47 protein-coding genes, 2 tRNA genes and 5 pseudogenes (2 of these 54 cut by a window edge) are annotated in these 57671 nt (G+C 70.7%); 34 read left to right on the top strand and 20 right to left on the bottom strand.

Translation table 11 applies throughout. From position 1 onward, the window contains the following. From dnaA to ACFY2A_RS02435, 5 genes are all read left to right on the top strand, one after another. Positions 1-1243, top strand: partial view of a chromosomal replication initiator protein DnaA gene (dnaA, locus tag ACFY2A_RS02455; RefSeq protein WP_387167379.1) — the 3' portion only. It extends 563 nt beyond the left edge of the window; the window shows 1243 of its 1806 coding nt (coding positions 564-1806); its start codon lies beyond the left edge, outside the window; the stop codon is at positions 1241-1243. Between the two features lie 777 nt (positions 1244-2020). Then, positions 2021-3154 (top strand): DNA polymerase III subunit beta, encoded by a 1134-nt coding sequence (gene dnaN, locus ACFY2A_RS02450; RefSeq protein WP_387167376.1) that lies wholly within the window; start codon positions 2021-2023, stop codon positions 3152-3154. A 38-nt stretch (positions 3155-3192) separates the two neighbouring features. Further along, entirely contained in the window at positions 3193-4065 is an 873-nt protein-coding gene (gene gnd, locus ACFY2A_RS02445; protein ID WP_363921064.1) for a phosphogluconate dehydrogenase (NAD(+)-dependent, decarboxylating), read from the top strand. A 16-nt stretch (positions 4066-4081) separates the two neighbouring features. Continuing rightward, positions 4082-5215 carry a DNA replication/repair protein RecF gene (recF, locus tag ACFY2A_RS02440; RefSeq protein ID WP_363921066.1) on the top strand — a complete coding sequence of 378 codons (1134 nt, stop codon included), beginning with the start codon at positions 4082-4084 and terminating at the stop codon, positions 5213-5215. A gap of 163 nt (positions 5216-5378) precedes the next feature. Beyond that, complete coding sequence (locus tag ACFY2A_RS02435; RefSeq protein WP_387167535.1) at positions 5379-5918, top strand: DciA family protein; 540 nt, start codon at positions 5379-5381, stop codon at positions 5916-5918. A 55-nt stretch (positions 5919-5973) separates the two neighbouring features. Here ACFY2A_RS02435 and ACFY2A_RS02430 read toward each other — a convergent pair whose 3' ends face one another. Continuing rightward, positions 5974-6555 (bottom strand): hypothetical protein, encoded by a 582-nt coding sequence (locus tag ACFY2A_RS02430; protein WP_363921071.1) that lies wholly within the window; start codon positions 6553-6555, stop codon positions 5974-5976. 537 nt (positions 6556-7092) lie between these two features. Here ACFY2A_RS02430 and gyrB point away from each other — a divergent pair. The 7 genes and pseudogenes from gyrB to ACFY2A_RS02395 all read left to right on the top strand — a co-directional run bounded on the left by gyrB (position 7093) and on the right by ACFY2A_RS02395 (position 13347). Then, entirely contained in the window at positions 7093-9039 is a 1947-nt protein-coding gene (gyrB, locus tag ACFY2A_RS02425; RefSeq protein ID WP_363921073.1) for a DNA topoisomerase (ATP-hydrolyzing) subunit B, read from the top strand. A 132-nt stretch (positions 9040-9171) separates the two neighbouring features. Then, the gene (gyrA, locus tag ACFY2A_RS02420) at positions 9172-11691 is read left to right on the top strand and encodes a DNA gyrase subunit A (protein ID WP_363921075.1); all 2520 of its coding nucleotides are present in this window, start codon (positions 9172-9174) and stop codon (positions 11689-11691) included. A 4-nt stretch (positions 11692-11695) separates the two neighbouring features. After that, positions 11696-11912: pseudogene (locus tag ACFY2A_RS02415) on the top strand (DUF3566 domain-containing protein); the annotation flags it as partial. A 140-nt stretch (positions 11913-12052) separates the two neighbouring features. Further along, positions 12053-12607, top strand: a pseudogene (locus ACFY2A_RS02410) (DUF3566 domain-containing protein); the annotation flags it as partial. A gap of 383 nt (positions 12608-12990) precedes the next feature. Next, positions 12991-13064, top strand: a tRNA-Ile gene (locus ACFY2A_RS02405). Positions 13065-13108: 44 nt separating this feature from the next. Beyond that, a complete protein-coding gene (locus tag ACFY2A_RS02400; protein ID WP_013730703.1) occupies positions 13109-13237 on the top strand; it encodes a DLW-39 family protein in 129 nt (42 codons plus the stop codon). A 37-nt stretch (positions 13238-13274) separates the two neighbouring features. After that, positions 13275-13347: transfer RNA gene (locus ACFY2A_RS02395), tRNA-Ala, on the top strand. 108 nt (positions 13348-13455) lie between these two features. On the opposite strand, the gene ACFY2A_RS02390 is transcribed toward ACFY2A_RS02395, so the two are convergent. From ACFY2A_RS02390 to ACFY2A_RS02380, 3 genes are read right to left on the bottom strand one after another with little or no spacing between them, the layout of a single operon-like run. Continuing rightward, complete coding sequence (locus ACFY2A_RS02390) at positions 13456-14136, bottom strand: hypothetical protein (protein ID WP_387167369.1); 681 nt, start codon at positions 14134-14136, stop codon at positions 13456-13458. Positions 14137-14152: 16 nt separating this feature from the next. Next, positions 14153-14467, bottom strand: a complete 315-nt coding sequence (locus tag ACFY2A_RS02385; RefSeq protein ID WP_387167366.1) for a hypothetical protein — start codon at positions 14465-14467, stop codon at positions 14153-14155. Positions 14468-14495: 28 nt separating this feature from the next. Continuing rightward, positions 14496-16754, bottom strand: coding sequence for a glycoside hydrolase domain-containing protein (locus ACFY2A_RS02380; RefSeq protein WP_387167362.1), 2259 nt, complete (start codon positions 16752-16754; stop codon positions 14496-14498). A 226-nt stretch (positions 16755-16980) separates the two neighbouring features. On the opposite strand from ACFY2A_RS02380, the gene ACFY2A_RS02375 reads away from it, so the two are divergent. Beyond that, positions 16981-17943: an L-threonylcarbamoyladenylate synthase gene (locus ACFY2A_RS02375; RefSeq protein WP_387167532.1), complete on the top strand. Its 963-nt coding sequence runs from the start codon at positions 16981-16983 to the stop codon at positions 17941-17943. 64 nt (positions 17944-18007) lie between these two features. Here the strand turns inward: ACFY2A_RS02375 and ACFY2A_RS02370 are convergent, their stop codons facing one another. Then, positions 18008-22531, bottom strand: coding sequence for an HAD-IC family P-type ATPase (locus tag ACFY2A_RS02370; RefSeq protein ID WP_387167358.1), 4524 nt, complete (start codon positions 22529-22531; stop codon positions 18008-18010). Positions 22532-22682: 151 nt separating this feature from the next. Here ACFY2A_RS02370 and ACFY2A_RS02365 point away from each other — a divergent pair, with 151 nt between their 5' ends. From ACFY2A_RS02365 to ACFY2A_RS02340, 6 genes are all read left to right on the top strand, one after another. Then, positions 22683-22943 (top strand): hypothetical protein, encoded by a 261-nt coding sequence (locus ACFY2A_RS02365; protein WP_099852556.1) that lies wholly within the window; start codon positions 22683-22685, stop codon positions 22941-22943. Between the two features lie 55 nt (positions 22944-22998). Continuing rightward, positions 22999-24378 carry an MFS transporter gene (locus tag ACFY2A_RS02360; RefSeq protein ID WP_387167355.1) on the top strand — a complete coding sequence of 460 codons (1380 nt, stop codon included), beginning with the start codon at positions 22999-23001 and terminating at the stop codon, positions 24376-24378. A 129-nt stretch (positions 24379-24507) separates the two neighbouring features. Continuing rightward, positions 24508-25140 carry a GAP family protein gene (locus ACFY2A_RS02355; RefSeq protein ID WP_387167352.1) on the top strand — a complete coding sequence of 211 codons (633 nt, stop codon included), beginning with the start codon at positions 24508-24510 and terminating at the stop codon, positions 25138-25140. 70 nt (positions 25141-25210) lie between these two features. Then, complete coding sequence (locus tag ACFY2A_RS02350) at positions 25211-25990, top strand: SDR family oxidoreductase (RefSeq protein ID WP_387167349.1); 780 nt, start codon at positions 25211-25213, stop codon at positions 25988-25990. Positions 25991-26027: 37 nt separating this feature from the next. Then, on the top strand, positions 26028-26225 hold the full coding sequence (locus tag ACFY2A_RS02345) for a hypothetical protein (protein WP_363921093.1): 198 nt from the start codon (positions 26028-26030) through the stop codon (positions 26223-26225). A gap of 96 nt (positions 26226-26321) precedes the next feature. Continuing rightward, positions 26322-26870, top strand: coding sequence for a YbaK/EbsC family protein (locus ACFY2A_RS02340; protein WP_387167529.1), 549 nt, complete (start codon positions 26322-26324; stop codon positions 26868-26870). A gap of 55 nt (positions 26871-26925) precedes the next feature. Here ACFY2A_RS02340 and ACFY2A_RS02335 read toward each other — a convergent pair whose 3' ends face one another. From ACFY2A_RS02335 to ACFY2A_RS02310, 6 genes and pseudogenes are all read right to left on the bottom strand, one after another. Continuing rightward, positions 26926-27561, bottom strand: a complete 636-nt coding sequence (locus ACFY2A_RS02335; protein WP_387167346.1) for a DsbA family protein — start codon at positions 27559-27561, stop codon at positions 26926-26928. 51 nt (positions 27562-27612) lie between these two features. After that, positions 27613-28041, bottom strand: a complete 429-nt coding sequence (locus ACFY2A_RS02330) for a SufE family protein (RefSeq protein WP_387167343.1) — start codon at positions 28039-28041, stop codon at positions 27613-27615. 87 nt (positions 28042-28128) lie between these two features. Beyond that, positions 28129-28554 (bottom strand): CBS domain-containing protein, encoded by a 426-nt coding sequence (locus ACFY2A_RS02325; protein ID WP_387167340.1) that lies wholly within the window; start codon positions 28552-28554, stop codon positions 28129-28131. 75 nt (positions 28555-28629) lie between these two features. Continuing rightward, positions 28630-30373 (bottom strand): annotated as a pseudogene (locus ACFY2A_RS02320) (proline--tRNA ligase). Between the two features lie 184 nt (positions 30374-30557). Further along, positions 30558-31217 carry a response regulator gene (locus ACFY2A_RS02315; protein WP_387167337.1) on the bottom strand — a complete coding sequence of 220 codons (660 nt, stop codon included), beginning with the start codon at positions 31215-31217 and terminating at the stop codon, positions 30558-30560. Continuing rightward, complete coding sequence (locus ACFY2A_RS02310) at positions 31214-32467, bottom strand: sensor histidine kinase (protein WP_387167334.1); 1254 nt, start codon at positions 32465-32467, stop codon at positions 31214-31216. Before ACFY2A_RS02310 ends, ACFY2A_RS02315 begins: the two co-directional genes overlap by 4 nt. Positions 32468-32598: 131 nt before the next feature. Between ACFY2A_RS02310 and ACFY2A_RS02305 the strand changes: the two genes are divergently transcribed. Further along, positions 32599-33036 carry a hypothetical protein gene (locus ACFY2A_RS02305; RefSeq protein WP_387167331.1) on the top strand — a complete coding sequence of 146 codons (438 nt, stop codon included), beginning with the start codon at positions 32599-32601 and terminating at the stop codon, positions 33034-33036. 135 nt (positions 33037-33171) lie between these two features. Then, positions 33172-34068, top strand: coding sequence for an alpha/beta fold hydrolase (locus tag ACFY2A_RS02300; protein WP_387167328.1), 897 nt, complete (start codon positions 33172-33174; stop codon positions 34066-34068). Between the two features lie 99 nt (positions 34069-34167). Here the strand turns inward: ACFY2A_RS02300 and ACFY2A_RS02295 are convergent, their stop codons facing one another. Next, the gene (locus ACFY2A_RS02295; protein ID WP_387167325.1) at positions 34168-34356 is read right to left on the bottom strand and encodes a DUF397 domain-containing protein; all 189 of its coding nucleotides are present in this window, start codon (positions 34354-34356) and stop codon (positions 34168-34170) included. Then, positions 34341-35149: pseudogene (locus tag ACFY2A_RS02290) on the bottom strand (helix-turn-helix domain-containing protein). Before ACFY2A_RS02290 ends, ACFY2A_RS02295 begins: the two are co-directional and overlap by 16 nt. A gap of 483 nt (positions 35150-35632) precedes the next feature. Between ACFY2A_RS02290 and ACFY2A_RS02285 the strand changes: the two are divergent. Then, positions 35633-35983 carry a hypothetical protein gene (locus ACFY2A_RS02285; RefSeq protein WP_387167322.1) on the top strand — a complete coding sequence of 117 codons (351 nt, stop codon included), beginning with the start codon at positions 35633-35635 and terminating at the stop codon, positions 35981-35983. Between the two features lie 79 nt (positions 35984-36062). Here ACFY2A_RS02285 and ACFY2A_RS02280 read toward each other — a convergent pair whose 3' ends face one another. After that, positions 36063-36701 carry a formylglycine-generating enzyme family protein gene (locus tag ACFY2A_RS02280; protein ID WP_387167319.1) on the bottom strand — a complete coding sequence of 213 codons (639 nt, stop codon included), beginning with the start codon at positions 36699-36701 and terminating at the stop codon, positions 36063-36065. A gap of 127 nt (positions 36702-36828) precedes the next feature. On the opposite strand from ACFY2A_RS02280, the gene ACFY2A_RS02275 reads away from it, so the two are divergent. Next, complete coding sequence (locus tag ACFY2A_RS02275; RefSeq protein ID WP_387167317.1) at positions 36829-37596, top strand: SGNH/GDSL hydrolase family protein; 768 nt, start codon at positions 36829-36831, stop codon at positions 37594-37596. Positions 37597-38986: 1390 nt separating this feature from the next. Here ACFY2A_RS02275 and ACFY2A_RS02270 read toward each other — a convergent pair. Both ACFY2A_RS02270 and ACFY2A_RS02265 read right to left on the bottom strand, forming a co-directional pair. Then, positions 38987-39121 carry an RNA polymerase sigma factor gene (locus ACFY2A_RS02270; protein ID WP_387167526.1) on the bottom strand — a complete coding sequence of 45 codons (135 nt, stop codon included), beginning with the start codon at positions 39119-39121 and terminating at the stop codon, positions 38987-38989. Positions 39122-39312: 191 nt separating this feature from the next. Then, positions 39313-39501: pseudogene (locus ACFY2A_RS02265) on the bottom strand (sigma factor); the annotation flags it as partial. A 106-nt stretch (positions 39502-39607) separates the two neighbouring features. On the opposite strand from ACFY2A_RS02265, the gene ACFY2A_RS02260 reads away from it, so the two are divergent. Beyond that, positions 39608-40498 carry a sulfurtransferase gene (locus ACFY2A_RS02260; RefSeq protein WP_387167314.1) on the top strand — a complete coding sequence of 297 codons (891 nt, stop codon included), beginning with the start codon at positions 39608-39610 and terminating at the stop codon, positions 40496-40498. A gap of 50 nt (positions 40499-40548) precedes the next feature. Here the strand turns inward: ACFY2A_RS02260 and ACFY2A_RS02255 are convergent, their stop codons facing one another. Beyond that, positions 40549-41679: a cation diffusion facilitator family transporter gene (locus ACFY2A_RS02255; RefSeq protein WP_387167311.1), complete on the bottom strand. Its 1131-nt coding sequence runs from the start codon at positions 41677-41679 to the stop codon at positions 40549-40551. Positions 41680-41712: 33 nt separating this feature from the next. Between ACFY2A_RS02255 and ACFY2A_RS02250 the strand changes: the two genes are divergently transcribed. Further along, entirely contained in the window at positions 41713-42072 is a 360-nt protein-coding gene (locus ACFY2A_RS02250) for an ArsR/SmtB family transcription factor (protein WP_387167308.1), read from the top strand. A gap of 81 nt (positions 42073-42153) precedes the next feature. Here the strand turns inward: ACFY2A_RS02250 and ACFY2A_RS02245 are convergent, their stop codons facing one another. Then, positions 42154-42870, bottom strand: coding sequence for a TetR family transcriptional regulator (locus tag ACFY2A_RS02245; protein ID WP_387167305.1), 717 nt, complete (start codon positions 42868-42870; stop codon positions 42154-42156). Positions 42871-42976: 106 nt separating this feature from the next. Here ACFY2A_RS02245 and ACFY2A_RS02240 point away from each other — a divergent pair, with 106 nt between their 5' ends. The 7 genes from ACFY2A_RS02240 (at position 42977) to ACFY2A_RS02210 (ending at position 53122) form a co-directional block, all read left to right on the top strand. Further along, entirely contained in the window at positions 42977-44128 is a 1152-nt protein-coding gene (locus ACFY2A_RS02240) for an FAD-dependent oxidoreductase (RefSeq protein ID WP_387167302.1), read from the top strand. Between the two features lie 75 nt (positions 44129-44203). After that, entirely contained in the window at positions 44204-44830 is a 627-nt protein-coding gene (locus tag ACFY2A_RS02235) for a TetR/AcrR family transcriptional regulator (RefSeq protein ID WP_363921129.1), read from the top strand. Positions 44831-45023: 193 nt separating this feature from the next. Continuing rightward, positions 45024-46361, top strand: coding sequence for an acetyl/propionyl/methylcrotonyl-CoA carboxylase subunit alpha (locus ACFY2A_RS02230; RefSeq protein ID WP_387167298.1), 1338 nt, complete (start codon positions 45024-45026; stop codon positions 46359-46361). Positions 46362-46542: 181 nt separating this feature from the next. Beyond that, complete coding sequence (locus ACFY2A_RS02225) at positions 46543-47457, top strand: hydroxymethylglutaryl-CoA lyase (RefSeq protein ID WP_363921133.1); 915 nt, start codon at positions 46543-46545, stop codon at positions 47455-47457. A 226-nt stretch (positions 47458-47683) separates the two neighbouring features. Next, positions 47684-49216 carry an acyl-CoA carboxylase subunit beta gene (locus ACFY2A_RS02220; protein WP_363921135.1) on the top strand — a complete coding sequence of 511 codons (1533 nt, stop codon included), beginning with the start codon at positions 47684-47686 and terminating at the stop codon, positions 49214-49216. A gap of 77 nt (positions 49217-49293) precedes the next feature. Then, positions 49294-50448, top strand: a complete 1155-nt coding sequence (locus ACFY2A_RS02215; protein WP_387167294.1) for an acyl-CoA dehydrogenase family protein — start codon at positions 49294-49296, stop codon at positions 50446-50448. 190 nt (positions 50449-50638) lie between these two features. Beyond that, positions 50639-53122, top strand: a complete 2484-nt coding sequence (locus tag ACFY2A_RS02210; RefSeq protein WP_387167291.1) for an ATP-binding protein — start codon at positions 50639-50641, stop codon at positions 53120-53122. Positions 53123-53451: 329 nt separating this feature from the next. Here ACFY2A_RS02210 and ACFY2A_RS02205 read toward each other — a convergent pair whose 3' ends face one another. After that, complete coding sequence (locus ACFY2A_RS02205; RefSeq protein WP_363921141.1) at positions 53452-54003, bottom strand: MarR family transcriptional regulator; 552 nt, start codon at positions 54001-54003, stop codon at positions 53452-53454. A 103-nt stretch (positions 54004-54106) separates the two neighbouring features. Between ACFY2A_RS02205 and ACFY2A_RS02200 the strand changes: the two genes are divergently transcribed. Together ACFY2A_RS02200 and ACFY2A_RS02195 are read left to right on the top strand one after the other, a co-directional pair. Next, complete coding sequence (locus tag ACFY2A_RS02200) at positions 54107-54688, top strand: YceI family protein (RefSeq protein ID WP_387167287.1); 582 nt, start codon at positions 54107-54109, stop codon at positions 54686-54688. 326 nt (positions 54689-55014) lie between these two features. Next, complete coding sequence (locus tag ACFY2A_RS02195; protein WP_363921145.1) at positions 55015-56493, top strand: glutamate--cysteine ligase; 1479 nt, start codon at positions 55015-55017, stop codon at positions 56491-56493. Between the two features lie 72 nt (positions 56494-56565). On the opposite strand, the gene ACFY2A_RS02190 is transcribed toward ACFY2A_RS02195, so the two are convergent. Further along, a protein-coding gene (locus ACFY2A_RS02190; protein ID WP_387167284.1) for a hypothetical protein crosses the window boundary here: on the bottom strand, positions 56566-57671 show its 3' portion. It continues 346 nt past the right edge of the window; 1106 of the gene's 1452 nt are visible here — the last part of the coding sequence; its start codon lies beyond the right edge, outside the window; it ends in the stop codon at positions 56566-56568.

Raw genomic sequence — 57671 nt, 5'->3', positions numbered from 1 at the left:
CGAACAGGGCGGGCAGCTGGACCGAGCGGCCGGCGGCCCACGCGGCTTCGCGCCCCGCTACGGCGACGAGCCGGGCGTCTCGCCCCGCGACCAGCACGTGATCCGGGCGATACCGGCCGACGGAGGTACCGACAGCGGGCCCGGCCGCAGCGGGCCGGATCAGCGACCGGTCGGCCGGGACGATCGGCGGCTGCCCACCGGCGCTGACAGCGGCGGCAACCGGCTCAACCCGAAGTACATGTTCGAGACGTTCGTCATCGGCTCGTCCAACCGCTTCGCGCACGCGGCGTCAGTGGCGGTGGCCGAGTCGCCGGCAAAGGCGTACAACCCGCTGTTCATCTACGGCAGCTCCGGGCTGGGCAAGACCCACCTGCTGCACGCCATCGGCCACTACGCCACCACGCTGGGCAACGCCCGCTCGGTCCGGTACGTCTCGACCGAAGAGTTCACCAACGACTTCATCAACTCGCTGCGGGACGACAAGACAAGCGCCTTCCAACGCCGCTACCGCGACGTCGACATCCTCCTCATCGACGACATCCAGTTCCTGGAGAACCGCGAGCGGACCCAGGAGGAGTTCTTCCACACCTTCAACACGCTGCACAACGCCAACAAGCAGATCGTGATCACCTCCGACCGCTCGCCCAAACAGCTGGCGACCCTGGAGGACCGGCTGCGGACCCGATTCGAGTGGGGCCTACTCGCCGACATCCAGCCACCGGACCTGGAGACCCGGATCGCGATTCTGCAGAAGAAGGCCGCGCAGGAGCGCCTGTACGCCCCGCCGGACGTGCTGGAGTTCATCGCCTCCCGGGTGTCCAACTCGATCCGGGAGCTGGAAGGGGCGCTGATCCGAGTCACCGCGTTCGCCAGCCTGACCCGGTCGAACGTGGAGCTGTCGCTGGCCGAGGAGGTGCTGCGCGACTTCATCCCGGACGGCGCCGGTCCGGAGATCACCGCCGACCAGATCATGGTTTCCACCGCTGACTACTTCGGGGTCAGCCTGGAGGACCTGCGCGGGCACTCCCGCTCGCGGGTGCTGGTGAACGCCCGCCAGGTCGCCATGTACCTGTGTCGCGAGCTGACCGACCTGTCACTGCCCCGGATCGGCCAGGCCTTCGGCGGGCGGGACCACACCACCGTCATGCACGCCGACCGCAAGATCCGCCAGCAGATGGCCGAGCGGCGATCGCTCTACAACCAGATCGCCGAGCTGACCAACCGGATCAAGCAGAACACCTGAGGGGTACGCCCGCCGAACGTGCACGGCGAGGGTCCGGCCGGTCACGGTCGGGCCCTTTTTCGCGCTCACCTGGTTGACCCTCAACGAGGTTCAGGCCACACCATCGGAGGCGTGTCCACACGGCTTGCCACTCGTTGTCCACAGCTTGTTATCCACCGACGGTGGATGAACACGCGCCGTCAACATCCAGTTACCCACAGCCTGTGGAGAAACCCTGGGGACAACGTTGTGGACTCCTGTGGACGCCTGGGGACAACCACCGGCGCTGTCCACCGACGGGCGGTCGCCTGTGGGGAAGCTGTTGAAGGTTCTGGGGATGACGGCGGACGAGACGCCCGCGACGATCCACAGGTCTGGGGAGAAAGTCGGTGGATTACCGGTGGACAACCGGTGGACGACGGTGGACAACCGTGTGCACGGAGACCGCCTGTGGACCGCCGGCCGGGTTTTACCCCCGCCCATCCACAGCGAAACCACCTGTGGATAACCTGTCTGACCTGCCCATACTCGGGTTCTCCACAGTTTGCACAGGTGCGATGAAGACGATGAGTTATCTCTTCTGAAAGAACAAAAACCAATCATCACCGTTGGACTTCCTGTGGATCGGTCGACAGCTGCCGGGACAGACCCGTCAGCAGCGACACGATCCACGGGGTCGGGCACACAGCCGATACGCTCGCGCCCTAAGGTGCGAGGGGTACCCGCACGCCAGGCGGGTCGGTGGGCAGCGTCCGGCATGAGAGAGTTGACGACGTCGACGTCGACGCGGAGGCATTGATGAAATTCCGAGTGGAGCGCGACGCGCTCGCCGAGGCCGTGGCCTGGACCGCGAAGAGCCTGCCCAACCGGCCGTCCGTACCGGTGCTGGCCGGGGTGCTGCTGCGCGTCACCGACGGCAGCCTGCAGGTCTCCGGCTTCGACTACGAGGTCAGCAGCCAGGTCACCGTGGAGGTGCAGGGCGACGCCGACGGCGCCGCGCTGGTCTCCGGGCGGCTGCTCGCCGAGATCACCAAGGCGTTGCCCGCCAAGCCGGTCGACATCGCCGCTGTCGGGGCGCACCTCGAACTGGTCTGTGGCAGCGCCCGGTTCACCCTGCCCACCATGCCGGTGGAGGACTACCCCACCCTGCCCGAGATGCCGGCCAGCGCCGGCACCATCGACGCCGCCGCGTTCGCCGCAGCGGTGGCACAGGTGGCGGTCGCCGCCAGCCGGGACGAGACGCTGCCGATGATGACGGGCGTACGCATCGAGCTCTCCGGCGGCAACCTGGCCATGCTCGCCACCGACCGGTACCGGCTGGCCCTGCGCGAGATGGAGTGGAACCCGGACGACCCGGAGATCAGCCTCAACGCGCTGGTCCCCGCCCGGACGCTCAACGACACCGCCAAGACCCTCGGCCCCCTCGGTGGCCAGGTGGTGCTGGCCCTGTCCCAGGGTGCCGCCGGCGAAGGCATGATCGGTTTCTCCGGTGGCACCCGACGCACCACCAGCCGGCTGCTCGACGGCGCCAACTACCCGCCGGTCCGATCGCTCTTCCCGGCCAGCCACAACGCCGAGGCCCGGGTGCCGGTCAGCACCCTCATCGAGGTGGTCAAGCGGGTCGCCCTCGTCGCCGAGCGCGCCACCCCCGTGCTGCTCAGCTTCAGCGCCGACGGCCTGGTGGTGGAGGCCGGCGGCACCGAGGAGGCCCGGGCCAGCGAGGCCATGGAGGCCAGCTTCACCGGCGAGCCGCTGACCATCGGCTTCAACCCGCAGTACCTCATCGACGGGTTGTCCAACCTCGGCACCCAGTTCGCCGTGCTGCACTTCGTCGACGCCTTCAAGCCCGCGGTTATTTCCCCCGCCGGCGAGGATGGCGAGCTCATCGGTGGGTACCGGTACCTCATCATGCCGATCCGCGTGTCCCGCTGACCGGCGGATCCAACCGTACCCACGAAAGGTCACCACAGATGCAGCTCGGCCTGGTAGGACTCGGCCGGATGGGCGGCAACATGCGCGAACGGTTGCGCACCGCCGGTCACGAGGTGGTCGGTCTCGACCACAACCTGGAGCGCAGCGATGTCGCCAGCATGGCTGAACTGGCCGAGAAGCTGGACGCGCCGCGCGCGGTGTGGGTGATGGTGCCTGCCGCCGTCACCGACGCCACCATCGACGAGGTGGCCGACGTGCTCGGCGAGGGTGACCTCATCATCGACGGCGGCAACTCGCGGTTCAGCGAGGACGCACCCCGGGCGGAGCGGCTGCACGAACGCGGCATCGGCTACGTCGACGTGGGCGTCTCCGGCGGGGTGTGGGGCCGGCAGAACGGCTACGGCCTGATGGTCGGCGGCGCGCAGGAACACGTCGACCGGCTCATGCCGATCTTCGACGCGCTCAAGCCCGAAGGCGAGTACGGCTTCGTACACGCCGGGCCGGTCGGTGCCGGCCACTACGCCAAGATGGTGCACAACGGCATCGAGTACGGCCTGATGCACGCCTACGCCGAAGGCTACGAGCTGATGTCCGCCTCCGAACTGGTGACGAACGTGCCCGGCGTGATCAAGTCCTGGCGCGAGGGCACCGTGGTCCGCTCCTGGCTGCTGGACCTGCTCGACCGGGCCCTCGACGAGGACCCCGAGCTGAACCGGCTCAGCGACTACACCGAGGACACCGGCGAGGGCCGCTGGACGGTGGACGAGGCGGTGCGTCTCGCCGTACCGCTCAACGTCATCACCGCCTCGCTGTTCGCCCGGTTCTCCTCCCGGCAGGACGACTCGCCGGCGCTGAAGGCCGTCTCCGCACTGCGGCAGCAGTTCGGCGGGCACACCGTACGCAAGCCCTGACCGGCACCGCGACCCCGTGTACGTCCGCCGGCTCGAACTGGTCGACTTCCGCTCGTACGAGCGGATCGGCGTCGACCTCGAACCCGGCCCGAACGTCCTGATCGGCGCCAACGGCGTCGGCAAGACGAACCTGGTCGAGGCGCTGGGCTACGTCGCGACCCTCGACTCCCACCGGGTCGCCACCGACGCCCCGCTGGTGCGGATGGGCGCCAACGCCGCCGTGATCCGCTGCGCGGTGGTGCACGACGGCCGCGAACTCCTGGTGGAGCTGGAGATCGTCCCGGGCAAGGCCAACCGGGCCCGCCTCGGCCGCTCCCCGGCCCGCCGGGCCCGCGACGTGCTGGGCGCGCTGCGGCTGGTGCTCTTCGCCCCGGAAGACCTCGAACTGGTCCGGGGCGACCCGGCCGAACGCCGCCGCTACCTCGACGACCTGCTGGTGCTGCGCCAACCCCGCTACGCCGGGGTACGCGCCGACTACGAGCGGGTGGTCAAACAACGCAACGCGCTGCTGCGCACCGCGTACCTCGCCCGCAAGACCGGCGGATCGCGGGGCGGCGACCTGTCCACCCTCGCCGTCTGGGACACCCACCTGGCCCGGCACGGCGCCGAACTGCTCGCCGGGCGGCTGGAACTCGTTGCCGCCCTGGCCCCGCACGTCACCAAGGCTTACGACGCGGTGGCCGCCGGCCGCGGCGCGGCGGGAATCAGTTACCGGCCCTCGGTGGACCTCGCCGAACCCACCACCGACCGGGAGGCCCTCGCGGCGGTGCTCACCACCGCACTGGAGGAGTCCCGCTCCGCTGAGATCGAACGCGGCACCACCCTGGTCGGTCCGCACCGCGACGACCTCACCCTCACCCTCGGCCCCCTGCCGGCCAAGGGCTACGCCAGTCACGGCGAATCGTGGTCGTACGCGCTCGCGCTGCGGCTGGCCGGCTACGACCTGCTGCGCAACGACGGCATCGAACCGGTGCTGGTGCTCGACGACGTCTTCGCCGAGCTGGACGCCGGCCGGCGGGACCGGCTCGCCGAACTGGTCGGCGGGGCCAGTCAACTGCTTGTGACCTGCGCGGTCGCCGACGACGTGCCAGCCGCCCTGCGTGGCGCCCGGTACGAGGTGACGGAGGGGACGGTGCGCCGTGCCGACTGAGCCACCACAGCCGGGCCCGGACAGCGCACCCCCGGGGCAGCCGGGTGGTGTTACCCGGGGACGCGGTGCGCGTACCGCCGGGAAGGGTGGCACCGGCGACGGCGGCCGAACCGACCGACCCACCGGTCGACCGGCGGAGCCGGCCGCCGGGCCGACCTCGGCGGTGCCGGGCGACACCGCGCCGGTGACGGGCGACGGCGAGGGTGTCTCCGGCCCGCAGCTGGCCCGCGCGGTGCTGGACGCGGCCAAGGCGCGGCGCGAGGCCGCCGGCCGTCCCCGCCGCCGCACCGCGACCGGCGGCGACGGCGAGCGCCGGCTGCGCGGCTACTCCGGCCCCGGCCCGGACCCGCGCGACCCGCAACCCCTCGGTGCGGTGCTCAACCGGCTGGTGAAGGCCCGTGGTTGGCAGCAGCCGGCCGCCGAGGCCACCGTCTTCGGCGCCTGGGAACGGGTGGTCGGCGCGGAGGTCGCCCAGCACAGCCGTCCGGTGAAGCTGGAGAACGGTGAACTGACCGTCGAGGCCCGCTCCACGGCCTGGGCGACGCAGCTACGGCTGCTCGCCGGTTCGCTGTTGCAGCAGATCGCCCGCGAGGTCGGCCACAACGTGGTCCGCAAACTGCACATCCACGGCCCGGCCGCACCGTCCTGGTCACGCGGCCCACGACGGGTACGCGGCCGGGGCCCCCGCGACACCTACGGCTGACAGTCGGGCGATTCTTTCGGATCCAGCGGGACCGGACCGCCCGACAGCCGGCCGGTTACGTCTGGGCCGCCCGGCGAGGTGCCGCCGACTCGGCGTAGACGGCGAAGCCGTTGTCGGCGCAGCGCCGGTAGAAGGCGGCGAGCACGCTCAGCTCCGCGCAGGTGAAGGTCCACTGCGGCGCGGCACCGCTGTCGTCACGCAGCGCGTCCAACCGGCTGTCCAGCCAACGTAGCTGCTGCTCGGCCAGGCGGCCGTCGGCCAGCAGCGAACGCAGCACCGTGCCCACCGACTCGAAGGTGACCGCCTCACCGTGCGGCCGGTGCGCGGCGACGAAGCGTTCGATGCCGCCCGCGATCCAACCGCACCCGTCCGGGTCGATGACCGGATCCTCGTCCTCGGCGGCGGCGTCTGTGGCGTAGAGCACACCATCAAGTCCGAGGATCAGATCCACCACTTCCGTGTACGCGGTGGCCCGGACCGTACCTGTCTTCGCGATCAGCTCAGCGAGCGCGGCGGTCGGTGCCGAGATCCCCTGGACCTCGACGATGTCGCCAAAATCGACGAACTCGGCCGGTGCGACCGGGTCGTAGAAGCGGCCGGTCCGCGGCCACTGAACCGCGACGTTGTCCAGCCCCATCTGGTGTCACCTCTCAAGGCACGGGCGAGTGGATCGGGTCGATCGTCCGGTTCCAACGTTGAAAGATCAAGGCCGGTACGGCAACCCGAGGGTCACGGATCGCCCTTCCCGGGTCGTACCGGACGGTACCGCCCACCTCTCGCCGTCTGAGCCGGCAGCGTCGTCATGCGGCAGATCCGTTGATCATGCCCTGGCGTGTAGGGGGAGTCGCGGACAGCGCAATTCGGCCCGCTACGGAGATCTGAGCCGCTGCGAAGGGGTGCCGAGTGGTGGTTCTATCGCCCGCGCACAGTAAGATTGGCGTGAGACGAAGACCCGGTGCGGAGTGACGGGTCACGGGTCCGGTGCGGGCCCGCGATCATCCGTCCGACTCGGGTCGAGCCGATCGCGATCCGCGGGCAACCGCGGCGACCGGCGCGTTCGACCCGTACCCCGGAGTTGTCCCCGGTGCCGGTCCGCGTGCCGACGTCGCGTCTGTCCGCCGAACCCGCGTTCGACGTGCCCTACGGCGCGCCGGGCGCGAGAAAGTGGCCGAGGGTGGCAGCGCAGGAAAATCAGCAGTACGGCGCCGAGTCGATCACCGTCCTCGAAGGGCTGGAGGCGGTCCGCAAGCGGCCCGGCATGTACATCGGGTCCACCGGCGAACGCGGCCTGCACCACCTCGTGTGGGAGGTCGTCGACAACGCGGTGGACGAGGCGATGGCCGGCTACTGCGACACCATCGACGTGGTGCTGCTCGCTGACGGCGGCGTCCGGGTCACCGACAACGGCCGGGGCTTCCCGGTCGACCTGCATCCCAAGCTCAAGAAGCCGGGCGTCGAGGTGGCGCTGACCGTTCTGCACGCGGGCGGCAAGTTCGACGGCAAGGCGTACGCGGTCTCCGGCGGCCTGCACGGCGTCGGCGTCAGCGTGGTGAACGCCCTCTCCACGAAGATGGCGGTGGAGATTCACAAGACCGGCTTCGTCTGGCGGCAGGAGTACCACCACTCCAAGCCGACCGAGCTACTCAAGGGCGAGACCACCGACCGCACCGGTTCGGCGGTCTCCTTCTGGCCGGACCCGGACGTCTTCGAGACCGTCGACTTCGACCTCCAAACGATCTACCGCCGGCTCCAGGAGATGGCCTTCCTGACCCGGGGCCTCACCATCCACCTGCTGGACGAGCGGGTCGCGGAGGGTGAAGAAGGCAAGCTGCGCGAGGTCACCTTCAAGTACGACGGCGGTATCGCCGACTTCGTCCGCCACCTCAACGCCTCGAAGACCCCGATCCACAAGACGGTGATCGAGTTCGGTTCCGAGGAGGAGGGCATGGCGCTCGAGATCGCCATGCAGTGGAACGAGTCGTACGGCGAGTCGGTCTACACCTTCGCCAACAACATCAACACGCACGAGGGCGGCACCCACGAGGAGGGCTTCCGGGCCGCGCTGACCAGCGTCGTCAACCGCTACGGCACGGACAAGAAGCTGCTCAAGGGCGACGAGAAGCTCTCCGGCGAGGACATCCGCGAGGGCCTGGCCGCAATCATCTCGGTGAAGCTGACCAACCCGCAGTTCGAGGGTCAGACCAAGACCAAGCTCGGCAACACGCCGGTGAAGAGCTTCGTGCAGCGGGTCTGCAACGACCGGCTGGTCGACTGGCTGGACCGCAACCCCGCCGAGGCAAAGATCATCATTACCAAGGCATCCCAGGCGGCCCGCGCCCGGATCGCCGCCCAGCAGGCCCGCAAGTTGGCCCGGCGCAAGTCGCTGCTGGAATCCGGCTCGATGCCGGGCAAGCTGGCCGACTGCCAGTCCACCGACCCGCGCGAGTCCGAGGTGTTCATCGTCGAGGGCGACTCGGCCGGCGGCTCGGCCAAGCAGGGCCGCGACCCGCGTACCCAGGCGATCCTGCCGATCCGCGGCAAGATCCTCAACGTGGAGAAGGCCCGGATCGACCGGGTGCTGAAGAACAACGAGGTGCAGGCGCTGATCACCGCGCTGGGCACCGGCATCCACGACGACTTCGACATCGAGAAGCTGCGGTACCACAAGATCGTGCTGATGGCCGACGCCGACGTCGACGGCCAGCACATCCAGACGCTGCTGCTCACCCTGCTGTTCCGCTTCATGCGCCCACTGGTGGAACTGGGCCACGTCTACCTGGCCGCCCCGCCGCTCTACAAGATCAAGTGGAACCGGAAGGGCGACGACGCGCAGTACGCGTACTCCGACCGGGAGCGCGACGGGCTGATCGCGCTGCGCCAGCAGAAGAAGCCGAACGCCAAGCCGGACGACATCCAGCGGTTCAAGGGTCTCGGCGAGATGAACTACCCGGAGCTGTGGGAGACCACGATGAACCCGGCCACCCGTACGCTGCGCCAGGTGACCCTGGACGACGCGGCAACCGCCGACGAGCTGTTCAGCGTGTTGATGGGTGAGGACGTGGAGGCGCGCCGCTCGTTCATCCAGCGCAACGCCAAGGACGTTCGCTTCCTGGACATCTGACGGGCATGGCAGCCGGACCGGATCGCCACCACCGGCCCGGCTGCCAGTCCACAGAGTTATCCACAGCTTGGCCGGTATCCACAGCCGTTATCCACAGCGCAAAAGCGACACTCAGTCTGATAAGGGTTAACAGTGACCGATTCCCCCGAGTCCACACCGAACGAGCCCGAGGTCCCCGAGGCGCTGGCCGCCGTCGTCTCGCACGACCGGATCGAGCCCGTCGGGCTCGAGGTGGAGATGCAGCGCTCCTACCTCGACTACGCGATGAGCGTCATCGTCGGGCGGGCGCTGCCGGACGTCCGGGACGGGCTCAAGCCGGTCCACCGCAAGATCCTGTACGCCATGTTCGACTCCGGCTACCGGCCGGACCGCGGCTACGTGAAGTGCTCCCGGGTCGTCGGCGACGTGATGGGCCAGTTCCACCCGCACGGCGACTCGGCCATCTACGACGCCCTGGTCCGGATGGCCCAGCCCTGGTCGCTGCGCTACCCCCTGGTCGACGGCAACGGCAACTTCGGCTCGCCCGGAAATGATCCGGCTGCGGCGATGCGCTACACCGAGTGCAAGCTCGACCCCCTCGCCATGGAGATGCTGCGGGACATCGACGAGGACACCGTCGACCTGCAGGACAACTACGACGGTCGGGCCAAGGAACCGACGATCCTGCCGTCGCGGATCCCGAACCTGCTGATCAACGGCTCCGAGGGCATCGCGGTCGGCATGGCCACCAAGATCCCGCCGCACAACCTGCGCGAGATCGGCGCGGCCGTGCAGTGGTGCCTGGAGCACCCGGAGGCCGACGAGGCCGACACCCTCGAAGCACTGTTGGAGATCGTCAAGGGCCCGGACTTCCCCACCCACGGTCTGATCGTCGGCCACTCGGGCATCCAGGACGCGTACCGCACGGGTCGTGGCTCGATCCGGATGCGTGCCGTGGTCGAGGTGGAGGAGGACAAGCGGGGTCGGCCGGCGCTTGTCGTCAGCGAGCTGCCCTACCAGGTGAACCCGGACAACCTGGCCGAGCGGATCGCCGAGCTGATCAAGGAGGGCAAGCTCGGCGGGATCGCCGACATCCGCGACGAGTCCTCCGGGCGTACCGGCATGCGGATCGTGCTGGTGCTCAAGCGCGACGCGGTCGCGAAGGTGGTGCTGAACAACCTCTACAAGCACACCCAGCTTCAGGAGACCTTCGGCGCGAACATGCTGGCGCTTGTCGACGGGGTGCCGCGCACGCTGAACCTGGCGCAGTTCATCCGCTACTACGTCGAGCACCAGATCGAGGTGATCCGACGGCGGACGGCGTTCCGGCTGCGTAAGGCGGAGGAGCGGGCGCACATCCTGCGCGGTCTGTCCAAGGCGCTGGACGCGCTCGACGAGGTCATCGCCCTGATCCGGCGCTCGCCCACGGTGGAGGACGCTCGGCAGGGTCTGATCCGGCTGCTGGAGATCGACGAGATCCAGGCCACCGCGATCCTGGACATGCAGCTGCGCCGGCTCGCCGCGCTGGAGCGGCAGCGGATCCTCGACGACCTGGCCAAGCTGGAAGTGGAGATCGCCGACCTCAAGGACATCCTCGCCAAGCCGGAACGGCAGCGTCGGATCGTCTCGGAGGAGTTGGGGGAGATCGTCGCCAAGTGGGGCGACGAACGACGCACCAAGATTGTCCCGTTCGACGGTGAGGTCTCGATGGAGGACCTCATCGCGCGGGAGGACGTGGTCGTCACGATCACCCGGACCGGGTACGCAAAGCGGACCAAGGTCGATCTCTATCGTTCGCAGCGGCGGGGCGGTAAGGGCGTCAGTGGCGCCACGCTGCGGCAGGACGACATCGTCAGCCACTTCTTCGTCTGCTCGACGCACGACTGGATGCTGTTCTTCACGAACAAGGGGCGGGTGTACCGGGCCAAGGCGTACGAGCTTCCGGAGGCCAGTAGGGTGGCCAAGGGCCAGCACGTGGCCAACCTGCTCGCCTTCCAACCGGACGAGCAGATCGCACAGATCATCGAGATTCCGAATTACCAGGTAGCTCCCTACCTGGTCCTGGCGACGAAGAACGGCCTGGTGAAGAAGACGCGGCTTGAGGAGTTCGACTCCAACCGGTCCGGCGGCATCATCGCGATCAACCTGCGCGATGAGGACGAGCTGGTCGGTGCTGCGCTCGTCGGCCCCGCCGACGACCTGCTGCTGGTCTCGAAGAACGCCCAGGCGATCCGGTTCAACGCCACGGACGAGGCGCTGCGCCCGATGGGTCGGGCGACCTCCGGCGTGATCGGCATGCGCTTCAGCGAGGAAGATGTGCTGTTGGCCATGGAGGTCGTCCGGGAGGGTTTGGACGTTCTGGTGGCCACGAACGGCGGATACGCGAAACGTACCCCGATCGAGGAATACCCGGTGCAGGGCCGGGGAGGTAAGGGTGTGCTGACTGCGAAGATCACCGAGCGACGCGGTGGTCTGGTCGGCGCTGTCGTGATCGACCCGGACGATGAGCTGTTCGCTATCACCAGCAACGGTGGCGTCATCCGGACTCCGGTGAAGCCTGTACGCCGTACGCGTGACCGGAACACAATGGGGGTCAAGCTGATGGACCTTCCGGACGGCGTGACTATCGTGGCGATTGCTCGCAATGCCGACGAGCCTGACGAACAGGACTAGTTGAATGACGGAGACACAGGCGAAGTCGGGGAACGCGGGGACCTCGGCCAACCCGGTCGACGAGGAGGCCGCGAAGAGCGGCACGCCAACGACCGGCCGCGCGGCCGTGGGCCGGGCCACCGTCCCTGCCGATGCGCCTGCCCCGAAATTCACCCGGGCTCCCGGTATGGCCCCACCACCCGACAAGCCGACAGATGCACCGGAGGGCGACGCCGCCGAGGAGAAGGTGACCGAGGGTGGCAGCACCACGGAGGCCACCACGACCTCGGTCAGCAAGCCGTCCCCCACCCAGTCGACGGCCGCCTCTGTGGGCAAGCCCTCTGCGGGTGCCACCGGGATCCTGCCGACGGCCAGCACCAGCACGACCGGTACCCAGCCCCGGGTGACCGGGGTCGGTCCGAAGCCGGACCCGACCCGGTCGTTCGGGCTCGGCCGACCGGCGAACGGTGGTGGGTTGCCCCCGGGGGTCAGCACGGCGGTGGGTGCCGCGCGGGTCGGTGAGGCGGTACGCGCGGCGCGTACGTCGGTGAGCTCGGCTGCGTCGCGCGGGCCGCGCCGGGCCCGGCTGAACCTCAAGCGGATCGACCCGTGGTCGGTGATGAAGTTCGCTTTCGCGGTGTCGGTGGTGCTGTTCATCGTCATCGTCGTGGCGACCTCGGTGCTGTACCTGGCGCTGGACGCGATGGGCGTGTTCACCAGCGTGAACGACAGCCTCGGTGACCTGGTCAACGCGGGTGGTGGGCAGAGTACGGACGGCTTCCAGATCACCGCACGCGGTGTGATCTTCAGTTCGGCGTTGATCGGCCTGGTCAACGTCGTGCTGTTCACCGCGCTGGCCACCCTCGGGGCGTTCGTCTACAACGTCTGCGCCGATCTGGTGGGCGGCATCGAGTTGACCCTCGCCGAGCGGGACTGACTCCGATCTCCGACGCCGGTCCGCACCACCGCGAAAGGTGATCCGGACCGGCGTCGTCGTATGCCCGGGGTAGGCAGCTGCGCCGGCCCGGGATGCCGCACGGGGGCGTCTCCCGGCGGCCGGGTCCCGCAGGATGCGGCATGCGGGCCTCTCCGGCCGCCAGGCTGGCGCGGGATGCGGCATACCGGCGTTTTCAGCGGCCGGGTAGGCGCGGGATGCCGCATCCGGTGGGATGCTTCGTCGGGGCGGTGGCAGGGGCAGTAACCTGGTGTACCCGCAACCGCTACTCGGGTAGGTTCAGGGGGCGACGCGGGGTGGCTGGCGGGCCTGGCCCCGATTTGGGGGCCGCTGGGCGGATGGGTTAACCTTGCTCGTCGCTACGCGGGGCTATAGCTCAGTCGGTTAGAGCGCAGAGCTGATAACTCTGAGGTCGCTGGTTCGATTCCAGCTAGCCCCACCGCACATGGTCCGACGGCACGTCGAGCGTGAGGGGCAGCCCCGATGTTCAAGAAGCTGTTGATCCTGGTCGGTGTCGTCGGCGTGGCCGCGGTGGTGGCCAAGAAGATGAAGGAAGCCAACGACGAGCGCGCTCTCTGGCACGAGGCGACCACCTCGCCGGATCTGCGCTGACGGCGTCCGTTCCGACCTGCGGCGACAGCGCAGCCACGGGGCCCTAGCTCAACTGGCAGAGCACTGCCTTTGCAAGGCAGGGGTTAGGGGTTCGAGTCCCCTGGGCTCCACAATTCGCACCGTTGTGCCAAACGTGGATGGGCCGGCTGGGTTCTCAGCCGGCCCATCGTTGTCATTGGGGATCGACCGCCATCCCACCCGCCGCTACGACGAGCGAGCTAGCGGCGTTGCCGGTGAGCCAGTTTGGCCGCGCGGGCACGCCGGGAGCGGGACAGCACGTCCACACCGATGCCCGCGCCTTCGCCGGGCGACGCCTCCCATCCGCGGAGCTTGTCACCGATGGCTTTGACCCGCTCGTCGAGGGGGCCGGCCGCGATGTAGAACAGCGACTCGTCCACCTCACGGTCGTCGCCGCCCCAGCGCACCAGGCCTTCGCAGTCGGCGAGGATGTCCCGCAGCACCAACTCCTGCAAGGGGAAGAAGCCGCCCCTGGCGCGGGCGCCGGGTCGGATCCGTACCGCGGTGCCGGAGGCCAGGTTGGACTCGGGGCTGTGCTTGCGGACCTTTTCGGCCGGGGTCCAGCCGACCAGGTCGTTCGGCCGGATCTCCTCGATCTCGTAGTGGAATCGGCGAATCGTGTGAAGCAGGATCGCTTCGACGTCCCCGATCCACACCGGCACGCGCAGCCCGGTGCCGGCCACCGTCCGGGTCCACACCTGCGAATCGAGATCCGCGTTGACCTGGATGGTCCACCCGTTCTGCGAGGTCGCCGGCCGCTTCTGCTTGCGGACCTCACGGGCCGACGCGGGGGCGGCGGGCAGAACGGAACTGGCGGCGGCGGCCGCGCCTGTGACGGCGGCGGTTCGGAGAACGGTTCGCCGAGTCAACCGGTAGTTCATGATGTTGCCTTCCGGGTCATCGAAGCAGAATGAGGCAGAACGGCACCAGGGACGCGGCCACGCAGGCGGGCCAGTAGCGGGATCCCGAGACGGCCACCCGGCTGCGAATCCACAGGTTGACCAGGCCCCAGATCGAGGCGAACCCGCCGAACGTCACGGCGGCCAGGAGCCACCAGATCAGCATCCCATCGTTCTCGGTCGGTTCCGGCCGCGTCCATCCGAGGGTGGCCAGCGGCCCGTTGGACAGCGCGTACCAGATCAGGAACAACGGCACGACGGCCAAGACCCCCAGGAGAAGGTTCACACTGACCGCTACAAGGAGTCTTCGCATGTGCCCGATTCTTCGTCATCGATTCTCGCTAGGCGCCACGGGAGAGCCTGTTGTAATTCTCGAGGACGTTGTACAGGCCGGTCAGCTCGCGTCCGTACTGCTCGATCTTGTCTTTGTTGCTCACGGTCTTGTCACCGTTGTAGCGCTCCAGGATGAGCTGGATGTCGGTCATGCTCGTGGTTAGCGACGGGCGGGCGAGCCCGACCTGATGCGCGTTGTAGATCGTCACGTAGGCCGCCGTCGGGATGTTGTAGTGCGGGTCCTGGAGGCGATCCCACACCGCGCGCCGGTCGTTGCTCAGGTTCAGCGGCGTGCCGTTGATGATGCCCTGTTCGATGCAGTAGTTGCGGGCCTCGATGGCCACCCAGGCGAAGATCTGCCCGTAGCCGGTGGAGGAGTCGTCCCGCAGCCCGCTGCGCACGAGGTCGTCGATGATCGGATCGGTCGGATTCAGCTTGCGCAGCTCCCACAGGACCGGCGCCTGGATGAGTGCCTTGCGCAGCTTCAGGGCCCGGGCCAGGTTCGTGAACAGCCAGTCGCCCTCCATGATCCGCTCGAACGCATTGGTCGTGGAGATCACGTTCCAGGTGACCCAGTCCCCGTCGAGCGTCCAGCCCTCGCCGCCGGTCTCCGGGACGCCGATCGACGTCAGGTAGGTCTGGACGTCCCTGAGCAGTGCCTCCTGGTACCGCCCCTTGTCGAGGTCCACATCGAGATCGTCGGTGTTGGGCCTTGGCGGGTCGAAATCGCCCTGACCGATGTCGCGACCCGAGGCGATGTTGTTGTCGATCTCGATTCGGCCGCTGCCGGAGCCGATCGTCGTGGTGACGATCTGGTCGTACGCCCAGTTGGTCGGCAGCGGATACCCGAGATTGCCCGAGAACCCGGACGACATGTCGGACACGAACGAGGTGACCGCGTAACCCGCGTCGGAGACTCGCTGGCAGACGTTGCGGGGACCGTAGATGCCCACCCGATAGCCGGAGAGTTCACTGACGGTGCCGTGCACGCCCCGGAAGTACGGCAGGATGTAACTGGTGACCTCGGCATCCATTGCGTCGTAGTCGACCGCGAAGTAGATGGTCGATGCCGCCTTGAAGCCGTGGATCCGGGCCCATTCGATGGCGTTGCTCGCGTCGACGCAGCCGCTGGCGTAACTGAAGTTGGTCGCGTCCCGGCCCCAGGTCTGATAGATCGGGAAACACCGCAGCCCGTACTGCTTGATCGTGGCGAGCTCGCCGGGCTGGATCGCCTTCTCTGGCAGGTCCGTCGAGGACGGGTTGTAGAGGTACCGGCCGATGTACTTGTATCCCGCCGCTTTCAGCGCTACCGCGCGATCCGGCGTGATCTTCGTCACGCCGTCGCAGGCCTCGCCCTTGCGACTCTGGTCGCCGTGGGACACCAGCAGCGACGCCCACGTCTGGAAGTCCCCGGTCCCGGTCACGGGCAGTTTCACGAACGACTGGAATTCGCGCACGGCGGCCTGCACCTCGGAGGTGAAGGCGCCGAACGATACGGGCCGCTTGTTGAGCAGCATCGCCGCGGTGAAGATCTCGGCCCAGGTGCCGGCGGCGCCGAGCGACACCGGATGGGATCTCAGACCGGCCTGCGTGCCGGGCCCGAACACTCCGTTCGCGGTGCCGTCGGCCATGCCCAACTCGTACTGGATCGCCAGCAACATCGACTTCGCGACGTCACGGGAGTGGTGACCGTCGCACGGTATGACGAAGTAGTCTCGGCGGTTGACGTACCGGCCGTTGAGCCACTGCTGGACGGAACGGATCTGGCTCGAGCCGTTGTTGACGGTGACATAGGCGTCCATGTTGAGCAGCGCCTTGACCACCTTGGGTTCGAGGGATCCACCCGGGTAGGCATAGGCGAGTCCCATGTCCTGCTTCAGCCGGATGACCGATTCCTGGACCCGGGCGTTGTAGATGCCGTCGATGCCGCCGCCGTCATAGCCCTTGCAGTACAGGGCCGACTGGAGGATGCAACCGAAGATCCACGACGGAACGGTGGTCGCGTTCAGGCTCGGATACTGGCTCTGCAGCGTCGCCAATGTCGTGGGACCGAAGTTGTCCGACAAGGCGATGAGGCCCATCTCGTACTGCAGCGCCCGGGTCAGGGCGTACATCGTGGGCCATCCGGTGCGGCCGTTTTCCTCCAGCTTCGATATGCCGAGCGTCGCACCGTTGCTGTAGGTGCTGTTGATGAAGCGCTGTGCCCGAAGGACCATCTCGTCAACGTCTGCCATCTGCATCCTTCTTCGAGGGGTGTGCGACAGCATCTGGCCACAATGGAGCCAGGAATCGATCGAGTGATTTCACTGCCGTAAGCGGGACTCTACAATGGAAGAAGGTTTCGCGTTGTCCCGTCAGTCGGGCGTGATTTGCTCCCACGCGCACCTGGAGCATCAGCGGTCACAACGGTGCGACGTGCGTGTCCGGGGAGCGTGGTCCGGCCGACGAGCGACAGGCTAGCGTCGGAGCGTGAGCATCGGAACTCCCCGCGTCCTGCCTGCCGACGGTGACCTCGGCGAGGCGGCTGCCGTCCTGCGTACGGGTGGGTTAGTGGCCTTTCCGACGGAGACCGTCTACGGGCTGGGCGCGAACGCGTTGGACGCGCGGGCGGCGGCCCGGATCTTCGAGGCCAAGCAGCGGCCGAGTTTCGACCCCCTGATCACCCATCTCGCCGATGCGGTGGACCTGGAACCGCTGGTGGGTACGGTGTCGCCGGCCGTGGCGGCGTTGGCTGCCCGGTTCTGGCCGGGACCGTTGACCCTGATCGTGGATCGACCGGCTGAAGTTCCGCCGATTGTCACCTCGGGGCTGGACAGTATGGCCGTACGGGTGCCGGACCACGAGCACGCCCGCCGGTTGATCGCCGCTGCCGGGGTCCCGGTGGCCGCGCCGAGCGCGAACCGGTTCGGTCAGCTCAGTCCCACCCGTGCGGAACACGTGGTACGCGGGCTGGGTGCGGCTGTGGACGTGGTGCTCGACGGCGGGCCGACCCGCTGTGGGATCGAGTCGACGATCGTGGACGCCCGGGGGGACCATCCCGTGGTGTTGCGGCTCGGTGCGTTGCCGGTCGAGGAGTTGGAGAAGGTTACTGGCCCGGTGACGGTGCGGCCGGGTAGCTCGGGGCAGCCGGTCGCGCCGGGCACGTTGGCCGCGCACTACGCGCCGCGTACGCCGTTACGGCTGGTCTCCAGCGCGGAGTCGGCGGGTGCCGGCGGGGCGGGGCGGGGATACCTGGCGTTCCGGGACCGGCCGGCGGGCGGCTGGGCGGCGGTGGAGGTGCTCTCCGCCTCCGGTGACCTGACCGAGGCGGCGGCCCGCCTCTTCGAGGCGCTGCATCGACTGGACGCCGTCGGGGTTACCGAGATCGTCGCGGAGCCGGTACCCGACGCGGGCGTGGGGCGGGCCGTCAACGACCGCCTGCGCCGCGCCGCCGCCACCTGGCATCCCGCCCCCTGACGCCGCATCTGCACCCCTCGGCGCCGCCGGTGGCTGGCGACGACGGTGACGGACCTGGCGATGGTTACGCACCGAAGGCAGAGACGCGTCCGGCCCGACCACGTCCGGTCCGGCCATCATCGGCCGGACCAGGTCCAGCCTGCCCGGCTTCCCGGCCGCCGTCGGCCCGCTCGGTCGCCTGCTCGCCTTCGGAGCGCTGGTCGTCGGCCCGCTCGCCGTCACCCGGGAATCGCGCGACGAGCCGGGTGAGAGCGCCGTTGGCGAGGGTGGCGCCGAGCGCGGATCCGGTGGCGATGGTCCAGCCGACCGGCCCCAGCGGGGTGCAGCCGAAGAACTGACTGAGCCCGGGGGTCTGCACGACCGCGGCCAGCACGCCGAAGGACGCGGCGGTGGAGGCGAGCACGGTCGGGCTGGTGCCGCCGGCCAGCACGGTCTGGCCGAGTTGGGTACCGACCAGGGAGACCAGGGCGACGGTGCCGGCGCGTCGCTGGGTGCCGGTGTAGCGGGCCAGCGTCCAGCCGGTGGTCGCACCGAGGGTGGTGGCGGCGGCGCGCAGGCCGATCTCCCGGGCCATGGTCTGGCCGAGTGAGCTGTCCGGGCCCTCGCGGAGCAGCCCGTCTGCGTGGTCGCCGCCGGGTGGCCGTACGGCGATGGCCAGCGCGGGTGCCATGTCGGTGAGCAGGTTGACAAGCAGCAGTTGGCGACCGTTGAGCGCGGCCCGGCCGGTGGCGGCGGCGGTCAGCACGCTGAACGCGATCTCGCCGAGGTTGCCACCGACGAGGATGCTGAGCGCGTGGCGGACCGAGGACCACATCGCTCGGCCTTCGACCAGGGTGGCGATGATGGTCTCCAGCCGGTCGTCGGTGACCACCAGGTCGGCTGCGGCGCGCGCCGCCGGGGTGCCCCGTTGACCGAGGGCGATGCCCACGTCGGCCAGCCGGATGGCGGGTGCGTCGTTGGCGCCGTCACCGGTCATCGCGACGGTGCGCCCGCACTCTTGCAGCGCCTGGATGATGCGGACCTTGTGCGCCGGGGTGCAGCGGGCCACCACGTCGGTGCCGGCCAGCCGCTCGGCGAGGGCGGTGTCGTCGAGTTGGTCGAGTTCGGTGGCGGTGACCACCCGCTGGGCGTCTCCGTCGCTGATGGTGGCGGCGATCGCTTCGGCGGTTGCCGGATGGTCGCCGGTGATCATGATCGTGTGCACCCCCGCCTGACGGATCCGGCGGACGGCCGGCGCGGCACTGGCACGTACCCCGTCGGCGATGGCCAGGAAGCCGGTGAACACCAGCCCGCGTACGCCCTCGTCGGTGATGTCGGGGTCGGCGACGGTGCACTCGGCGACGGCGAGGATCCGGTGTCCCGCGCCGGCCCGTTCGCCGAGCAGCCGGTGCAGTTCGGCCCGGCCCGCGTCGTCGAGCGGCTCGTCGCGTCCGGCGACGCGGTTCGCGGCGCAGCGGGGTAGCACCGCCTCCGGTGCGCCCTTCACGCTGAGCAGCAACCCACCGTCGATTTCGCCGACGCTTGCGTGGTACCCGCGCGACGGTTCGAACGGTAGACCGCCAGCGGCCCGCCAGCCGGGTGCCCCGTCCTGTTCGGTGACACCGGCGGCGCGGGCACCCCGCAACACCGCCCGGTCGGTCTGCATGGAGAGTTCCTCTGGGTCGTCGGCGGCCGGGGTGGCGCGCAGCGCCGCCGCCAGGGTGCGTCGCAGCCGGTCGTCGAGTTGCTCAAGCGGGGCGTACGAGTCGGCGTCACCCATTCCGGCCAGCATCAGGTGTCCCTCGGTGAGGGTGCCGGTCTTGTCGAAGCAGAGCACGTCGACCCGGCCCAGTGCCTCAATGGTGCGTGGGTTACGGACCAGCGCACCGTGCTCGGCGAGCCGTCGGGCGGCGGCCAGTTGGGCGGCGCTCACCAGGAACGGCAGCCCCTCGGGCACCGAGGCGACGGCCAGGTTCGCGGCGGTCGCGGCCGTCTGGGCCAGCGGTACGCCCCGCAGCAGCCCGGCACCGGCCACCGCGACCGCCGATCCGGCGGCCATCGGGATCGCGGCGCGGGTCAGCTTGCCCAGGCGGGCCTCCACCCCGCTGACCGGTGGTGCCTGCCCGGCCAGCGCGAGACTGCGCCCGGCCTCGGTGGCGGCGCCGGTGGCCACGACCACGGCATCGCCACGCCCGGCGGCGATGCTGGTCCCCTCGTAGACCATGGAGGAGCGCTCGGCCACGGCGGCGGCGACCACCGGTTGGTCGGTCTTGGTGACCGGCAGCGACTCGCCGGTCAGAGAGGACTCGTCGGCTTCCAGCCCGACGGATGTCAACACCCGGCAGTCGGCCGGTACCGCGTCGCCGGATTCGAGCACGATCACGTCGCCGGGGACGAGGTCGTCGGCGGGTACCACCCGTTCGACACCGTCGCGGCGGACCCGGGCGGTCACCGCCGAGCGGGACAGCAGCTGGGCCAGCGACTTCTCGGTGTTGCGCTGATGTACCGCGCCGACCAGCGCGGACGCTCCGACGACGCCGCCGACGAGGGCGGCGTCGACAAGCGAACCGAAGCTTGCCGAGAGCACCGCCCCGGCCGCGAGCACCGGGGTGAGCGGGTTGGCGAGTTCGTCGACGAAGGCGCGGAGCAGCCCGCCCGGGCCAGCGGCCTCACCTGGACGGTTGGCGTGTCGTCGCTGCGCCTCGGTCTCGGTCAGCCCGTTGTGGTCCGTGCCGAGCTGGTCGATGACGGTGGGCACCGGCATCAGATGCCAGGCGGTGATCGCGGGCGCGGGGGCGGCGGTCGTTTCGGTCAGCCGGCCGGCCCGCCAGACACCGTGGGCGAAGGCCAGCGCCGCCGCGCCGTTCACCGAGGCGAGGGTACGGCCGGGCAGCAGGGCCGGGTCGGCGGTGAAGGCGCCGAGTGCGCCGAGGCCGGTGCCGGCCAGTCCGATGCGCAGGTTCTGCGCGGTCATCCGCCGGGCCACCCCGGCCGCTTCGATGATCAGGGCGACGACCCGCAGGTCGGTGCCGACCAGCAGGTGCGCCCCCCACGGCGGCGGATCGTCCTGGTCGGTGAGGCCCAGTCCGCAGTCCGCGGCGGCGAGCGCGGAACGGTCGCCGGAGACGAGCATCACCACCGCGCCCTCCCGTTGCAGGGTGCGTACCGACTCGGTGAGCTGGTCGTCGCCGGCCATCAGCGTGTCCGCCGACGCGTGTCGCTGCGGGTGGCCGCCGGCCACGACGAGCCGCAGGCCGGCCTGCCGGGCGACGGCCGGCAGGGCTTCGACGCCGGGTGCCGGCTCGGGTTCGACTCGCAGTACGGCCGCGAGGGCGTCGGCCCGGGCCAGGCCGAGCAGGGTTCCGCCGCGTTCGCGTAGCCGTCGGCTGTCGTCGGTGTCGCCGGGGTCTCGCACGTCGAGCCGGTCCAGCGGGCCGAGCCGCCAACCGTCGAGCTGGTGTACCTCATTCGGTGCGGTCGGTTCGAAGAGGGTGAACGCCCGGGCGGCGACCTGGGACGTGTCGACACCCGGCAGCGGGGCCAGGTCGGCCAGGACACCCCGATCGGAGCCGAGGATCCGGGCGTCCAGCACCAGCGTGTCGATGCGGTCGAGTTCGCGGAGCACGCTGCGGTCCATCGCGATGACGCCGCGTCGGGCGAGGATCCGGCCGAGTTGGGCCGCGTACCCCTCGCGTCCGCTGCCCGGCGCCTTGGGCAGCGCGGAAAGGCCCAGAGCGGCGGCCCGTTTCGGGCCGACCACGGGCGTCGCCGCGGCGAAGGCCGCCGCGCCACTGGCGAGCATCCGGTTGATGTACCGCTCGACGGAGCCGTCGGGTTTCGGGCAGGGCCGCTCGAAGGCGGGGGTACGGGCGACGGCGCGATCCGGCTCGCCGGTGAGCCGCGGTTCGGCCTTCTCCCAGGCGCGAAGCTGGGCCAGCCCTTCACCCCACTGGACTATCCGCTGTGCGCCGTCGAGCACTATCCCCGTCCAGCCGCCGGTGAGGCCCTGCACCACCGCCTCGGCGAGTGGAAAGAGAACCTCGGCGCGGGGGTCGCGGCGTAGTCCCAGACCGGCGAGGGCGTGCAGCTTCGGGTGCAGGTCGATGGCGCTGAGCAGTCCGGAGACCTCACCGGGAACCGGGGTGACGGGCAGGATCCGGGTGGCTGCCGAGATGGTCAGGCCGAGCGCGTCGGAGGCGAGGGCGCCGAGGGTACGCGGGGTGCGTGGTCCCTCCTCGGGTGGGTGCGGCGGCGGGATCTCCGGATCCGGTTCGTGTGGGCAGGTGCGTTCGACCCGGGCGATGGTGGCGACCAGTTCGCGTACCTTGGGTCCCGGTGTGTCGACCGCGACGACCACCCGTCCGGAGGGCGCGTTGACCCGCGCCCAGTTGACCCCCGGCATTCGTTCCAGCGCCGTCTCGACCTGGCGGGCGAGAGTGTCGCCGCCGTCCTGGCAGACGCCGTGGACCTCGATGTGGTGCCGGCCTGGGCGGGACCACACCCGCCGGCTGGTCAGCCCGGCCGCCCGGGCGAGCCGGGTCGCGGTGGCACCGGCGCGGCGGGAGGCGGCTTCCACCACCGGAGGTACTCCGACGGCGCCAAACCGCATTTTGCCTCCCACCGTTCGTGCCCGGCGGCCTGGCTTCCCGGCCGGACGTCCCTTATGCCCAGCCGAGCTGGGAAAAGTTTCCTGCTCGACCGGGCATGGACGGCTGCGGCGGAGGAATCCGAGGTGGGCGTCATCGGTACGGGGAGGCGAGATGAGTGCGCTGACACGACAGCTCAGTGGAACCCGGGAGTCGTTGCAGATGTTCACCCGCCGGGTGAATGTGCCGTGGCTGGGGGAGGTGGCGGTGCCGCCGCCGGACAAGCTGACCTACTACGCCGGCATCGGGGTGCTGACCGTGCTCCAGGTGATCGAGTGGCCCTTGGCGCTGGTGATCACGGCCGGGCACCTGCTGGCCGACCAGCATCTGTCCGGGCTGGCCAAAGGGCTGGGCGAGGCGCTGGAGTCCGCCTGAGGGTAAGCCGCGTCACCCTTGACCTGAAGACTGGTTGAGGTCCGAGGCTTGCCTCATGCTGATCGCCCCGTCGCCGGTACGCGCCGAGTCGCTCTTCGCCCCTCGACTGCGGGCCATGACGGTGGGCAGCGTGGCGCTGGTCTCGTTGCTGGCGTTCGAGGCGCTGGCGGTCGGTACCGCCATGCCCACGGTCGCCCGTGCCCTGGACGGTCTGGCGCTGTACGGGATCGCCTTCGGTGGCCCGTTCGCGGCCGGCGTGGTGGCGATGGTGCTTTCCGGTATCTGGTGTGACGCCCGCGGTCCACGTGCGCCGATGTGGTCCGGTCTCGCCGGGTTCGTCGCCGGGTTGCTGCTCGCCGGTGCCGCCACCGACATGGCGACGCTTGTGGTGGGTCGGATCGTGCAGGGCTTCGGCTCGGGTCTGCTGTCGGTCGCGCTGTACGTGATCGTCGCGCAGGCGTACCCGGAGCAGCTGCACCGCCGAATCTTCGCCGCGTTCGCCGCGGCCTGGGTGGTCCCGTCGCTTGTCGGTCCGGTGGTGGCGGGGTTGGTCGTGGAGCACGTCGGCTGGCGGTGGGTGTTCCTGGCGGTGCCGGCGGTGGCGGTGCCGGCGGTGCTGTTGATCCATCCGGGGCTGCGGTCGATCGGCGTGGCCGGCCCGGTCCGCCGCTCCGCCGGGGCGCTGACGCGGATCGGTTGGGCCTGCGGGGCGGGGGTGAGCGCCGCACTGTTGCACATCGGGGGTCAGCAGCGTGGCGCCGCCGCCGTGTCGCTTGTCGGGATCGCCCTGGTCGGTCTGCTGAGCTGTGTTCCGCGACTGCTGCCGACCGGGTTCCTGCGGGCCGGTCGCGGCCTGCCCACCGTGGTGGGACTGCGGGGGTTGGCCTCAGCCGCGTTCGTCGGCGCCGAGGTGGTGATCCCGTTGATGCTGTCGCGGGAGCGGGGGTTCACGCCGACGGCGGCGGGGCTGGTGCTGACCACCGGGGCGCTCTCCTGGTCGCTCGGTTCGTGGTTGCAGGCGCGGATCCGGTCACCCCGGTCCCGGGGCACTCTGCCGAGGGCCGGTCTCACCTGCATCACGGCCGGTACCGCGGTGGTGGGCGGCTGCGTGATCCCGGCGGTGCCGGTGTGGGTGGGCATCCTCGGCTGGGCGGTCGCCGGGCTCGGCATGGGTCTGCTCTATCCGTCGCTGTCGGCGCTCACCCTGGAGCTGTCGGCCCCCGGCGAGCAGGGACGTAACAGCTCGTCCCTGCAACTGGGCGACTCGCTCGCGTCGGCGACGGTGCTGGCGCTTACCGGTGCGGTGCTCGCCGCCGGCGCGGCACCTGGACGGCTCGACTACGGGGTCACCCTCGCCGTGGCGGCCGGACTGGCGCTGCTCGGTGCCCTGCTCGCCGGCCGGGTCGTGGCTGCGCCGCGATCGGCGTCGGTCTGACCCGGCGCGGGTGCCTGCTGATCGGCGTCGGCCTGACCGGGCCGGCTGCCTTCTGACCAAAGTCGGGTGGCGGGTGGATTGGCCGAAGCGGCGGTGTGTGGCCGCGGCAGCCGGCAGGATGAGCTGGCGATGACCTTCCTGACGCTGCTGCCGTTGGCCGTGGTGATGGTCGCCGGCACCCAACTGGTGGCGGCGGTCTTCTTCGCCTCGTCCGACCGGCCACGGGCCGCCTCGCTTGGCTATCTGGCAGGCGCGGGGCTCGTCGTCCTCGGTGGTACGACGCTGGCCTGGCTGGCGGTCCGCCTGTTCAAGATCAATTTTACCGGTGCGGGGCAGGGCGCCGTTGAACGATGGCTCGACTGGCTCGTCCTGGCGCTGCTCGCGGTGCTGGCGGTGGTCGTGTTCCTGCGCCGGCACTCGGGGCCGCCGCGGTGGATGGGCCAACTCCAGCACGCCGGTCCCGGGTACGCGTCGAAGGTGGGCCTGCTGCTGTTCCTGGGCATGCCGTCCGACGACCTGACCATGGCCACCGTCGGGGCCAGCGCCGCACGGCACGACCTGCCGTGGTGGCATCTGCTGCCCTTCGTGCTGCTCACCCTCACCCTGCTCGCCCTTCCGCTGCTGGCCCTGGTGCTGCTCGGCCGCCGGGCGGCGGTGCTGCTGCCGCGTATCCGGGACTGGGCGAACAGCCACTCCTGGCTGGTCAGTGAGGCCGTCATCGTGCTCTTCGCGGTGCTCACCGCATTCGACCTGGTGAAGTGAGTCGGCTCACAGGTGGTCACGTCGTGGGCGGTTCGATCCGTCGAGCGGGCAGGCGACGAGGGAGGTTGACATGCGCGTACTGGTCACCGGGGCGGGCGGCACGCTGGGCCGAGAGGTGTCGCCCCGGCTGGTCGACGCGGGGTTCGAGGTGCGGGCCACCAGCCGCCGGCCGCGTACCGGATCAGGGGTTCGGTGGGTGACGGCGGACCTGGCCACCGGCGAAGGGATCGCCTCGGCGGTGACCGACGTGGACGCGGTGCTGCACCTGGCGTCCTCGCCGACCCGGCAGACCCAACGGATCGACGTGCTCGGCACCCGCCGCCTGGTCACCACCGCTGCCGATGCCGGGGTGCAGCACCTGGTGTACGTCTCGATCGTGGGCGTGGACCGGGTGCCCTATTCGTACTACCGGCACAAGCTGGCTGCCGAGCAGATCATCGCCGCCGGGAAGGTGCCCTGGACGGTGCTGCGGGCCACCCAGTTCTTCCCGTTCATCGACGAGCTGCTGCGCCTGTCCAGCAAATTCGGCCCGGTCATCGGTGACCGGGCGGTGCTGGCCCAGCCGGTCGACCCGGGCGAGGTGGCCGACAAGCTGGTCGAACTGCTCCGGTCCGGGGCGCGGGGCGACATCGTGGAGTACGGCGGCCCTGAGGTGCAGCGCTTCGACGAGGCGGTGCGGGCCTGGCGGCAGGCGCGCGGCTTCCGTCGACCGCTGCTGCCGATCCGCTTTCCCGGTCGCCTCGGCCGGGAACTGCGAGCGGGTGGCCTGGTCACCGACGCCCGGCCGGCGGGCCGGCGGACCTGGGCCGACTACCTGTCCGACACGTACGGGCGAACAGCGGCGCGATGACACCTGCTCAGGTTCACGTTCGCCCTACCGTCGAGCCATGCTCACGTTCGTCATCACCAGCCTCCTGTATGTCTGCGGGTTCGTCTTCCTCTACGGGGTGATCCGGCTCGCCGTGCGGCACGCGATGGAGGACATCGAGGTGCGCCGCGTCCAGGCCGCACGGGCGGAGGAGATGGCCGCCTCCCGGGACCGGGCGATGCTGGAGCGGCACGGCTTCCTGGCCAACGAGGGCTGACCGTCGGGTGCCGGTCCGGACGTCAGCCCGGGTACCGGGTCCGACCGCCGGTCTCGGTCCGCGTCGCCGGCTCTGGATGCGACGATCACAGGCGTGATGGGAACGCTGAAGACCGAGCCCGCTCGCACCCGTAGCGACCTGTTGGCCGCGCCGGTCGCCGCCGCGCTCGCCCAGTGGCCGGTCGACTCGCCGGTGGACGTCGACGCGGTGCAGGTCGCGCCGATCGACGCCGACCTCGCCGACACCGCCGCGTTCTGTGCCGCGTACGACGTCGGGTTGGACGAGTCGGCCAACTGCGTGGTCGTGGCCGGTAAGCGCGAGGGCGTGACCCGGTACGCCGCCTGCCTGGTGCTCGCCACCACCCGGGCGGACGTGAACGGAGTGGCCCGCCGGGCGCTGGATGTGCGTAAGGCGAGCTTCGCGCCGATGGCCGACGCGGTGGAGTTGACCGGCATGGAGTACGGCGGGATCACCCCGATCGGGCTGCCGTTGCAGTGGCCGATCCTGGTCGACACGCGGGTGGTGGCCATGCCGTACGTGGTGATCGGGTCGGGCGTACGACACAGCAAGATCGCACTGCCGGGCCCGGCGCTGGCCGCGTTGCCCGGTGCCCGGGTGGTGGAAGACCTGGCCAGGCCGGCCTAGCCAACGACCGTCATCGATGTCGTTGCACGTGAAACATCAACGACGTCTATGGCTGTCAGTGTGCGGCAGCCTCGCGCTGCTCAACCTCGGCAAGGGCGGTGAGCAGGGTAGCTGGTTCCTGTGCCCCGGAGATCCCGTACCTGCCGGCGAGCACGAAGGTGGGCACGCTTGTCACCCCGAGCTGTCGGGCGGCGGCCAGTTCGGCCCTCAGTTCGGCCACGCCCTCCTCGGAGTCGAGGAAGCCGCGGGCGTCGTCGCCGTCCAGGCCGACAGTGGCGGCCACCCCGGCCAACGCCTCCCGGGAGCCGATGTCGATGCCGTCGACGAAGTGGGCCCGGTGCAGCGCCTCGACCATCTCGCCGTCACGTTCCTGTCGACCGGCCCAGTTGGTCAGCCGGTGCGCGTCGAAGGTGTTGGCCGCAATCGCCCGGTCGTAGCGCAGTTCCAGACCGACGCTCGCGCCCACCTCGACGACCCGGGTGACCATCTGCCGGGCCTGCTCCTGGCCACCGAACTTCTCGGCCAGCACGTCGAGCGTCGGGCGCGGCGACGGAACCGGTGACGGGTCCAGCTGGAAGGGCCGGTGCCGGACGGTCACCTTGCCGTCGTACGACGCGAGCGCCTGCGCCAGCCGGCGGCGGCCGATCCAGCACCAGGGGCAGACCACGTCGGCGTAGATGTCGATCTCCATGACCGGAGACAACCCGCTGACCGGCAGGTCTGTTCCCGACTGCCGCCCAGGTCACCCCGTCTGCTCGCGGACCTGCCGCTTGAGCCGGGCGAGGATGGCGGTGCCGCCGCGTACCCGCAGTGGGCTGATCGCCTGCGCGAGGCCCATCCGCTGGTACAGGTCGTCCGGAACGGCGAGGACCTGTTCCGGGGAGGCACCGGCCAGCCCCTCGGCGAGGATGCCGGCGAACGCCCGGGTGGTGGGTGCCTCCGGCGGGCAGTCGAACAGGGTGTCGACGGTGCCCTCGGACGTCACCTCGGCACGCAGGAAGAACGGGGTCTGACACTCCACGACCTGCTCCATGCCCTCGTGGCCGGGGTGCCCGGCCGGCAGCGGCGGCACGGCGTCGGCGTACTCCAGCAGCATCTCCAGCACCAGATCACGGGGTGCCCCGGCGAACTCGTCGACGATCTCGGCCAGCTTGCTCGGCATCTCGGGCATTCGGCCAGGCTACCGCCGTCGCCGCGGGGTCGGATGACGTGTCGGCCGGTGCCCCGGACCGGAGGCGTCCGGGTCGGGGACGTCGCCTCACACAGTGGGCGACTGCTCGCTGATCTCGCTGAGCGCCGAGGTGGGGTCGAGCTGCATGGCGAGGTCGCCGAGGGAGACGATGCCGACCAGCTTCCGCTCGTTGTCGCACACGAGGACGCGACGGATGCCACGCTCACGCATCAGCGACGCGGCCTCACCCGCCGTGCAGAACTGCTCGATCATCACGACCTCGCGGGTGACGATCGAACCGATGGTGGTGGTGTTGGCGTTGGCGTTCTCCGCCACCGCGCGTACCACCATGTCGCGGTCGGTGAGGATGCCGGCCAGGTTGGCGCCGTCGGTGACGACGACGTCGCCGATGTCGGCCTCCTTCATCACCTTGGCCGCCTCGTCGAGGGTGGTCTCTGCCGGCAGGTAGATCACCTGCCTGGTCATCACGTCAGCGACCCGGTAACCGGTCATGAGAGCCCTCCAGAGCAACGTCGAGCCGATCGGCATGCGGTACCCCGTCACCTGACGGCTACACCATGTTCCCGCCTACCCGCCCGAGAGTTTCGCCACCAGATCCGCCACCGGCAGCTCGGTGCGCTCCCCGGTCGCCCGGTCACGCACCTCGACGTACCCGTCGGTCAGGCGGCGTCCGACCACGACGGTGCGCGGAATGCCGATCAGCTCTGCGTCAGTGAACTTCACCCCGGCGGAGACGGCGGTCCGGTCGTCGACCAGCACCCGCAGGCCCGCGTCGACGAGCCGGGCGCCGAGGTCGAGTGCCGCGTCGAGCTGCGGACCCTTGCCGGCGGCCACCAGGTGTACGTCGCACGGCGCGACCGACGTCGGCCACACCAGTCCCCGATCGTCGTGGTGCTGCTCGGCGATCGCCGCCACCGCCCGGGACACCCCAATGCCGTAGCAGCCCATGGTGGGCCGGACCGGCTTGCCCTGTGGACCGAGGACGTCCACGGCGAAGGTGTCGGTGTAGCGCCGGCCGAGTTGGAAAATGTGCCCGATCTCGATGCCCCGGCGCATCGTCAACCGACCGGTGGCACAGGCCGGACAGGGGTCACCGGGGCGGACCTCGGCGGCTTCGACCGTGCCGTCAGGGGTGAAGTCCCGGCCGCACACCACGTTTGTGGCGGGCCGGCCGGGCTCGTTCGCACCGGTCAGCCAGGCGGTGCCGGGCACGACCCGGGGGTCGACCAGGTAGCGGACGCCGAGCTTGTCGAAAACCTGCGGCCCGAGGTAGCCCCGCACCAGCTCGGGATGCTCGTTCCAGGCGTCGAAGACGTCCACGGTGGCCGGTGCCAGTGCGGCGGCCAGCCGTTTGAGGTCGACCTCGCGGTCGCCGGGCAACCCGACCACCAGCAGTTCGGGCGTTTCGGCACCCGGCCGGCGTACCGTCAGCACGACGTTCTTCAGGGTGTCGGCGGCCGACCAGTCGTCCCGGCCGGCCAACCGGCGGTTATTGGCGAGCGCGACCAGGCTGGCGATGGTCGGCGTCTCGGGGGTGTCGTGCACCTCGGTCGCCGGCCGCGCCTGCGGGTCGCCGGCCGCCGGGGCGGGCGTGGTCACCGCCTCGGTGTTGGCCGCGTACTGGCAGTCGGTGCAGCCGACGTAGGTGTCCTCGCCGACCGGCGTGGTGGCCAGGAACTCCTCGGACGCGGAGCCGCCCATCGCGCCCGACATCGCGTGCACCACCGTGTAGTCGAGTCCGAGCCGGTCGAAGATCCGCTGGTACGCCACCCGGTGCCGGCCGTACGCGGCCCGCAGGCCCTCGTCGTCAAGGTCGAAGGAGTACGCGTCCTTCATCAGGAACTCGCGCCCGCGCAGCAGACCGGCGCGGGGGCGGGCCTCGTCGCGGAACTTGGTCTGGATCTGGAACAGCGTCACCGGGAGATCGCGGTACGAGGTGAACAGCTCCTTGACCAGCAGCGCGGCCAACTCCTCGTGGGTCGGTGCCAGCAGGTGCTCGGCACCGCGCCGGTCGGTCAGGGTGAAGATGTCGTCGCCGTACTCGGTCCACCGCCCGCTGGTGCGGTACGGGCTCGGCGGGCAGCAGGGCTGGAAAATGCACCTCCTGGTCGCCGATCGCGGTCATCCCGGCCCGCACGATCTCGGTGACCCGCTCCAGCACCAGCCTGCCCAGCGGCAGCCAGGTGTAGCCGCCCGGTGCCGCCCGCCGGATGTACCCGGCCCGCAGCAGCAGCCGGTGGCTCGGCACCTCCGCGTCCGCCGGATCCTCCCGCAGGGTCCGAATCAGCGACGTCGACATCCGCAGCATCACCCCCGCACCCTAGAACCCCACCCCCCACCCCACCGACCCATTTCCTCCCCCACCCCACCCGTGCCCCCGGCGCATCCCCGGCGTGCCCCGGCGCGTTGATCAAGAAGTTTTCGTCGTGGATCGGCCGTTTCCTGACCAAAACTTCTTGATCACCGCGCAAAGGGCGGGGCCGGGGGGGTGGGGGTTATGGGTGGGGGGTGGTTAGGCCGGCGCGGTGGGCGATCACGGCTAGGGCGGTGCGGTCGCGGGCGTTCAGCTTGGTGAGGAGGCGGCTGACGTAGGTGCGGGCGGTGGCCGGGCTGATGAACAGCGCGCGGCCGATCTCGTCGTTCGTCTCACCCAGCCCGACCCGGGCCAGTACGGCACGCTCCCGGTCGGTGAGCACGGACAGCCGAGGATTGGGCGGCGGCTGCTTCGGCGTGGCGGCGAGCCGCTCCATGACCCGGCGGGCGACCGTTGGCGAGAGCAGGTTCCCGCCGGCCGCGGCGGTGTGCACCGCCCGCCGCAGGTCGTCCGAGGGCGTGTCCTTCAGCAGGTAGCCGGCGGCACCGAGGCCGACCGCCTCGATGATGTCCTCGTCGTCGTCGAAGGTGGTGAGGATCAGCACCCGGGTGGCCGCCAGGGTGTCGTCGGCGCGGATGGCCGCGGTGGCGGCCAGGCCGTCCATCACCGGCATCCGGATGTCCATGAGTACGACGTCCGGCCGCAACTGGCGGGCCAGGCGCAGACCTGAGCGGCCGTCGGCAGCCTCGCCGACCACGGTGAGTTGCGGGTCGGCCGCCAGCAAGGTGCGTATCCCGGCTCGGACGAGATCCTGGTCGTCGACCACCAGCACGCTTGTCATGCCGGCTCCGCCAGGGGTAGCACCGCGTGTACCACGAAACCCGCGTGCCGGTGCCCGGCGGTGAGTGTGCCGCCGAGGCTCTCGGCCCGTTCCCGCATCCCGGCGATGCCGTGCCCGGACCGGGCCACCGCTGGCGGCTCGACCAGGCCGTTCGCGGCATCGCGGTAGGCCGGCGGCTCGGCCAGCTCTGCGCTGCGTGTCGGCTCTGCGCTGTGTGTCGGCTCTGGGTCGGGGGTCGGGTCGGAGCCGGTGTCGGTGACGGTGACGGTGAGCTGATCGCCGTGCTGCTCGGCGCGGATCTCGACGCGGCTGCCGGCGGAGTGCCGGACCACGTTGGTGACCGCTTCCTGCACGATCCGGAACGCGGCGGCCTCCACCGGCGCCGGCAGGGGCGTGTCGACGGCCACCCGTACGTCGACGTCGAACCCGGCGGCCGAGGCGGCCCGGGTGACCGCGTCGAGGTTGGCCAGCGAGACGACGGTGCGTGGCGGGTCGCCCGGTGACCGCAGCAGGGTCACCGTGCGCCGCAGGTCATCCATGCTGCGGCGGGCGGTGGACCGGATCAGCTCCAAGGCCGACCGGGCGGTGGCCTCGTCACGGCCCAGCGCCTCCCGGGCGACGTCGGCGTGCAGCGCGATCACCGAGGTGGTGTGGCCGAGGGAGTCGTGCAGGTCACGGGCGATGGCCATCCGCTCGTCCCGCAGCCGGGTCTGCGCCTCCTGCCGGTACCGGGCCTCGGTCAGCTCGGCGATCCGGCGGGCGTCCGCCTGCGCGGCCCGCCGGGACCGCAGGCTGTCGCCGAGGGCGATCGCCGCACCCATCAGCAGGACGTGCCCGGCCAGCTCGTAGCCGACGACGAAGGAGAAGTCCTGCCCCTCGGCGAGCCGGAAGACCACCGAGACCACGATCACCAGCACGGCGGCGACGATCGAGGCGGTGATCCGGCCGTGTTCGGCCGCGGAGAACAGGGCGGCGGCGACCGGCACGGCCAGGCCGATGGCCGGGTAGCCGGCGGCGTAGTAGGCGAACAGGCCGAGCACGCTGACGGCCAGCACCACCACCGGGTAGCGTCGCCGGACCAGCATCAACGCGCCCAGGCCGACCGCCCACAGGTACGCGACGGGGTCCGGCCCGTGCCGGCCGCCCTCGTTCGCGGTGATGACGATCGACACGGTGACGGCGACGCCTGCGCCGAGGAGCACGTCGGTGACCCAGGGACGTACCCTCCGCTGCGTCGACTGGCCGGCCACGAAATCAGCGTACGGCGAGGTCGGGCCGGCCGGAGTCGTCAGAAGGCGACACCGGGGATCGCCTACCGACGTACCGTGACCGGGTCCGTGAGCGGATGGCGCGGTGACCGATCGTTCCTAGCGTTGCCGGCGTGAACACGTCACCTCGCCCGGCTCTCGGGCTTCCGTTGCTCACCCTGCTCGGGTTGGCACTGCTCGGCCTGCCTCGGGTGGTGCTGCACGACCTGGGTCTGGTACACGAGCGCACCTTCGTCAACCTGCTCCTGGTGGTCGTACCGCCGATCGTGTGGATCGCCGTGGCGCTGGCGAAGCGGGTGCCCAACCCGTTCCTGACCCTGCTCGTCGTCGGTTTGCTGTACGGCGTCCTGCTGGCCGTGACCCATCAGCTGCTCTGGCACGTCGCTTTCGACGAGCAGCCGACCCTCGGCGGCAACCTGACCGATCTCGCGCCGGGAGCGCAGGCCGTCATCGTGCGGTTCTTCGCCGCGATCAGCAGCCTCTTCACCGGCGTCATCGTCGGCGTCGTCGCGGGCGTGATCGCCTGGGCCCTCTCCCGCCAGCGTCCCTGAGGAGGATCTTGGTCCGGCAGCGCCCTTCCAGCGGCGTTCCCGGACCAAGATCTGCGGAAGCGGTCTCGGTGACCGTCGCGACGTCCTAGGTTCGGTGACGGACGGGGTGGCGTTGGCCGGGGCGGGGTGGGGGCGTTGTTCACTGACGTACGGAAGGTCGAGGCCGGCGTACTTGATGTCGGTTATGTCGACGCCGGTCCACCGGACGGTCCGGTGGTGCTGCTGCTGCACGGCTGGCCGTACGACATCCACAGCTTCGCCGAGACGGTGCCGCTGCTGACCAGCGCCGGTCACCGGGTGCTCCTGCCCTACGCGCGCGGGCACGGCACAACCCGGTTCCGGTCGGCTGACGCGGTGCGCAACGCCGAGCCGGCCGCCCTCGCGGTCGACACCGTCGCGTTCCTCGACGCGCTGGAGATCGAGCGGGCGACCCTGGCCGGGTTCGACTGGGGTGCCCGCAGCGCCGGCATCGTGGCCGCACTCTGGCCGGAGCGCTGCCGGGGGCTGGTCGCGGTGAGCGGTTACCTGATCGACGGTCAGGCGTCCGGTCGGGTGCCGCTGCCCCCGGTGGCCGAGCACGCCTGGTGGTACCAGTACTACTTCGCCACCGAACGCGGCCGGGAGGGGTACGCGCGCAACACCCGCGACTTCGCCAAGCTGATCTGGCGGACGGCCTCGCCGAGGTGGGACTTCGACGACGCCACCTTCGACCGCAGCGCGGCGGCGCTCGACAACCCGGACCACGTCGACGTCGTCATCCACAACTACCGGTGGCGGCTGGGCCTCGCCGACGGAGAGCCGCAGTACGCGGACCTGGAGGAACGGCTGGCCGGCAAACCGCCGATCAGCGTGCCGACGATCAGTCTCGAAGGGGACGCCAACGGCGCACCCCACCCACAACCCCAGGTGTACGCCAAGCAGTTCACCGGCCCGTACGAGCACCGTACGGTCAGTGGCGGGGTGGGGCACAACCTGCCGCAGGAGGCACCGCAGGCTTTCGCCGACGCGGTGCTGGCGGTCGCCTCCCGCTGACCAGCGGGTCGCCGGACCAGCGGGTCAGCGGGTGGGCGAGGCAGCGCTCAGCGGGTCGGCGGACCAGCGGGTCAGCGGTCAGCGGTCAGCGGTCAGCGGTCAGCGGAGCTTGTTGTGGGCGACGAAGCGACGCCAGGCGGTGGGGGCGAAGGTGAGCACCGGGCCGGTGGCGTCCTTGCTGTCACGCACGCCGACGACGCCGGGCAGGTTGTCGGCCACCTCGACGCACTCGCTGCTGCCGCTGCGGGTGGATTTGCGCCAGGTCGCGCCGGTCAGATCGTGGACCACGACTCCATCACTTCCTTCATCAGCAGCTCGGACTGTCCTTTGGGGAGGGCAACGCTGCGGATTCCCTCCCACCTCGCATGCAGAGTAGCGAGTTCGTCGGCCCTGTCGATTGTCGCGCCGCCGACGTGATTCTCCAGGTAGCCGACCCAATCGCCGTCGGCCCCCCGGGCCAGGGCGAACGGGCCGTCGAGCCCACATGCACGCTCATCTCGGCCGGGATGACGAGGATCAACACGCCACCGCGTTGCACGCATTCGAGCAGGTGCCCGATCTGCTGCGTCATGATGCCCCGGAAGCTCTCGTCTGCCCGGCGCAGCGTGGCCTCCTCGATCACCGCGATCAGGATCGGCGGGTCCGGCCGGGTGAGGATCGCCTGCCGGTCCATCCGTACCGCTAGCCGCCGCTCCACCTCCTCGTCGGTGAGCATGTCGTCGGCGCGGATCACCGCACGGGCGTAGTGCTCGGTCTGGAGCAGACCGGGGATCAGCGTCGGGTGGTAGCAGCGCAACTGGGTGGCGCTGCGCTCGGCGTCCAGCCAGGGCCGCAGGAAGTTCGGCTGGCCGTGCAACTCGGCGATGCGCAGCAGGCCCAGCAGCAGGCCGTCGCTGTTCAGCACCTCGTCGGCCCGCTTGAGAAAGAGCCTGTCGAACGGGCGCTGCCCCAGCTCGATCGCGGAGATCTGCGACCCGGAGAAGTGCACCTGCTTGCCGAAATCCTCCTGGGTCAGATCGGCGGCCAGCCGCAGCCGGCGCAGCTGCGCCCGGATCAGTTCGGCGGTCGGCTCGGATTCCACAGTGCCTCCACGATCAATGGCCTGCTCAAACGGGCTTCCCGGCCGGGCATCGGTCGTGCCACGGCCGGCGTCGATGCCTTCCGACAGTAGTCGCGCGGTCACCACACTGTCACCTGGCGGTCCTGCTCCCATCCATCGGGGACGGGGTGGGGCTGCGCCGGGGCCGCCCCCGCTATCCCCCGTGCCGGGGCGGCCCCTTCCGCTTAGCCGCAGGAGGTGGAGATGCCCGACCCGAACCAGCCACCACGTCATGACGGCGTCGGCGGCCCGGCCGACACCGGCCCCGGAACGCCGCCGCCTGGCTGTCCGGCCGGGCCGCTGGCGGCAAGCCGTAGTGACCTGGCCTCGCCGCCGACACCAGTCGATGCCGGCGCGGAACCGCAGCCGGCCGTGCCGCTTGGTCGTTCGGGCGGGCAGCCAGCGGTAGAGCGTGGTGATCTGGCGAGACAGTCGGCCGTACCGTCTCGTGGTCGGGCTGCGGGGATGCCCGTTGCGCGTCGCGGACCGGCGGCCGAGCGGCCCCGGCGACATCCGTTAGACGGGCCGCAGCATCTGCCGCTACGCCCGCTCTGGTTGTGCCGCGCCTGCGGGCTGTCCTGGCCGTGCGCCGAGGCCCGGCTGCTGCTGCGGGTCGAGTACGACAGCCGCTGGCTCGACCTGGCCGTCTACCTGTCCGGGCTCTACTACGAGGCGACCCACGACCTGTTCCGGTTGGACCCGGAGGGCGGCCCCACCCCGCGTGAGCTGTTCCAGCGGTTCGTTGCCTGGGGCCCGTACCGTCGCCCGGCTGTCGCCCTGCCCCCGGCCTGCACCGGCTGCTGCCGCACCACCTGACACCGACCGGGTTCAGGGCCGGCCGACTGAGGTAGTCGGGCCCGGGGTCGGCCGACGGTCCGGTGGCCGCAGACCCTGCTCAGCCGGAGCGCGCCAGCCGGAAGCCCACGTCGTCGACGGTGAAGGTCGGGTGGCTGCGGCGGCGTACCGAGGCGCGGCAACTCCAGTGCTCGTCGAACCAGCCGCCGCCCCGGAGCACCCGGTAGCTGCCGTAGACCTCCGCGTCGTAGACGTCCCAGCACCAGTCCCACACGTTGCCCAACATGTCGTACAGGCCCCAGGCGTTGGGCTGTCGGCCGCCGACCTCGTGGACGCGTCCGCCGGAGTTGTCGCGGTACCAGGCGATCTCGTCGAGCGGCCCGTACCGGGGGCCGGTCGTGCCGGCCCGGCAGGCGTACTCCCACTCGGCCTCGGTCGGCAGGCGGTAGCCGTCGGCGGCGACGTCCCAGTCGACGTGCTCGCCGTCGACCCGGTACGCCGGCCGCAGCCCTTCCCGCTCCGAGCGGGCGTTGCAGAACCGGATCGCGTCCCACCAGGAGACGCTCTCGACCGGCCGACGGTCACCGGCGGAGGCGCTGGGACGCTCCCCGGTGACCTGCGCGTACTCGGCCTGGGTGACCGGGAAGGCGGCGAGTTGGTATGCCTCGACCTCGACCGACCACCGGCGCTCGGTCCGTCGATCGGAAAGCTGCACCCGCCCGGCGGAGATGGACACCATCACCCGTGCAGTGTCGATGACGTCCGCCACGTTCCCCCGTACGGGGCACCGCCAGGAGGGTGGCCGATGCAAAACTTCCGGTGGTAGGCAGGGGTTCCTTCCTACTCACAGGTCGGAGGAGTGAGCAGTGCGCTGGCGCAGTTACGTCGCGGTCGGGGACAGCTTCACCGAGGGTCTGGACGACGCGTATCCGGACGGCAGCTTCCGGGGTTGGGCGGATCTGGTGGCCACCCGGCTCGCCGCCGAGGTCGGCCCGGACTTCACCTACGCCAACCTGGCCATCCGGGGGCGGACCTTCCCGAGCGTGGTGGCCGAGCAGGCACCGGCGGCGCTGGCGATGAAGCCCGACCTGATCAGCTTCGCGGCGGGCGGCAACGATGTGCTGCGGCGCAGCTTCGACCCGGACACCCTGGTCTCCCGCTTCGATGAGGTGGTCGGCCGGCTGCGCAGCGGCGGCGCCGACGTGCTGCTGTTCCGGTTCGCCGACGTGATGGCGCGGCTGCCCGGCCAACGGCTGATCGCGCCCCGGGTCGCCCTGCTCAACCGTGCTGTCGGCGAGACCGCCGAGCGGCACGGGGCCATCCTGGTCGACCTGTACGCCGACGACACGTACCTGAACCCGATGCTCTGGAGCACCGACCGGCTGCACCTGTCCCCGGCCGGGCACCGCCGCGTCGCCGGCCAGGTGCTCAACGCCCTCGGTGTCGGCTGCGACGAGGAGTGGCTGCTCGTCCCACCGAACCCGGAGCCCACCCCCTGGCTGTCCGCTCGCTCCGCCGACCTCCGCTGGGCCGGTCAACACCTGGCCCCCTGGATCAAGCGCCGCCTCACCGGCCGCTCCTCCGGCGACACCCGCACCGCCAAACGCCCCACCCTCACCCCCCTAACCGACTAACCCCACCCACCCACCCACCCCTCCTGGCTGATCATGAAGTTATTGCCCTAGTTGATCTCCAAATCGGACAATAACTTCATGATCAACGGGGCCGGGTGGGGCCGGGCGGGGCCGGGCGGGGGTGGGTGGGGGTGGGTGGGTGGGGTGTTAGTGGAGGTGGCGGGTCCAGGTTCTGGTTTGGGCGGGGCCGGTGCCGAGGGTGGTGTCGGTCGGGGTGGTGATGACGATGGTGTCGTCGGGGAGCACCTGCACCGTCGGGGGGTGCTCGCCGCCGGTGAGGCGGCGGCGGAGTTCGGGGACATCGAGATAGCGGTCGCCCATCCAGTAGCCCACGTTGCCCCACGGGTTGGTCACTGCCAGCAGGCCACCGTTGACCGCGGCGACGGAGTTCGTGTCGGGCGGTAGTTCCGTCCGCTCCTGCCACCGGTCGCCATCCAACCGCCACACCCGCTTCCGGGTCGAAACGTCGAAACCCCCATGGATGTTGACCAGCCACGCGTCCCGACCGTCGGGTGAGACCAGCAGTTGAGCGGCACCGGCAACGGCAGGCAGCTTTTGCCATGTCGCGCCGTCGTCGTCACTCACCGCGACGGTAAGCGGGCCACCGTCTCGATTCGTCACCCAGATTCGACCGTCCCCGCCGCCGATCAGATCCATGTGGGCCTCACCGCTCAGGGTCACCGGGGGTTGGTTCGGCACTGTTGCCGCACCGACCCGACCGAGTTCCCATTCGTCGCAGTTCATTTTGATCAGCGCGCCGCTTCCCGGGCATTGGAGCAGGTACCCGCGCCGGGTGGCCACGCCGAGCCGGGTGACCTCGGGCGGGGACTCCCGCGGATGCTCGGTGAAGGAGGCACCGCCGTCGGTGGTGACCAGGTAGCCGTCGGGTACGCCAACGGTCAGGGTCCGGCCGTCCAGCGGTAGCAGGTAGTACGGTCCGGCCCACCGGGGGTTGTTCGCCGTGTCCGGCAGCGGCGTCCGCTGCCAGGTCGCGCCCCCATCGGCGGTACGCGCGAGGTCGAGCCGGCAGCCGGTCCGGTCGCTGTCCTCGGGACCGCAGGTGTCGAAGAGGGCCCAGCCGTGCCGGGCGTCGACGAAACGTAAACCCGCCAACCGGCCGGCGACCCCCGACGGGTTCACCTTCCGCTCGACCACCTGGCCGTCCGGGGTCGGTGGCGGGGTCAGGTCGGGTGGGTCACGGTCGGTGTCCCGACCAGCGGCGGCGTATACGCCCGGCCCGGTCAGCAGCAGCGCGACCAGCCCGGCCAGCAGGCCCCGACGGCGACGCCGACGGATGTTCACCCGACGTTGGGCGGCTGCCACGCCCGGTGGGCGGAAGGTAGGTGCAGTGGTCGCCTCGAAGTCGGCGAACAACTGGTCCAGGTTGATCTCACGCACGGCCGGCCTCCTGCCGCTCGGTGAGGTGACGGGCCAGGGCCGTGCGGGCCCGCGACAGCCAGGACTTGACGGTCCCCTCCGGTACGCCGAGTTGGTCGGCGACTTCCGCGACGGTGAGCTGGGCCAGGTGGTGCAGGACGACCGCCCGGCGTTGAGCGGGGGCAGGATGGTGAGCGCCTCCAGCAGCATCACCCGGTCAGGGCCCGGACCGGGCACGTGCTCCTCCCGTTGCCGGGCCAGGTGCCGGACGGCGGTACGGACCCGACGGAGCCGGCTGGTGGCCAGGTTCCAGGCCACCCGGCGGACGAACGCCGACGGGTCGTCGTAGGCGCTGATCCGCTCCCAGCGCTCAAGCGTCCGGCAGAACGCCTCCTGGGTGAGGTCCTGCGCCTCGGCGTGATCACCGAGGTACGCGTAGAGCTGCACCGCCACCCGCTGGAAGTGCGCCTGGTAGAACTCGCTGAAGTCCACCGGCGGTGGGTCGGCCCATGGTGGCGCTGCGGTCATGGCGGTCCTCGGGTTCGGCGGCAGTCGGGAGTGTCACGCCTGGCGGACCACATTCGCTGCACCCGAATTCCGATGGCCGAGCGAAGCCCGGCGTACTTTGGGGACCATGTCTGTGCCGAACGATCCCGATCCCCGACTTCAGTCGTACGCGGACCCGCAGCGACTGGTCACCACCGACTGGCTGGCCGAGCATCTGGGCGACGACGGTCTCGTGATCGTCGAGTCCGACGAGGACGTGCTGCTCTATGACAGTGGTCACATCCCCGGTGCCGTCAAGGTCGACTGGCACCTGGAGCTGAACGACCAGGTGACCCGGGACTACCTGGACGCCGAACGGTTCGCCGAACTCTGTGCCGCCAAAGGTATCGGCCGTGACGACACGGTCGTCTTCTACGGCGACAACTTCAACTGGTGGGCCGCGTACGCCCTCTGGGTCTTCACTCTCTTCGGCCACCGGGACGTGCGGCTGCTCGACGGCGGCCGGCAGAAGTGGATCGCCGAAGGGCGGGAGTTGACCCGCGACAAGCCGACCCGGCCCCGGGCCGACTATCCGGTGCCGCAGCGCGACGACGCGCCGGTACGGGCGTTCCGCGAGGAGGTGTCGGCGCACGTCGACGCCGGCCGGCCGCTTGTCGACGTGCGGTCGCCGGGCGAGTACACCGGCGAGATGCTGCACATGCCGGACTACCCGCAGGAGGGTGCGCTGCGCGGTGGTCACATCCCCGGCGCGGTGAGCAAGCCGTGGAAGTCCGCCGCCAACGACGACGGCACCTTCAAGTCGGCCGACGAGCTGCGTGGCATCTACGCCGACCAGCTCGGGCTGACACCTGACGACGACGTGATCGCGTACTGCCGGATCGGCGAACGGTCCAGTCACACCTGGTTCGTGCTGCGGCACCTGCTCGGCTACCCGAAGGTGCGCAACTACGACGGCTCCTGGACCGAGTGGGGCAATCTCGTCCGCGCTCCCGTCGTCAAGGGCCCCAACCCGAAGTGACCCCCTCCTGACGTCGGCGGGCGCTGCCGGATTCGGGGCGCCCGTCGACGTCAGTTGTGCTGCGCGGCCGATCGGTGGTGGCGGAGTCGTCGCTGGTGGGACAGGTCGGTGTGGTGGTGTCGGCCGGGATGGCTGTCGGGGTCGGTGTGGACGGTGGCGGTGGTCAGCCGGGGCACGGCGTGGGTGAGCTGATGTTCGGCGTCGGCGGCTATCTCGTGCGCGGTGACGACGGTGAGCCGGGCGTCGACGACGAGGTCGGCTTCGGCGTGTAGCCGGTGACCGATCCAGCGCAGCCGCACCGAGGTGACGTCCTGGACACCGTCGACGGCTCGTAGGACGGTTTCGGCCTGGTCGACCAGCGCGGGATCCACGGCGTCCATCAGCCGGCGGTACACCTCGAGGGCCGCGTCCCTGAGCACGAAGGTGATGGCGACGGCGATGGCCAGGCCGACGACCGGGTCGGCCCAGTGCCAGCCGACGGCGGCTCCGCCGGCAGCGGCGAGCACGGCGAGCGAGGTGTAGCCGTCGGTACGGGCGTGCAGGCCGTCGGCGACCAGCGCGGCGGAGCCGATGCGGCGACCGACGCGGATGCGGTACCGCGCGACGAGTTCGTTGCCGACGAAGCCGACGAAACCGGCGGCGGCCACCCAGGGCAGGTGGGTGACCTCGGCGGGGTTGACGAGCCGGCTGACGGCGGTCCATCCGGCGGCGACGGCGGAGCCGGCGATGACGAGGACGATGATGATGCCGGCGAGGTCTTCGGCCCGGCCGTAGCCGTAGGTGTAGGCGCGGGTCGCGGCGCGGCGGCCGAGCAGGAACGCGACGGCCAGGGGCACGGCGGTCAGGGCGTCGGCGACGTTGTGCAGGGTGTCGCCGAGCAGGGCGACCGAGCCGGAGAGCACCACGATGGCCGCCTGGGCGAGCGCGGTCACCCCGAGGCCGACCAGTGAGATCCACAGTGCGCGTAGCCCGTCGCGGGATGACTCCAGGGCGGGATCGATCTTCGCTCGGGAATCGTGCGAGTGCGGGACGACGGCGTGGGTCAGCCGGTGCCACCAGGCGACGAATCGCCCGGCGCGGCCGTGCTGCTCAGTCGGGTGGGCGTGATCATGATCGTGGTGACTGTGGTCGTGTGCGTGGTCGTTCACCCGTACCTCCAGGTTCACCTGTCGCATCGACATCCATCTCCTCAATGGCGGCGATAATATGTGCTCATGTACGCACGCGACAACGTTGCAGATGCCAATGACCTGCAACAACGCCTACCCGACGGGCGTCAGGTAGCGGCGGCGACGGACATGTTGCGAATGCTGGCCGACCCCACCCGGCTGCGGTTGATGTCGCTGCTCGGCGAGGGCGAGCATGACGTGACGGCCCTGGTGGCGGCGGTGGGGACGGCCCGACCGGCGGTGTCGCAGCACCTGGCCAAGCTGCGTTTGGCCGGCCTGGTCACGGTGCGGCGCGACGGCCGGCGGGCGTTGTATCGGGCCCGGGGTGGGCACGTACGCCGGCTGGTGACCGAGGTGCTGCACGCGGCGGCACACCGGGTCACCGGCGCACCGGAGCACGACTGAACGGGCGTGGTCCGGCCTGCTCGGATCGGGACCGGCGAGCCGGTCACGGGTGGCCCGGCCGGGCCTGAACGGCGGCCAGGGTCAGCGCGGATCCGGGCCGCGTAGGTAACGCTGGATGGTGGGGGCGAGCCAGTTGATCAGCTCGGCCGGGGAGATGTCGACCATCGGGGGCAGGCGCAGGACGTAGCGGGTCAGCGCGACGCCGAGCAGTTGGCTGGCGACCAGGCCGGCGCGCCGTGGGGCCTCGTCGGGGTCGGCGACCACCCGGCCGACCGCCACGCCGAGCTGGGTGGTGAAGATGGCGCGTACCCGCTCCGCCCCGCTCGGGTTGGTGCTCGCCGTGCGCAGCAGCGCCGGCAGGGTGGAGTCGCCCTCCCACCGGGTGAAGAAGTAGCTGGTCAGCGCGGTGCCGAGGCGATCGGCCGGCACGCCGCTCAGGTCGGGCAGCCGCAGGTCGAACTCGGCCGCCGTGGCGAACAGGTTCTCCTTGCTGCCGTAGTACCGCATCACCATCGACGGGTCGATCCGCGCGTCCGCGGCGATGGCCCGGATCGTCGCCCGGTCGTACCCGTCGGCGGCAAAGCGGTCGCGGGCGGCCCGCAGGATGGCCGCCCGGGTCGTCTCCGAGTTGCGCCGTCCGCCGCCGGACGGCGTCTCCGGGCTGCGGCCTCCGCCGCCCGACGCCGCGCTCCGCCGTCCGGCGCCGGACGCCGCTGGCCCCGCGTCGTCGCGGCGTCCGCCGTCGGCCGCCGGCTCCGCGACCGGTTGCTGAGCCCGCTCGGGTACGCCCTCCGTCATGTGACCGACGGTATGCCAACGATTGTTGACTTCCCAATCCGGGGCGGCCTAACGTTGCCAACAAGCGTTGGCCAACACTTGTTGGCATCCCGCCGAGGAGGTCGTCATGCTGCCCGAACGAACGGACGTCCTGGTCGTCGGCGCGGGCCCGACCGGGCTCACCGCCGCACTCACCCTGGCCCGCCGAGGGGTCGAGGTGACAGTCGTCGACAAGCGGGAGGAACCGGCGGTGACCTCGCGGGCCGCAGTTGTCCACGCGTACACCCTGGAGGTGCTCGACCGGATCGGAGCCGGCGAGACGCTGGTGGCCCGAGGGCTGCGGTCGGCCCGGTTCAGCGTCCGCGACCGGGACCGGGTGCTGGTCACCGTGCCGTTCGGCGGGTTGCCCAGCCGCCACCGGTACGCGTTGATGGTCTCCCAGTCGGTGACCGAGGAGGTGCTCACCGACCGGCTGGCCGAGGCCGGCGTGCGGGTGCTGCGCCCGTACCGGCTCACCGGCCTGACCCGCGGCGACGACGGCGCGGTGGCCGACCTCGACGGGACGCGCGTGCGCGCACGGTGGGTGGTCGGCGCCGACGGCATCAACAGCACCGTCCGTGAGCTGGCCGGCATCACCTTCACCGGGCCGGCCGGCTCCGAGGAGTCGTTCGTGCTGGCCGACGTACGCGTCGACAGCGGCCTGCCCCGCGACGGCGCGTCGATCTTCCTCGCCCGGGGTGGGCCGCTGGTCTGGGCACCGCTGCCCGACGGGCGGGTACGCCTCGTCGCCACCGTCACCGATCCGCCCGCCGAGCCGGACGCGCCCTACCTGCAACGCCTGCTCGACGAGCGCGGTCCTCGACGGCGGCCGGACCAGGTGCGCGAGGTGCTCTGGTCCTCGCGCTTCCGGCTGCATCGACGGGTAGCCGGGACGTTCCGCTCCGGGCCGGTGCTGCTGGCCGGCGACGCCGGACACGTGCACAGCCCGGCCGGCGGGCAGGGCATGAACCTCGGCATCAGCGACGCGGTCGACCTCGGCGAGACCCTGGCCGACGTGCTCGCCGGAGCCGCCGAGACCGGGCTGGACGAGTACGCGGCCCGACGTCGCCCGCTCGCACACGAGGTGGCCGGCTTCGCCGACCGGCTGACCCGCCTCGCCACCGTGCCGCCCTCCGTCCGGCCGGCCCGGGACCTGCTGCTGCGCCTGACCTCGGTGCTGCCGCCGGTGCGGCACCGGATCGCGCTCCGGCTCTCCGGCCTCAACCAACGCCCGACGTGAGCCACGGTTCCCGGCAATCGGACTGGCGGGTAACCACGGCTCCACGCTGTCGACAGTCGGGTCTACGCTGGCCCGGTGACGGTGGAGCAGCAGGCCCGGGGCGCGAACGGCGGGGCCACGGGGGCGGGACGACGCCGATCCCGCAAGGACGAGATTCTTGAGATCGCGGTGGGCCTGTTCGCCTCCCGGGGCTACCACGGTGTGTCGATGGACGACATCGGCGCGGCTGCCGGCGTGACCGGCCCGGCGCTCTACCACCACTTCGCCGGCAAGGAGGCGATGCTTGTCGCCGCGCTGACGCCGGTCAGCGAGGGACTGCTCGACGGCGGTCGGCAGCGTTCCGCCGCCCATCCCGGTGACCCGCGCGCCGCTCTGGAGTCGCTGATCGACTTCCACGTCGACTTCGCGCTCGCCAATCCGGCCGTCATCGCGCTGCACCTGCACGAACTGGACCGGCTGCCGGAGGAGCCCCGGCGGCGCATCCGCCGGCTTCAGCGGCTCTACGTGGAGGAGTGGGTCACCGTGCTGACCGCCCTGCACCCGGGGCTGCCCGACGGTGAGGCGCGGGTGCTGGCACACGCCGCGTTCGGTCTGATGAACTCCACCCCGTTCCTCGGCGGCGAGGTCGACCACCGGCGTCGGGCCGAGCTGCTGCGCGCCGCCACGCTGGCCGCGCTGCTCGCCCCCACCGACCCCGCCTGACCTTCGCCGACTCGTCCCCCTCGACCATGCGGGGTGGCCCGCGGAGCTGACCCGGTCCGGCTTCGGTGCGCTTCATCACATCCGGCTCGACGACCCTGGCTCTACCGCAGGCGTTGAGAGGGGGCCCTTCCTTGCACCCGGGGCGGCGTGGTTCCCTAGCACGCGTTCCCACCATTTGGACGCCGGAGGAAGCATGATCGAGTCGCTGCTGGTCGCCAATCGGGGCGAGATCGCCCGCCGGATCATCCGTACCGCCCGGCGGCTCGGGGTGCGGGCGATCGCGGTGCACTCGGAGGCCGACGCCGACCTGCCGTTCGTCGCCGAGGCCGACGAGGCCGTCTGCGTCGGGCCGGCCAACCCGGCACAGAGCTACCGCAACACCGAGGCGATCCTCGACGCCGCCCGGTCGACGGGTGCGCAGGCCATCCACCCCGGTTACGGCTTCCTGTCGGAGAACGCCGACTTCGCCCGTACCGTCGAGGCCAGCGGGCTGATCTGGGTCGGACCCGGCGCGGACGCGATCAGCGCGATGGGCGACAAGATCAATGCGCGGAACCTGATGTCGGCGGCCGGAGTGCCGGTGGCGGCCGGGACCACCGAGCCGGCGACCGACCTGGCGGCGGCGGTCGCGGCGGCGGAGGAGATCGGCTATCCGGTGATGGTGAAGGCGGCCGCCGGTGGCGGCGGCATGGGCATGGGGGTGGCGGTCGACGAGGCCGCGTTGCGCACCGAGTACGACAAGGTGCGGGCCTTCGCGGAGCGGATGTTCGGCGACGGCTCGGTGCTGCTGGAGCGCTACTTCCCCCGGGTGCGGCACGTCGAGGTGCAGATCCTCGGCCTGGCCGACGGCCGGGTGCTGGCGCTGGGCGAGCGGGAGTGCTCGGTGCAGCGGCGCAACCAGAAGCTGGTGGAGGAGTCGCCCTCCCCGGCGGTCTCGCCGGAACTACGCTCCCGCCTGCTGGCCGCCGCGGTGCGCGCGGGCGAGGCGGTCGACTACCGCAACGCGGGCACTGTCGAGTGCCTGCTCGATCCGGCCTCCGGGGAGTTCTTCTTCCTGGAGATGAACACCCGGCTCCAGGTGGAGCATCCGGTGACCGAGCTGGTGCACGGCATCGACCTGGTCGAGGAGCAACTGCGGGTGGCCGCCGGCCTGCCGCCGACCTTCGACCCGGACGCGTTGACCTCGCGTGGTCACGCCATCGAGCTGCGGGTCAACGCCGAGGACCCGAAGCGGTTCCTGCCCGGCCCCGGAACCATCAAGACCTGGGTGGAGCCGACCGGCGAGGGGGTACGCGTCGACTCCGGCTACGCCGAGGGGAACACCGTCACCCCGTTCTACGACAGCCTGATGGCGAAGCTGATCGTGCACGGCCGGGACCGGAACGAGGCGATCGCCCGCGCCCGCACGGCAGTGGCCGCCTTCGACCTGTCCGGCCCCAAGCACAACCTCCCGTTCTTCGCCGAGCTGCTGGAGAACCAGGAGTTCCTCTCCGGCGACTACGACACCACAATCATCTCCCGCCTCCGCTAACTGTCCCCCACCCTCCACCCCCACCCCCCACCCGGTTGATCATGAAGTTGTTGTGCTCCGCCCGGCGTGTCGAGGGCAACAACTTCATGATCAACTGGGTGGGACGTGGAGGGTGGGGGGTGGTGGGGTGTGACATGCTGGGGGTGTTGGGGGTGGGGGCTTGTAACAGCGAGGTGGGTGGATGGCGGAGATGCCGGAGTACGTGTCCATTCGTGAGGTCGGGCCGCGCGACGGGTTGCAGAACGAGGCACCGATCCCCACCGACGCCAAGGTGCGGCTGCTCGACGCGCTCTCGCGTACGGGGGTACGACGGATCGAGGCGGTGTCGTTCGTGCACCCCCGGGCGATTCCGCAGATGGCCGACGCCGACGAGGTGTGGCGACGGGCGCAGCAGGTTGACGGGGTGCGTTACTCGGCGCTGGTGCCGAACACGCGCGGCGCGCAGCGTGCCCTGGCCGCCGGCTTCACCGAGATCGAGGTGGTCGTCTCGGCCAGCGACACGCACAACCGGCGCAACGTCAACCGCTCCACCGACGAGTCGCTGGACGACATCGCCGAGCTGATCGACCTGCTGCACGGCGCCGGAGCCCACGCCGAGGTGATCGTCGCGACCAGTTTCGGCTGTCCCTACGAGGGAGACATCGATCCGACGCGGGTGGCCGCCATCGTGGACCGGGTGGTTCGCGACGGCGCCGACCGCGTCGCGTTCGGCGACACCACCGGCATGGGTACGCCCCGACGGGTCCGCGACCTGCTCACCGCGGTACGCGACCGCAACGCCGACGTCCCGGTGCTGCTGCACTTCCACAACACCCGGGGTACCGCGTTGGCCAATCTGCTGACGGCCCTCGAACTCGGGGTGACCGAGTTCGACGCCAGTGTCGGCGGGCTGGGTGGCTGCCCGTACGCGCCCGGGGCCAGCGGCAACCTGGCCACCGAGGAGGCGGTGCACATGCTGCACGACATGGGCATCGACACCGGAATCGACCTGGACGCCCTGATCGAGGTCGCCGAACTGGCCGAGGCCCTCACCGCCCGCAGCCTCCCCTCCGGCGTCCTCCGCGCCGGCCCCCGCACCCGCCTAACCCCCCACTAACCCCCCACTAACCCCCCACCCCCACCCCCACCCCGGCCTCGCGATCTTGCACTTTCGGTCGGGACAGATCCGCTGTTGTACGGCATTTCGGCGACCGAAAGTGCAAGATCGCGCAGGGCTGGCGCGTGGGGCTGGCGCGTGGGGCTGGGGGTGGTGGGTGGTGCGGGGGTGGGTTGGGGTGGGGTAGCCTAACGATCGTTCAGGTTGCTTGGGGTGGGGAGCCGCAGTGACGGTTGACGGTGAGGCGCTGGAGCAGCTGCGCAAGCGGGTCAGGGCCGGCGGCGCGGAGAAGTACCACGCGGCGAATGCGGCGAAAGGCAAACTCTTCGCCCGGGAGCGGGTCGCGCTGCTCGTCGACGAGGGCAGCTTCGTCGAGGACGGCCTCTACGCCAACGCGCTCGCCGAGGGCCTGCCCGCCGACGGCGTGGTCACCGGCACCGCCACCATCGACGGTCGTCAGGTCTGCCTGATGGCAAACGACTCCACGGTCAAGGCCGGCAGTTGGGGTGCCCGCACCGTCGAGAAGATCATCCGGATCATCGAGCGGGCGTACGACACCGGTGTTCCGATGGTCTACCTGGTCGACTCGGCCGGGGCCCGGATCACCGACCAGGTCGAGCTGTTCCCCGGCCGCCGTGGCGCCGGAAAGATCTTCTGGAACCAGGTCCGCGCCTCCGGATCGATCCCCCAGGTCTGCGCGCTGTTCGGGCCCAGTGCGGCCGGCGGGGCGTACATTCCGGCGTTCTGTGACGTGGTCGCCATGGTCGACGGCAACGCCAGCATGTATCTGGGGTCGGACCGGATGGTCGAGATGGTCACCGGCGAGAAGACGACCCTGGAAGCGATGGGCGGGGCGCGGGTGCACTGCGCCGAGTCCGGCGTCGGGCACTTCCTCTGCAAGACCGAGGTCGATGCGCTCGACGTGGTGAAGCGCTACCTGTCGTACCTGCCGGCGAACTGGACCCAGCAGCCGCCCACCGCCCCTGCCGTCGAAGCACCGGCAAAGGCCGACCTCGCCGCGCTGGTGCCGGCGAGCGAGCGGCAGGCGTTCGACATGCGGCGGTACGTCAAGGGCCTGCTCGACGAGGACTCCTTCTTCGAGATCCAGGCGCTCTGGGCCAAGGAGCTGACCATCGGCTTCGGCCGACTGAACGGCGAGGTCGTCGGCGTGGTCGGCAACAACTCGATGTTCAAGGGCGGGGTGCTCTTCGTCGACTCGGCCGACAAGGCGACCCGGTTCGTGCAGCTCTGCGACGCGTTCAACGTGCCGCTGCTGTTCCTGAGCGACGTGCCCGGGTTCATGGTCGGCAGCGCGGTGGAGAAGCAGGGCATCATCCGGCACGGCGCGAAGATGATCACCGCGATCTCCGAGGCGACCGTACCGAAGATCTGCGTGGTGGTGCGTAAGGCGTACGGTGCCGGCCTCTACGCCATGGCCGGCCCGGGCTTCGAACCGGACGCCACCATCGCCCTGCCCACCGCGAAGATCGCGGTGATGGGCGCGGAGGCCGCGGTCAACGCGGTGTACGCCAACAAGATCGCCGCGATCGAGGACGAGGCCGAGCGGGCCGCGTTCGTCGCCGCCCGGCGTGCCGAGTACGAGCGGGACATCGACATCGTCCGGCTCGCCAGCGAACTGGTGGTCGACGCGATCGTCGAGCCGCAGGAACTGCGGGCGGAACTGGTGCGCCGGTTCGCCGCCGCCCGCGGCAAGCAGCGGCACTTCTCCCGGCGACGGCACGGCGTCACCCCGGTCTGAGTCGTCCGTCCGGCACCAGCACGATCCCGTTCCGGCGTCACGAGCGCCCGCGGGCCGTCCACACAGGAGGCAACCCGATGGACTTCCGGCTCACCGAGGAGCATGAGGCGCTGCGCGACAGCGTGCGGGACTTCGCCCGCGAGGTGGTCGCGCCGGTCATCGCCGAGCACTACGAGCAGCACACCTTCCCGTACGAGATCATCCGCCAGATGGGCAAGATGGGGCTGTTCGGCCTGCCCTTCGCGGAGGAGCACGGCGGTATGGGGGGCGACTACTTCGCCCTCTGCCTGGCCCTGGAGGAGTTGGCCCGGGTCGACTCCAGCGTGGCCATCACCCTGGAGGCGGCGGTGTCGCTGGGCGCGATGCCGATCTACCGGTTCGGCACCGACGAGCAGAAGGCGCGGTGGCTGCCGCGGCTGCTCAGCGGCGAGGCGCTGGCCGGGTTCGGGCTGACCGAGCCGGGCTTCGGCTCGGACGCGGGTGGCACCGAGACCCGGGCGGTGCTGGACGAGGCGACCGGCGAATGGGTCATCAACGGCTCGAAGGCGTTCATCACCAACTCGGGTACCGACATCACCGCCCTGGTCACCGTCACCGCGGTCACCGGTACGCGGCCGGACGGCACGAAGGAGTTGTCCTCCATCATCGTGCCGAGCGGGACGCCCGGCTTCAGCGTCGCTCCGGGCTACTCCAAGGTCGGCTGGACCGCCTCGGACACCCACGAACTGACCTTCGACGACTGCCGGGTGCCGGCGGCGAACCTGCTCGGCGAGCGTGGTCGCGGCTTCGCCCAGTTCCTGCGCATTCTCGACGAGGGTCGGATCGCCATCGCCGCGCTGGCCGTGGGTCTCGCTCAGGGCTGCGTCGACGAGTCGATCAAGTACGCGAAGGAGCGGCACGCCTTCGGTCAGCCGATCGGCAACTACCAGGCGATCCAGTTCAAGATCGCCGACATGGAGGCGAAGGCGTACACCGCCCGGCTCGCCTACTACGACGCCGCCGCCCGGATGCTGGCCGGCGAGCCGTTCAAGCGGCAGGCGGCGATCGCCAAGCTGCACGCGAGCACGATCGCGGTGGACAACGCCCGGGAGGCGACGCAGATCCACGGCGGCTACGGCTTCATGAACGAGTACCCGGTGGCCCGGTTCTGGCGGGACTCCAAGATCCTGGAAATCGGCGAGGGTACCTCCGAGGTGCAGCGCATGATCATCGCTCGCGACCTGGGGATGTGAGCCGGCCGGTCGGCATCCGGCTCCGGCCGGTGCCGACCGGAAACGTCCAACGGCCAGCGGACCGCCGACGTCGATCGCTGGTCGTCCTGGGTTGCCCATCGGGCGGTCGTTGTCGGCTTTCGGCGCGGCACCGTCGGGTGGCCGACGATCCTGTGTCCGATGTCGGGCCTGGCCCGTATTGTCCGTGCCCATGGCTCCCGGTCATGATCGTCAATCCGGTCCGCCGCACGCCGGTCTACCGGAGCTGCTGCGGGCGCACCGGCTGGCTGCTGGCGCCACCCAGGCTGAGCTGGCGGCGCGTGCCGGCGTCGGGGTACGGACGGTCCGTGACCTGGAACGTGGCCGTTCCACCCGGCCACAACGCACCACCGTGGAGTTGCTAGCCGGGGCGCTCGGGCTGACCGGCTCCGCCCGCGCGACGTTTCTGGCCGCCGCCCGGGGCACCGCTCCGGCGACCGTCCAGCCCGAGGTCAATACGCCGCTGGGGCTGCCGCCACCACCGGAACTGATCGGCCGGGAGCGCGATGTCAGCGAGCTGGCCACCCTGCTGAACGATCCGCGCGGTCCCCGGGTGGTGAGCCTGGTGGGGTTGGCCGGCGTCGGCAAGACGGCCCTGGCGTTGGCGGCGGTTCATGCGGCCGCGCCCGCCCACCCCGGCGGTGTCGCCGGGGTGCTGATCGGTGCCGGGTCGGACGCGGCCGACGTGCACGCCGCCGTCATGACGGTCTTCGGCGTGGCCCGGGACACCGAGTTGGCCGCGCGGCTCGGTGACCGGCCGGCGCTGCTGCTGGTGGACGCCGTGGAGCGGGCACCTGATCCGGTGGCCGGCACCCTGCGGCGACTCGTCGGCGCGGTGCCGTCGCTGCGGGTACTGGTCACCGGCCGGCATCCGGTCGGGCTGCCCGGCGAGTGGGTACGCCCCGTGTCTCCGTTGGAGGTGCCACCACCGGGCGACACCAATCCGGCCACCGTCGCCGGTTGTCCGGCGGTCGCTCTGTTCACCTCCCGACTGGCCCAGGTCCGGCGGGAACCGCCGGCCGACGCCGAGTTGCCGGCGCTGGCCGCACTGGTGCGCCGGCTGGGTGGGCTGCCACTGGCGATCGAACTGATGGCGGCGCGCGGCCGGCTGCTCGATCTCACCGAACTGCTCGACCGGTACGGCGACCGGGTGCTGGATCTGGACACCTCGGCCGCCACGCACAGCGGTTGGGATACACGGCCACGGGGCGACGATGCCCGAGCGGCGGTGGCGGAGACCCTGCGCGACGCGGTGGCCACCAGTTACCGGCTGCTCGCCGTCGGGGACCGGGCGGCGCTGCGCCAGCTCGCCGCCTTCGGCAACCGGTGGTCGGTGGAACTGGCCGAGGAGATGCTCGCCGGAACCGGCGTCGATCCGGTGCCGCTGCTGAACCGCTTCCTCGACCTCGGGCTGCTGAGCGTACGAGGTGGTGGCTCGTTCCGGTTCCGGCTCGTCGACGCCGTCCGGGACTACGCCGTCGAGCAGGCGTCCGGTGCCGGCGAGTCGACGGTGATCCGACGTCGGCACGCGCGGGTGGTGACCCGGCTGGTGGAGCGGACCGCGTCGGGGTTGACGGGCGCCGGTGCCGGTGCCGCGGCGCACCGTCTCGACGAGGTCACCGGCGACATCAGCTCGGCACTGGCGTACGCGGCGGTCGACGATCCCTTGACCGCGTTACGTCTCGCGGTGAGCCTGCCCCGGTGGTGGCGGTTACGTGGGCGGGACGTGGTCGGCCGGCAGTGGCTGCTGCGCCTGTTGGCCGATCCGCGTACCGCCGACGCCGATCCGGCCCTGCGCGCGTGGGCCTCGGTCGGTGTGGCGATGCTCGCCGGTGAGCACGGTGCGGCCGCAGCGGAGCTGCCGACGGCCCGCGCGGCGTTGGCGGAGTTCCGTCGGCTCGGTGACGTGCCGGGCGAACTGGAGGCGCGGACGGTCCTCGGCGTCCTGCTGGCCGCGACCGGACGGCCGGGCCAGGCACGGGAGCAGGCGGAGGCGGTGCTGGCCCTGGCCACCGAGCATGGCCTGACCCGCCAGATGGCGGTCGCACAGCATCAACTGGCGTGGCACGAGATCAGACTCGGTGACCTGGCCACGGCCCGTCGCCGGCTGGCCGTGGTGGACCGGCTCGGTGGTCAGTGCGCGGAGCAGCGGCTGCGGGTGCTCGCTCGGGGCACCGTCGCGGAGGTGTTCCGTCTGGAGGGCCGGTACGCCGACGCGGTCGACGAGGCGCGCCGGGTGTTGACGGCCTTCGGTGACCTGGGCACCCCGCGCGGTCGACGACAGGTGCTGGGGACGCTGGGTCTGGCGCTCGCCCAGGACGGTCGGGCGGCCGAGGCCGCCGAGGTGCTCGCCGAACTGCGTCCACTCGACGGCACGGGTGCACTGATCGAGGGTCAGCTGGCGCTGCATCGTGGGGACCGGGAGGTCGCGGCGGAGTGGTTCGCCGCGGCAGCGGAGCCGGACGAGACCGGCCGGGACCGGCGCACGGTGGTGGAGGCTCTGGTGGGGCTGGCGGCGAGCACCTCCGACGCGAGGGTGCTCGATCGGCTGGACGTGGCCTGCCGGGAGGGCGGCATCCGGCTGCTGGAGCATGAGGAGGAACTGCTCTACGTGCTGGCGGTGACCCGGAACGGCCCGACCACGCAGGGGCGGTGAGAGTCCGGAACGGCCCGACCACAGGGGCGGTGAGAGTGCGGAACGGACCACGGGTGGCGGGGACGGGGCCGGCGCGGGCGAGGAAGCCCCCTGTTGCCACCCCTCGCTCATCGCCCGCGCCGGTGCCCCCCGCTGCCCCCGCCGCTGCGAGACTAGCGAGGCGCAGTCCGCCTGTCTGTCGGGTTTGATGGGCTATCGCCCATTGACCCCGTGGTTCTGCCGGTCTTTCTGCCGGTGCCGTGACGCTCGGCTGTTCCGGTGCGCACCGAGGGTTCGCAGACCGTCGAGGGTGACGACAATCGGCTGGCACGGGCGGCGCGAGGGGTGCATCAGCGGCCCGGCTGGCCTCCCGGTGCGGGCGAGCTCACCTCCTTCTCGTCGCACTCGGCCGAGGGCTCGCCCGGTGCGGCGGATCGGCTGCCGGCGGTCGCGCAGGGATGCACGGCGTCACGTACCCGGCGCAGGCCGTCGAGCAGTGCGGTAAGCGCGGCCGGGTCGAGTTGCCCGGTGAACCAGTCCTCGATGAGCTGAAGGTGTCCGGGCAGGCTCTCGTCGAGCCGGCGCAGGCCGGCGGGCGTGACGACCGCGTACGAGCTGCGTCGGTCGGAGGGGCAGGCACGGCGGGTGATCAACCCGTCGCGTTCCATCCGGTCCACCACCCGGGTCACGCCGCTGGTGGACAGTGAGGTCTGGGCAGCAAGATCGGTCATCCGCAGTTGGTTGGCGGGTGATCGGGTGAGTCTGGTCAGCACCTCGAACTCGACCGATGACAGGCCGTGCTCCTCCAGCTGGGCGGCGAATCGGGCGGCCAGCCCGGCGTGCACCTCGAAGAGCAGGCCGACGGCCGTGATCCGAGGGTCGTCGAACGTGTTCGCTTCCACCGGTCCATCGTACCAATACTTGACAGAAGGAATATTGCCGAGGCTATAGTTGCTGACGCAGCCGTTGGGCTACTAAACAATCTCTCCCGGAGGGCAGTCTCTCATGACCAGCAGCACCGAGCCGGTTACCCGCGACTGGAACGGCCTCACCATCCCGGCGGCCGGCACCTACCTGCTGGATGTGGCGCACAAGCGGGTCGGCTTCGTTGCCCGGCACATGATGGTGAGTAAGGTTCGCGGCGAGTTCGCGGACGCGAGCGCCACCATCACCATCGCCGAGGAACCGCTGGAGTCCACGGTCTCCGCCACCATCCAGGCCGCCAGCATCAACACCGCCCAGGCGGACCGGGACGCGCACCTGCGCAGCCCCGAGTTCCTCGACGTCGAGAAGTTCGCCACGCTGGAGTACCGCAGCACCGGCGTGAAGTCGCACGAGGGCAACGAGTTCGTCCTGACCGGCGAGTTGACCATCAAGGACGTGACTCGTCCGGTCGAGCTCAAGGTCGAGTTCGAGGGTGTCGGCCGCAGCCCCTTCGGCCAGGACATCTTCGGTTTCTCGGCGAGCACCGAGATCGACCGTGAGGACTTCGGCCTGACCTGGAACGTCGCCCTGGAGTCCGGTGGCGTCCTGGTCGGCAAGAAGGTCAAGATCGAGATCGAGGGCGAGGCCATCCGGCAGTCCTGATCCGTACGCCCCGACAGGCCCGCGCCCGCACCGCGCGGGCCTGTCGGCTGTCCGGGTGTCTCCGCGCGTACCCGGGCCCGCGGCCGCTGGTGCGAATTGTCACAACTTGTTCGTCGTTGGCCGCCGGGGGTTCGACGGTACGACTGGGTATGTATTCCGGCGGGAGTGACCCACCTGGTCGGGGCGACGTGTCGGCCGCTACGGCGGGGTGGACTGCGGCAATGGACCGATCTTCGGGGCGGCTGGGCTCGGCGCTCCCAACGAGTATGGTTCACAGTGCGCTGCGGAGCGGCACCGTTCCGTGGCGTCGCGCGCCGGGAGGAAGCATGGGCAGGGACGTCGATCGAGCCGCCTTCTCCCGTGAGGACCGGGTCCGGTACCGGCAGAAGGTCCGTCGCTGTCTGGACGTGTTCGCGCTCATGTTGGACGACTTCGGCTTCGACGCCGACCGGCCGATGACCGGGCTGGAGATCGAACTCAACCTCGTCGACCCGGCCGCCGAACCGGCCATGCGTAACGAGGAGATCCTCGCCGCGATCGCCGACCCGTCCTTCCAGACCGAGCTCGGGCAGTTCAACCTGGAACTGAACGCCAATCCACGGCTGATCTCCGGCAACGGGTTCGCCGACTACGAGCGCGACCTCTGCGCCAGCCTCAACCGGGCCAACGAACGCGCGGCGCGGTCGGACACCCGGATCGTTCTGGTCGGCATTCTGCCCACGTTGAACGAGCAACACCTGGTGGCGGACAACCTCTCCACCAACGAGCGTTACCGGGTGCTCAACGACCAGATCGTCGGGGCCAGGGGCGAGGACATCGAGCTCGACATCCGGGGCGTCGAGCGACTGCGTACGCACAACGACTCGATCGCGCCGGAGGCGGCCTGCACCAGCCTCCAGTTCCACCTACAGGTGGCGCCGGACAGCTTCGCCGACTACTGGAACGCCTCCCAGGCGATCGCCGCCGCGCAGGTGGCAGTGGGTGCCAACTCGCCGTTCCTCTACGATCGGCAGCTCTGGGCGGAGACCCGCATCGCCCTGTTCGAGCAGGCCACCGACACCCGGCCGGACGAGCTGAAGGCCCAGGGCGTACGGCCCCGGGTCTGGTTCGGTGAGCGGTGGATCACCTCGATCTTCGATCTGTTCGAGGAGAACGTCCGCTACTTCCCGCCCCTGCTGCCGATCTGCGAGAGCGAGGACCCGGTGGAGGTCCTGCATGCCGGCGGCGTTCCCGAACTGGCCGAGTTGCGGCTGCACAACGGCACCGTCTACCGGTGGAACCGGCCGGTGTACGACATCATGAACGGCCGCCCGCACCTGCGGGTGGAGAACCGGGTGCTACCGGCCGGGCCGACCGTGGTCGACATGCTGGCCAACGCCGCCTTCTACTTCGGGCTGGTCCGCGGCATGGCCGAGGCCGACCGACCGATCTGGAGCCAGCTCACCTTCAGCTCGGCCGAGGAGAACTTCCACGCGGCTGCCCGCCGGGGCATGGACGCGGTCCTGCACTGGCCGCGGCTGGGCGATGTGCCGGTGACCACGTTGGTGCTCGACACACTGTTGCCGCTCGCCGCAGCCGGCCTCGACGCTTTCGGCGTCGCCCCCGCCGACCGGGACCGGCTGCTCGGCATCATCGAGCAACGCTGTCGTACCGGGCGCAACGGCGCGGTCTGGCAGACCGCCACCGTGTGGGCCGCCGAGCGGCACCTGGGCCTGGACCGGAGGGCCGCGCTGCACCACACGCTCCAGCGCTACGCGGAGTTGCAGTACACCAACGAGCCGGTGCACACCTGGCCGCTCGACTGAGCGACCCGGCAACCTAGCCGATCTTGGCACGGAATCGCCCCTCGGCGTGGCCGTCTGGTACCAAGATCCAGACTAGCGACCTCGCCGCTGGGGACGGCCACGGCGGCCACCGCCCTCGGGCGTCTCGTCGCTGCCGGACGACGCGTCGGGCAGCGAGGTGCTGGGGGTGTTTTCACCCACCTCCGCCGACCCGTCCGGCTTCACTGCCGTGGGCTTCGGTCCTGCCGGTTTCGGTGCGGGTTTCGGTGTTGCCGGCTTGACCGCCACCGGTCGCGATGTGCTTCCCCCCGGTGCGGTTTCCTTCCGGGTGGCCGTCACCTCGCCGGCTACCGTCTCGTCGAGCCGGTTGGCACCCGGTGTGGACCGGTCGGCACCCGGTGTGGACCGCTCGGCACCCGGCGTGGACCGCTCGACATCCGTCGTGGACCCGGGCGTGAACCGGTCCTCGTCACCGACCCGTTGCCGAGGCACCACCGGGGCCGCGTCGGGGCCACTTGACCGGCGCGCCGCCAGCCGGGCCGATCGCTGGGCCAGCGCCGCCACCAGGACCGACCCGCCGATGCCGACGATCACCGCGTACGGGGCGGTGAGATGAGCGGACACCTGTTCCGGGCTGATCGCCGTGAGCCTCGGTACGGCGAGGAAGTACGCGATGGCCACGAGCAGCGGTCCGGCGGCACCCGAGGCGGTGGCGCCGACCCGTCGATCGGTCGCGCGGACCCCGCTGCGGGCGGCCAGCGCACCGATCACCAGTGCCGAACCGAGCGACAGGACCGCCCCGGGCCAGTAGAAGTAGTCCCGGACCCAGAACTGGTCGCTGTCCGAGCTGAGTTGCCAGATGCCGAGTTGGGCGGTCGTCAGCCCGCGACCGGCTAGTACCGAATCGACCACGGCGATGACCGCGAGCAGCCAGAGCCAACCGGCGGTGGCGATGACGTTGGTGGCGGCGGCGCGGCACCGCAGCGCCCAGACGGCCACCAGCGTTCCGATCAGCACGCCGACCGCCGCGTACATGGCGGCCATGTCCCGAGGGGACGGCGTGTCGGGTACCACCGCGACCCGTGCCGGCACGGCGACCAGCAACACCGTGATCAGCGCGCCAAGGCCGGCGGAGACGGCCAGCGCGACTCCCCACAGCCCGCCACCGGTCTGCCTGGCGGTGGCGGACGGCGGTTCAC

The sequence above is a fragment of the Micromonospora sp. NPDC000442 genome (genome assembly GCF_042898635.1).
Classification (GTDB): Bacteria; Actinomycetota; Actinomycetes; order Mycobacteriales; family Micromonosporaceae; genus Micromonospora.
The sequence above is the reverse complement of the archived record's forward strand: the minus strand, read 5'-3'. Positions and strand labels throughout refer to the sequence as shown.

Bases quoted from the DNA above. Each gene is read 5' to 3' on its own strand.
- dnaN (WP_387167376.1), top strand. From the start codon at position 2,021: ATGAAATTCCGAGTGGAGCGCGACGCGCTCGCCGAGGCCGTGGCCTGG.
- gnd (WP_363921064.1), top strand. From the start codon at position 3,193: ATGCAGCTCGGCCTGGTAGGACTCGGCCGGATGGGCGGCAACATGCGC.
- ACFY2A_RS02430 (WP_363921071.1), bottom strand. From the start codon at position 6,555: ATGGGGCTGGACAACGTCGCGGTTCAGTGGCCGCGGACCGGCCGCTTC.
- ACFY2A_RS02400 (WP_013730703.1), top strand. From the start codon at position 13,109: ATGTTCAAGAAGCTGTTGATCCTGGTCGGTGTCGTCGGCGTGGCCGCG.
- ACFY2A_RS02390 (WP_387167369.1), bottom strand. From the start codon at position 14,136: ATGAACTACCGGTTGACTCGGCGAACCGTTCTCCGAACCGCCGCCGTC.
- ACFY2A_RS02385 (WP_387167366.1), bottom strand. From the start codon at position 14,467: ATGCGAAGACTCCTTGTAGCGGTCAGTGTGAACCTTCTCCTGGGGGTC.
- ACFY2A_RS02380 (WP_387167362.1), bottom strand. From the start codon at position 16,754: ATGCTGTCGCACACCCCTCGAAGAAGGATGCAGATGGCAGACGTTGAC.
- ACFY2A_RS02370 (WP_387167358.1), bottom strand. From the start codon at position 22,531: ATGCGGTTTGGCGCCGTCGGAGTACCTCCGGTGGTGGAAGCCGCCTCC.
- ACFY2A_RS02365 (WP_099852556.1), top strand. From the start codon at position 22,683: ATGAGTGCGCTGACACGACAGCTCAGTGGAACCCGGGAGTCGTTGCAG.
- ACFY2A_RS02360 (WP_387167355.1), top strand. From the start codon at position 22,999: ATGCTGATCGCCCCGTCGCCGGTACGCGCCGAGTCGCTCTTCGCCCCT.
- ACFY2A_RS02355 (WP_387167352.1), top strand. From the start codon at position 24,508: ATGACCTTCCTGACGCTGCTGCCGTTGGCCGTGGTGATGGTCGCCGGC.
- ACFY2A_RS02350 (WP_387167349.1), top strand. From the start codon at position 25,211: ATGCGCGTACTGGTCACCGGGGCGGGCGGCACGCTGGGCCGAGAGGTG.
- ACFY2A_RS02345 (WP_363921093.1), top strand. From the start codon at position 26,028: ATGCTCACGTTCGTCATCACCAGCCTCCTGTATGTCTGCGGGTTCGTC.
- ACFY2A_RS02340 (WP_387167529.1), top strand. From the start codon at position 26,322: ATGGGAACGCTGAAGACCGAGCCCGCTCGCACCCGTAGCGACCTGTTG.
- ACFY2A_RS02335 (WP_387167346.1), bottom strand. From the start codon at position 27,561: ATGGAGATCGACATCTACGCCGACGTGGTCTGCCCCTGGTGCTGGATC.
- ACFY2A_RS02330 (WP_387167343.1), bottom strand. From the start codon at position 28,041: ATGCCCGAGATGCCGAGCAAGCTGGCCGAGATCGTCGACGAGTTCGCC.
- ACFY2A_RS02325 (WP_387167340.1), bottom strand. From the start codon at position 28,554: ATGACCGGTTACCGGGTCGCTGACGTGATGACCAGGCAGGTGATCTAC.
- ACFY2A_RS02315 (WP_387167337.1), bottom strand. From the start codon at position 31,217: ATGACAAGCGTGCTGGTGGTCGACGACCAGGATCTCGTCCGAGCCGGG.
- ACFY2A_RS02285 (WP_387167322.1), top strand. From the start codon at position 35,633: ATGCCCGTTGCGCGTCGCGGACCGGCGGCCGAGCGGCCCCGGCGACAT.
- ACFY2A_RS02280 (WP_387167319.1), bottom strand. From the start codon at position 36,701: ATGGTGTCCATCTCCGCCGGGCGGGTGCAGCTTTCCGATCGACGGACC.
- ACFY2A_RS02260 (WP_387167314.1), top strand. From the start codon at position 39,608: ATGTCTGTGCCGAACGATCCCGATCCCCGACTTCAGTCGTACGCGGAC.
- ACFY2A_RS02255 (WP_387167311.1), bottom strand. From the start codon at position 41,679: ATGTCGATGCGACAGGTGAACCTGGAGGTACGGGTGAACGACCACGCA.
- ACFY2A_RS02250 (WP_387167308.1), top strand. From the start codon at position 41,713: ATGTACGCACGCGACAACGTTGCAGATGCCAATGACCTGCAACAACGC.
- ACFY2A_RS02245 (WP_387167305.1), bottom strand. From the start codon at position 42,870: ATGACGGAGGGCGTACCCGAGCGGGCTCAGCAACCGGTCGCGGAGCCG.
- ACFY2A_RS02240 (WP_387167302.1), top strand. From the start codon at position 42,977: ATGCTGCCCGAACGAACGGACGTCCTGGTCGTCGGCGCGGGCCCGACC.
- ACFY2A_RS02230 (WP_387167298.1), top strand. From the start codon at position 45,024: ATGATCGAGTCGCTGCTGGTCGCCAATCGGGGCGAGATCGCCCGCCGG.
- ACFY2A_RS02225 (WP_363921133.1), top strand. From the start codon at position 46,543: ATGGCGGAGATGCCGGAGTACGTGTCCATTCGTGAGGTCGGGCCGCGC.
- ACFY2A_RS02215 (WP_387167294.1), top strand. From the start codon at position 49,294: ATGGACTTCCGGCTCACCGAGGAGCATGAGGCGCTGCGCGACAGCGTG.
- ACFY2A_RS02210 (WP_387167291.1), top strand. From the start codon at position 50,639: ATGGCTCCCGGTCATGATCGTCAATCCGGTCCGCCGCACGCCGGTCTA.
- ACFY2A_RS02200 (WP_387167287.1), top strand. From the start codon at position 54,107: ATGACCAGCAGCACCGAGCCGGTTACCCGCGACTGGAACGGCCTCACC.
- ACFY2A_RS02195 (WP_363921145.1), top strand. From the start codon at position 55,015: ATGGGCAGGGACGTCGATCGAGCCGCCTTCTCCCGTGAGGACCGGGTC.